This is a genomic window from Cytobacillus sp. IB215316 (assembly GCF_033963865.1).
GTDB lineage: Bacteria > Bacillota > Bacilli > Bacillales > SM2101 > Nanhaiella > Nanhaiella sioensis.
The window spans coordinates 57,672-115,342 of record NZ_JAXBMC010000004.1 but is presented as its reverse complement, the minus strand read 5'-3'; the positions used below and the strand labels follow the sequence as shown (position 1 = coordinate 115,342).

The following is a 57,671-nucleotide window of genomic DNA, read 5'->3' as shown; positions in this document are numbered from 1 at the left end:
GCGCAGGATACGTAATTACTATCTTTGAAACATTACTTCTTTACCCAACCGAGTAAAATTTCACGCACGAATTTACTAGCAGCAATTTGTGTTTGTTCAGTTGGATCATACGCAGGTGCTACCTCTACTAGATCAGCGCCTATAATATTTAGCTTAGAATTAGAAATAAGTGTAATGGCATCCAATAGCTCTTTTGAAGTAATTCCTCCCGCTTCAGCAGTACCTGTTCCAGGAGCATGGGCAGGGTCTAAGACGTCAATATCTATCGTTACATATACATTCCGACCAGCAAGTTTAGGTAATACTTCTTTCAAAGGCTCAACCACATCAAATTTAGCCATATACATCCCTGAATCCTTTGCAAATTGGAATTCTTCCTTCATTCCTGAACGAATGCCGAAAGAATACACATTTTCTGCCCCAATCAGTTCACATGCTTTTCGAATTGGAGTTGAATGTGATAAAGGCTCACCTTCATATTCTTCTCGTAAATCAGCATGTGCATCTATATGAATAATTGCCATATCCTGATACTTGTTATACATCGCTTTAAAAACCGGCCACGAAACAAGATGCTCGCCACCTAACCCAAGTGGAAACTTATTAGCTTGTAGTACTTTCGTTACAAATTCTTCAATCATTTCTAGACTTCTCGCGGGATTTCCGAATGGAAGTGGAATGTCTCCAGCATCGTAATATTTCACTTCATCTAAATGCCTATCTACATACGGACTATACTCCTCTAGCCCAAGTGACACTTCACGAATACGAGCAGGACCAAATCTTGATCCTGGTCGGAAGCTAACTGTCCAGTCCATTGGCATTCCATAGATCACAGCATCACTTTCTTCGACTAGTGGATGGCTGTTAATAAAAACATTTCCTGAATAAGCTTCATCAAAACGCATTTTGCTTCCCCCATTCTAAAGATACTTCATTATTGTAAACTACTCCGTTAAGTCACTAACAAATTTTGGAAGGACAAAAGCTGCTTTATGAAGCTCTTGCGTATAATATTTCGTATCAATATCATGAAATCTACCATCTTCTACTTGAAGTGGATCATATTTCTTTGAACCTAATGTAAATGTCCATAGACCGCTTGGATAGGTCGGTATATTTGCAGTATATAGACGAGTTAGTGGGAAAATTTCTTTTACATCTTTTTGTACAGTTGCAATTAATTCTGGCTTAAACCATGGATTATCTGTCTGAGCAACAAAGATCCCATCCTCTTTTAAGGCTTTTGAAATCCCTGCATAAAAACCCTTTGAAAATAGATTGACTGCAGGTCCAACTGGTTCAGTTGAGTCTACCATAATAACATCATACTCATTTTCACTTTCGGCAATATGCATGAAGCCATCACCGACTATGACTTCTACTCGTGGATTGTCAAAGTGGCTCGCAATGCTCGGTAAGTATTTCTTTGAATACTCAATAACTTTACCATCTATTTCCACTAAAGTAACTTTTTTGACACTTGGGTGCTTAAGAACTTCACGGATTACCCCACCATCTCCACCGCCTACAACTAGTACATTTTCTGGATTAGGGTGAGAAAATAACGGTACATGGGCAACCATTTCATGATAAACAAATTCGTCCTTTTCAGTTGTCATAACCATGCCATCAAGAACGAGCATATTTCCAAATTGTTCAGTTTCGATCATATCTAATTTTTGAAAGTCAGTTTGCTCTGTATGTAAAGTACGCTTAATTTTCGCTGTTATTCCATAACTCTCAGTTTGTTTTTCTGTAAACCATAGTTCCATTTATTCCTCTTCCTTTCTATCTTTAAGCTTCTATTAGTTTTCCCAAACATGATCAGGAAATGTAAATAAGAAAAGCACAACGCGCAATTCCACCGTTGCTCACACCTTGCGAGTAACGGTGAAATGTTGTCATCCAAATCTTATAAGGTACTTAATACCGTCAGCAAGATATTAGCTAAAAAAAGTATAGATGAATCTAGCAAAATTGCAAGCAAATTTTTTAGCAAGGTATAAAAAAGAAAAATCCACCCCATACTGTTCTTGTGATAGAAAGATGAGGTGATTGGTATTGGAAATCATCACAAATCAACGATTTAAAAAAGCACTTAAATATTTTAGAGCTCTTATTTTTGTTACTCTTATACTACTAATCTTCATGTCGGTAACTTTAATTTCTCTTTTTACGTATGCAACCGTTAAAGGTGCCCCACCGTTAACTGTACCGCAATCTACAATTTACTATGCAAATGACGATGTCATCATCGGAGAAAGCCATAGCAAAGAAAAGCGATACTGGATTTCACTTGATCATATTTCTCCTTCTTTAATCGCAGCAACGATTGCGATAGAAGATCAAAGTTTTTTTTCACACCCTGGATTTGATTTTAAGCGAATTGCAGGTGCTGCGTTAGCAGATATAAAAGCCCTAGCAAAGGTTCAGGGAGCAAGTACAATTACACAACAATATGCGAGAAACTTATTTTTAGAGCATGATAAAACTTGGAAAAGAAAATTCGATGAAGCACTTTATACCATACGTTTAGAAATGAACTATAGCAAAAATGACATTTTAGAAGGTTATTTAAATACGATATATTATGGGCATGGGACTTATGGAATTGAAGCAGCTGCTCAGTACTATTTTGGAAAGTCAGCTAACGATTTAATGTTAAGTGAAGCAAGTATGTTAGCGGGGGTTCCAAAAGGACCTTCACATTATTCACCACTTATTAACGAAGAAAAAGCAAAAGATCGGCAATGGACGATATTAAATGCTATGGTTAATAACAACTACATTACAGAAAATGAAGCAAGCAAAGCCTATGAGCAAGAATTACAATATGTCGAACAGCAAAAGGTTAAGCATGAAGAAGTAGGGCTCTATTTCCAGGACATTGTGAAGAATGAATTAGTGAACAAACTAAACATCAATGAACGGATTATTGAAATGGGCGGACTTCACGTGTATACAACACTTGATATAGAGCTGCAAAAATTAGCTGAAGAATCAATTTCTAACACCATTAATCCTTCATCTGATATACAAGTCAGTTTCGTAGCTTTGGATCAATATACCGGTGAAGTAAAAGCATTGGTTGGAGGAAGGGATTATGATGAAAGTCCCTTTAATCGGGCTGTTCAAGCTGAAAGGCAGCCAGGGTCAACTTTTAAACCTTTTTTATATTATGCTGCATTAGAAAAAGGTTTTACTGCCTCAACAAAGTTACGAAGTGAACAAACAACCTTTATCTTTGATGAAGGTAGAGCGACTTACACACCTCATAATTATAATAATTATTACGCAGATGATACGATTACATTAGCACAAGCAATGGCTTTGTCCGATAATGTATATGCAGTAAAAACTAATTTATATTTAGGGAATAACATTCTTGTAGAAACTGCTAAGAAATTGGGGATTACAAGTAAACTAGACAATGTACCGTCACTAGCTCTCGGTACTTCTCCTGTCAGGATGATTGACATGGTACAAGCGTATGCTACTATTGCTAACAATGGAAAACAGATACACCCTACATACATCACAAAGGTTATTGATCATCATGGCAATATTATTTTTGAAGAGGCTCCATCACCTGAACAAGTTCTTGATCCGGACCTAGCATTTGTTACGACGCAGTTAATGAAAGGAATGTTTGATGAGAAATTAAACGATTACACGAACGTAACAGGTAGCATTATTCAAAATGATTTAACTAGGCTATATGCTGGCAAATCCGGCACTACAAAGACGGATAGCTGGATGATTGGTTATTCACCACAAATAGTAACTGGCATATGGACAGGATATGACAGAGATTACACTATTGATAAAGTAGATGAAAGAGCTTATTCAAAACGTATATGGGCTAATTTCATGGAACAATCATTAACAAAAGAACCTGTGCTCACTTTTCGAAACTCAACCGGAAATCTTAAAAAAGTGTACATTAACCCGGACAATGGAAAATTAGCCACAAATGATTGTCCTATTATCTTACAAATGTATTATGTTAAAGGGACTGAGCCAGAGGAATATTGTGATGAACACTCACAAAAGCCGCCACTTGATAAAAAACAAGCACCTATTGAGGATAAAGGTTGGTTTAAACGGTTTATTGACTGGTTTAATTAGGCTGTTTTCGCTTTAATTGTTGTTTTTTCATATTAGAAAAAACTAACACATAAATTGCTAGAGTTTGGTTTCAATGATATTACATTAAACGAGCATAGCATGACATTAGATAAGTAAAAAACCCTTAACTAATCATACATAGTTAAGGGTTTTTGTCCTAGTTTTTACATGTGAATAACATTAAAACTAAGTTTACTCCGATTCGTTTAAAACATCAAGATTTATCATTATAAAATTTGGCGCTTATTAATCAAGATGAGAAGATGTGGTAAGTAAGTTACAACAGAAAAAAGAAACAACAAACTCTAGAAGCATGTGTTACTTCTTAATACGAAAACAATTATAAATTAAGATGACTCGATAGAATATAATAGCACTATGATGATTGTAGATCTTTCTTTAGCTGCTCACCAGATCTATTCCACATATCAATATTATGCTCTTGTAAAAATTCTGCTAGCACTTGCTTTGAAGATACATCCATATGTTCAACGATAATCTGGCGCTTAAGCGATCTATCCATATTATTTACATGTTCAGGAAGCGATTTATAACCACGACGTATGTCACGATCAACAGTCATTTCACATGCAGTTACACCTGTATAAAACGGTCCTTCCTGATTCTGTTCTATCGTAACCCAAACGAGCCAATATGATTTCCCATTAGGTACTTCATCTCTGTTTGGTAGAAATTTTATCCCTCTTTCTACATCACTACGCGCATGCATTGCACCGATATCAACAACAGCAGATTTTTCTTCTACATCTATAATAACAGGTGATATATTATCTAAGCTTAAAACACCTACTCCAAACCCACCATGGCCATCTGTCGAATCACTTTTTTTTATAATTGTAAACCCAACTTTTTTCTTGTTATCTTTTTCCATACCATATCTTCCTCCTTTGCGAAACTGCTATATTGAAGTTACTTCATTACACTGTAGTAACATGCCTTACAAAATACACTAAAATATAATATTCATTATGGTTGCTAGTATGTTATTAACAAAAGGAATAAACGTATTAAAAATCGGTTGAATTGTATATCTGTCTAAAGGTGTTATGACTAATATTAAAAAAATGAGAGCTCCATAGTTTTCATACTGTGTCAATTTTGCCCGAATATCAGGTGGTGATAAGTCTTCAATGACGCGATACCCATCAAGTGGTGGAAATGGTAACAAGTTAAATACGAATAGAAGAACATTTAAATTTATTAGTATAATAAAAAACGAATATAAGCTGTCACCAAACCCTATTGGTAAAAGGCCAATGATCCCAAAATGAACCATAGCATTCAAAATGAATAGCCCAACAAAAGCTATTACCAAATTACTTAAAGGTCCAGCTATTGATACTAAAACACCAGCTAAACGAGGATTTTTAAAGAAGTAACGATTAACGGGTACTGGTTTAGCCCAGCCAAAACCTGCAATAAATATTAATAAAGTTCCTATTGGATCCAAATGTGAAAGTGGTGAAAGTGTAAGTCTACCTTGATTTTTTGCTGTCATGTCACCAAATTTATATGCGACATAAGCATGAGCAAATTCGTGTAAGGTAAATGCTATTACTAAAGCAATCACTACATATGGGATTTGTTCAATAGGAAATGCTAAAAAATTGCTCACTATGTTTCTCCTTTTTGTTCACTTTTTATATATGCAATAATAGTATACACAATTGACTATGAAAATTCGAATTGTTAAATTAAACGTGGTAGAATTAAAACGAAAAGCGGAGATAATACATAAGTGTATTTTGTACATAGAGCGTTAAGCAAAAGTGAACCCAAGATAGGGCAAAAGAATGTTGAAACGGTCTTAACATTCCATAAACAGCGGAGTTCTCATGCATGGAGTGCTTTGCTTCCGGTAAAGTGGTTTGAGCTCTGTAGCTAAACTTTGAAAAGCCCGTCCATATAGCTAGCGTCCATACTATGAATATAGCTCCTCCGCAAAGCTTACACATGCTAATTTTTATATACCTTACTACTGTAAAAAGGAGAGACATCAAATGCCATATATTACTGTCAAAATGCTTGAGGGACGTTCAGAAGAACAGAAGAAACAGCTTGTTGAAAAGGTAACTGCTGCTGTTTCTGAAACAACAGGTGCACCTGCTGAAAAAATTGTAGTATTTATAGATGAGATGACTAAAAGTCATTATGCTATTGGTGGAAAACGTTTAAGTGATGAATAAAAGGTAGACATTAAAGGGATGAGTGATTAGCTCATTCCTTTAAGCTCTAAGTAAACTCTGTTACTACTATTTCTAATAGCAAAAGTGCAATGAAACAACAATGCGAAAACAGCCTTAGCTTGTTACTGACTTTCTTAAGACGTCAATATATGTTATTGCTTCTTCAAATTCTTCCTCTGAATAGTTTTGCTTACTTTTTATCGTGAATACCTTTTCCTTCACTTCATCCTTACTTAAATCTTCAAAATAAATAATCGTAGAGACAAGCTCCAAAAATCTAGCATTTTGCTCATTTAAATCACAGATCCAATTTTGCAAAAAAGGCATGTCCAATTCATAGTGATTCAAGAATTGTTCTCCTGATTCAGTTAGTGAATATCGATACTGGGAGTATCCTGCTTTCTTCTCAATTTCTTCATGTATATAACCTAAATTACAAAGCTCTTCAACTCGTAATGTAAGTTCTTCGGAATAAGGTCCGTAAAAATGAAAATTATATTTTTCATAAAATGGATCTTTCATTTTTTTTGCGATAAAAATCATCTTTTGAAGCTTTTTACGTCCGACTATCTCTCCTGCTTCCGAGAATGCTTTCATAACTTTTGCATGTTCTAATAACAATTCCGTTCATCTCCTAACGCCCTTTTAACACACCTTAAAAAAGAATGGAAAAATGGAAAAATGGCTAAATTTATATAGGATATACTTACGACAATGTTGTCGTCCCTTTTAAATACATCTATGACTTAACCTTCGTATATAGTAATTCTGTTATTTTTTTCTTAATATTTGGATTGGATGAACGATCTTCTAACAAATCCTGAGGGAAATAAAGTTTATGGTCAGTTCTACGCTTTCCAGAAATCGCTTCAACAATTGCTGACTCTCTCGATAGCTCATGGATTTCCTCATTCGCCATTAATAATTGGATAGGTAATCTTTCCTCTTCTTCACCAGGACGGTAAAAATCATAAGGTAAGTCTGATGAGGAATCAACTACTAAATAATATTCAGGGTCAATGCCTGCTTCATTAAAAAGCTTTGTTAATTCAATTAATTTAGTCATTTCGTCATTCGATGGATTGAACTCGACATACTTGAATAGATTTCGATTTAAAAAACGTTGACACAAATCACGTAAAATAGCATCTTCTTCCTCTTGCCACGCCTGAAAATAGTACAAGATCACACCTTCGTCTAATTTCAGATAGTCAGCAAGCGCAAGTTTATTCTCGAACAATGAGTAAAAATGTACAGGTGGGCTTTTAAATGAGTAGTTTTCTTTGTATAAGTGCATAGCTCGATGCAATATCTTCGTTAAAATAACTTCAGCACTGCGAGTAACCGGATGAAAATATACTTGCCAATACATTTGATAACGACTCATAATATAATCTTCTACAGCATGCATGCCACTTTGTTTTATTACTACTTGATCTTCACGAGGCCGCATCACACGAAGTATTCGTTCCATATCAAAGTGTCCATAACTAACGCCTGTATAATAAGCATCTCGCTGTAGATAATCCATACGATCTGCATCTATTTGACTTGAGATTAAACCGACTACTAACTTATTTTCGTATGTTTTTGCTATCACTTCAGCGACCTGTTTTGGGAAATGTTGGCCAACCTTTCGCAAAACACGGTTCACCTCTGTATCCTCACGAATAATTAATTGAGTAAAATTTTCATGATCAAGGTGAAAAACCTTTTCAAAAGAATGTGAAAATGGGCCATGACCTAAATCATGTAACAGTGCTGAACACAAGCAGAGTAGCCTCTCTTCACTATTCCATTCTGGCCGGCCGTCAAATACATCATCTATAATTCTACGAATAATTTCATAAACTCCCAGTGAATGACTAAACCGACTATGCTCTGCACCATGAAAGGTTAAATAAGTTGTACCTAACTGTTTAATTCGCCTCAAGCGCTGAAACTCTGCAGTTCCTATTAAATCCCAGATGACTTTATCGCGTACGTGGACATATCGGTGGACAGGGTCTTTAAAAACCTTTTCCTCCGTCAGTTTTTCATTGGCATATGTCATCCAATTCCCTCTTTTCGTTTGACATATTTAATATTATATCTCCTAATCAATGACAAAAAAACTCTTGATTTTATCATTATTTATCTCACTAAAAAAATTTATAAGCACATGGGAATAATCCGTTACAAAAGTAAAAATCACCTTATTCATAAAACAAAGGTGATTTTTACTTTTTCTTCATTTTTTTCTCTACCTTCTCGAGTAACTCATTTTCATCCTTTGCGGAAATAGGACGATTATTTACAAATGCAAATGCTTTTTTTCTCCCAGGTCCACAGTAGGACTGACAGCCTATATCTATGCTTGCATTTGGATCTATTTTCTTTAAACGAGGTAGCAATGTTTTAATATTTGTTGCTTGACAATCGTCACAAATACGAAATTCATTTGCCATACAGTACAGCCCCTTCTAAAACCTTCTTCATGAATAATAATAAAAATATATATTATTTCGTCAATGGCTAAAGGGTATTGTACATTTAATTGATGGGTAATGCAAGTGCTGAGTTTTAATTACACCATTTGCCAGAGATAATATCTTAATCTACTTGGAAAGAATTATATGCACTATCGATAATAAGCTTCGCATTAGCTTTGTTGCTTTTTCCGCTTACATTTGAGTAACTGATGTGTAATATATAAATTTTATAGTTTCTATAGGAGGAAAAGTGCCCTGAACGCTTGTTATATTCGTCTTTAGCACTAATGACGAAAGCAGCAAACAGCCGAAAGAAACCAAAATAAAAAACAGTAAGTATAAAGCAATTTGAACTTGTCAATGCTATTAATAAAATATTTTATAAAAATTGGGAGTTGAGAGTATGAAAGAAAGACAGGATGCATGGACAGAAGAAGATGATTTATTATTAGCTGAAACAATACTAAGACATGTTCGTGAAGGTAGTACACAGTTAAATGCCTTTGAAGAAGTTGGAGACAAATTAAACCGCACATCGGCAGCATGTGGATTTCGTTGGAATGCAGTCGTACGTAACAACTATCAGAAAGCGCTAGAGTTAGCGAGAAAGCAACGTAAGCAACGGCAACGCTCTTTAGGAAAACACCAACAGGTTAAAAAGACTCTATTATATAAACCGACTGTTCCTTCTATTAAAGACTTAAATATAAATGCTATAGAAAGTAACAAGGACGTTACACTAGATCAGGTGGTCTCTTTCTTACAATCATTACAACAAAACACTAGTAATATCAATTTTCTACGTAACGAAAATGAAAGATTACGACAAGAAAATGAAGAAATGTCTAAACAAAATAAAACATTTTCTGAAAACATTTCAAAACTACAGCAAAGTTCTATTTCAATACAAGAAGATTACGATACGCTAATGAAAATCATGAATCGTGCAAGAAAGCTAGTTTTAATTGAGGAAGAACAAAGTCCGGCTACAGCCTTTAAGATGGATAAAAACGGCAACCTTGAAAAAATGGCGAAGTAGGAAGAAAAGCGCAAGGTGCCCGCTTATCGGCGACAAGTAGAAAAGCGCAGCCGACTTGATCATCCCCGACAAGCACTGGAAGCATTTCACTTGAAGTCGCTTTTTGACTTCAAGTGAAATGCTTACGCGCCTCAAGAGGATATACAATGGAACTAGATATATGAAAAAGCACCTAACCTAGATGCTAAGTGCTTTTTCATTGCGTTCAATGACTCTCTTATAATTGTGTTCAAATATTGCTAATTCATCTGCTGTTAATTGAGAAGAATAGATAGACGTACTCATATTCTTTAGCGTTGTTAACAATGCTAACATCATATCTTGAATTGTGCTTGATTCACCTGTCAATTCGTTTAATGAAGCCATCGTTTCAGGCTTTACGTCAGGGTAAACATATTTAGTTTGGATGCCTTTGATTGATTTGTTATAAAAATCCTTAATCAAATTTGCACGCTCTCCCCCACTACCAGTCACACAAAGATAAATTTGTACCGCTACTCCACCTCTAACCCTTCGTTGAGAAATTCCTGCAAATTTCTTTCCTGCTACACTTAGGTCGTAACTTCCAGGACAATATGAACCGATAATTTCCTTAGCCTCGATCTGTAAATGAAAAGGAGAAAGCATATGCTTTACTAGTTCCACCATGGCATCATAGCCCCTATTTATATCGATCCCTTTTTCTGTATCAGGGAAAATGAGAGATATATTCAAAACTCCTTCATCTAATACAACTGCTAAGCCCCCTGAATTTCTTACAATCACTCGATATCCTTGCGACTGCAAATAACGAACGCCATCAGTTAGGTAAGGGAGCTTTGTATCTTGAATACCCAGCACAATCGTATTGTGATGAACCCATGAACGTGCTGTTGTCACATCTTCATTTTTCCCTACAGAAGAGCATAACGTATCATCAATAGCAAAGGATTGGAGCGCATCAAAATGTGGACCTACACTAGATTGATCAATGATTCTCCATCTATTTTGCTCTAATAAGCTCTTTGACTGAGTATACATGATATGCGTCCCCTAACATATTTTCATTATTTTTGCAGTGCTTGAGCTGCTGTAATAAGAGCTAATTTATATACATCCTCTTGGTTACAACCACGGGACAAATCGTTGACAGGCTTATTTAACCCTTGCAATATTGGACCTACCGCTTCAAAATTCCCTAATCTTTGAGCAATTTTATATCCAATATTCCCTGCTTCAAGGCTCGGGAATATAAACACATTAGCATCGCCTTGAATAAGCGCATCAGGTGCTTTCTTTTGTGCAACAGAAGGTACAAATGCTGCATCAAATTGCAATTCTCCCTCAACCATTAATTCAGGGTTTCTTTCTTTTGCCAAACGAACTGCTTCAATTACCTTTTCGGTTTCAGGTGATTTGGCTGAACCTTTTGTGGAAAAGCTGAGCATAGCAACTTTTGGTTCAATATTAAACATTTGTGCTGTATGGGTACTTTCTATTGCAATTTCAGCTAAGTCTTGACTATCAGGTGCAATATTAATTGCACAATCAGCAAATACATACTTTTCGGTATCACGAACCATGATGAATACACCCGATGTCTTCTTAACACCTTCTTTTGTTTTAATTATTTGTAATGCCGGACGAACTGTATCTGCTGTAGAATGGGCTGCGCCACTTACTAACCCATGAGCTTTTTCTGTATATACAAGCATTGTACCAAAATAATTTTCATCTAGTAACTTTTTGTAAGCTTGTTCTTTTGTAACTTTGCCTTTCCTTCTCTCAACAAAAGCATCGACTAACGTGCTCATTTCATCATATTGTTCAGGATCGTATATTTCTACTCCACTCAACGATACTTCTAGTGCTTCAGCTTTTGCTTGGAGTTCACCTGGATTCCCAATAATGATTGGTTTAATAATTTCCTCTTGTGCTAAACGGCTTACAGCTTCTAAAATTCGATTATCATTCCCTTCTGGAAAGACAATACGGATGTTTTCACCCTTAATTTTCTCTTCTAATATGTTGAATAACTGTGACATATGTTTTTCCTCCTTTGCTCTCATCATTACTCGTTATATTTAGAATACTTGACTATTACTGAAAATCAATAAATCTATCTTAAGATAACGCTTACATGAAAGAAGTTTATCTTTTCATAATTCACAAAAAAAACACATTTATACGTAAGTAGAGGTAAATTTGTCAAAACTAATATACGTAGTCACCCTTCGTTCACACATATTACAGAGTTAGCCTTTTCAGAAAGCTCTTTATTATTATTTTGCTGAATGATAAAAGCCAAAGAAAGTTCATGCAAGTGTCATCTGTTTTATAGAAGGATAGCTGGCCACAAACTTTAGGGATGTACGTGTTAGTACGAAACACTAATGAACAAAAATGTTTCGTGTTTCTTAGTAATGCATAAACTGTGGTATATTAGAAATGCTATATATTTTATATCATGATCTAATTAGAGTAAACTATAATTGTCATATCATACATAATGAAGGAGATGGGTATCAATATGAGTGAAGCAGCTAAAACGTTAGATGGCTGGTATTGTCTACATGATTTACGTGCAATTGACTGGTCTTCTTGGAAACGACTAACAAGTGATGAGCGTCAAACCGCAATTCACGAGTTTGTTGGTTTACTTGAAAAATGGGGTCTTGTTGAAGAAAACCAACAGGGTAGCCATGCATTCTATTCAATTGTTGGGCAAAAAGCAGATTTTATGCTCATGATTTTAAGACCTACAATGGAAGAAATTAATGAAATAGAAAATGCATTTAATAGAACTAAACTTGCTGAGTATACCATTCCTACATATTCGTATGTGTCAGTGGTTGAGTTAAGTAACTATTTACCATCTGATGAAGACCCGTATCAAAACCCTGATATCCTAAAAAGGCTATACCCTACCTTACCTAAAGCAAATCATATTTGCTTCTATCCTATGGATAAGCGTCGTCAAGGTGATGACAATTGGTATATGCTCCCGATGGAGGAACGTCGAGCATTAATGCGTTCACATGGCATGATAGGTAGGAAATATGCAGGAAAAGTTAAACAAGTAATTTCAGGTTCAGTCGGCTTCGATGATTACGAATGGGGTGTAACACTTTTTGCAGATGATGTTTTACAATTTAAGAAGTTAGTGTACGAAATGCGTTTTGATGAGGTAAGTGCTCGTTATGGTGAATTTGGAACGTTTTTTGTCGGTAACATTTTGAATGAAGAAAAATTAAATCAACTACTGCACGTGTAAATATCTATACTCATTCAAATAAAAGGAAAATGGCTCATATACACATATGGGTCATTTTCTTTTTACTTGAATTTAATGCATATCTAAAATGCTCAACTCATATCTATTAAATAGAAATCATCATTTTTCAAAAATAAGGAACCATTTTCTCTTACTTAAATAGAGTAATATTGTACGAAATTGTAGGTGGATACCTATTTGTAAGTGAGGTGAGAAGATGGCGGTAATTCCTTATACAGAAAAAGATGTAGATTTACTTGCACGCTTAATCCGTGCAGAGGCAGAGGGAGATGGCAAACTCGGTATGTTAATGGCCGGTAATACTAGTGTGAACCGAGTTAGAGCCAGTTGTTTAGATTTTAGAGACATTACATCAATACAAAAAATGGTCTTTCAGCGCCCGGGTGGATTTGAAGCAACCATAAAAGGATACTTTTATCAGCGCGCAAGAGAATCTGACAAACAGCTAGCTAGAAGACTCATAAATGGAGAAAGATTTCACCCTGCAACAAATACATTATGGTTTTTCAGGCCTGAAGGCGATTGCCCAGCACAATGGTTTAATCAATGGAATACCGGACGTTTCAAATCCCATTGTTTTTTTGCACCGACTCAGTCGGAATGTCCTAAAGTGTATTAAACCTATTTTGATGTAGAGGAGGAATTTGATGACAAATAATTATAATCAGGGGAACTATGGAGTTTATCAATCCCAAACATCATACCCATATAGATACCCGTACCAATATGGACAGCAACAACAAGTACCACAACCAACTTCTGCCCCAACAACAGGTCCACAAGTACCAGATATGTTACCACTTGAAGAATCTTATATTGAAAATATACTACGATTAAATAAAGGGAAGGTAGCAACTGTTTATATGACCTTTGAAAATGGTCGAGAAGGAAGAACACAAATATTTAAAGGAATGATTGAGGCTGCTGGGCGTGACCATATCATACTTAGCGATTCTGAGTCGGAAAAGCGCTATGTATTATTGATGGTGTATCTAGATTATATTACCTTTGATGAAGAAATAGAATATTACCCAGATAGAATTGTAAGCTACTCTCCTAGGTGATAAAAAAACTAAACTAACTACAATTTCACCAGAAGCAGCCCTCTTCTTGTGGGCCAGGTGAAATGTCATTAACCATGACTTCTCCTAATAAGCATTCGATCCATTTCAGATGAAGGCGCATTTTGCCTTCGGATGGAATGGTGAAGTGCCCTTGAAGGACTCTGGTGGCTTCGCTACGATAGCATTTAGGATAAATATCCATAAGAATGTAATCCTAGGCAGTGAAAAAAAGCAATAAAGTTTATGAAAGGCTCTTTTCGTAAACTCTGTTGCTATTTTTATCAAATTAGTACCATAAATATGTTAGTCATCTTTGTACAGAAGAAAAGATGCCACGAACGCTAGATATATACGTGCTTACACCTTAGAACGAAAAGTAAGAATCAATGCGAAAACAGCCTTATGAAAAGAGCTTTACCAGTAGAAAAGGGGAGTCTATTTGTCGAAATTCAACTTAGACACCCCCTTTTTTACATATGTTTCATGACTGCATATCCGAGAAGTACCCATCCAATTAAGAACGCCACACCTCCTAATGGTGTAATTGCTCCTAACACTTTTACTTGAGTAACACTTAGAACATAAAGACTTCCGGAAAATAAAATAATTCCAATTAACATAAACCAACCAGCCCACGTAAGAGAAGGTGTATTTGGAAATTTACCTGCAATCAAAGCGATAATCATGATTGCCGTAGTATGAAACATTTGATAAGTCACGCCAGTTTTCCATGTCTCTATATACTTTGCTGGAATTTTGCCCTCTAAACCGTGTGCACCAAATGCTCCTAGTGCTACCGCTAAAAAACCATTAATTGCTCCAATCATTAGCAATATTTTCATCTTTGTTAGTCCCCCAATTTTAAAAATCTAGTAATGAATCTCCATTTGCTTCATCTACATTTACTTTATTATGTTGTTTAATTGACATTTGTTGTATTTCTGGAATCATTTTTTTACGATTGTCCTCTATAGAATTAGATGATAATACGACATCACACAAAGAGTGGATACTAGCAATATGTTCTCGAAGTCTGCCTTCATCATTTGACTGGTTTGCTTTTGACAGCTCTTCACCAATTTTATCAAGTATCATCTGAACTGGTACCTTCAAACTCCCCACCTCCTGAGTTTATATTTTTTTAGAAGGCTCTTTTCGTAAACTTTGTTGCTATTGTTATTCAATTAGAACCAAAAAAAGTGGTTTTACTTGGTTCGCCATTGTGGTACAGAAGAAAAGATGCCACGAACACTAATCATGTACGTGTTTGGCTCTTAGTACAGAAAGCAACAATTAATGCGAAAACAACCTTTAAGAAAGTTCAAAAATATAGGATAAATGATTATTATATATTAGATTTTGTAGCTTCTTCAAATTTCACTAATTGATCCTTTGCACCAAACACTATTGTTAAGTCACCTTCTTTTAATCGTTCATCTGGGTGAGGGTTACTAATTAGCTCATGTTTTCTTTTTATCGCTACAATCGTTACACCGTACACACTGCGAATATTATTATCTCGTAAAGAGCTATTGACAACTTTTGATCTAGGTTGGATCATAATTTCTTCAACCCCATATTCGTCTTTACCTAATTGTAGAATCGTATCTATGTAGTCAACACTAATAGGTTTTACAACTGACATTGCCATCCTCCTCCCCCCTAGTGAGGAAGGATTAATAACTTTGCTTGCTCCAGCAATGCGAAGCTTTTCTTCAGATTCAACTTTCTCTGCTCTAGCCACAATTTGAATCTTTGGGTTTAATCCTTTTGCAGTTAATGACACAAATACATTTGAAGCATCATCAGGTAGCGTTGCTACTAACCCTTTTGCTCGTTCTATTCCTGCATTATATAAAACCCGATCCTCAGTTGCGTCACCTACTATGTATAGAAAATTCTCTTCTATTTGTTCCACTCTTTCTTTATCACGTTCAATAACAACAACTTGAACCCCTTCTTGTATAAATCTCTGCAGCACTTGTTCACCTACACGACCTATTCCGCAAATAATCATATGATTTGATAGATTGTCAATTTGTTGATGCATACGACGCCTCCATACACTTTGTGATAACTTTCCTTCAATAATTGCAGCCGACATTGCCGCTAGTGTATACCCTACTAGTCCAACTCCAATAGGAATAATGAGCAAGCCAAATATGCGCCCGCCTATTGTTTGAGGTATAATATCACCGTAACCTACCGTCAGTACGGTAATTGCTGTCATCCACAAAGCATCAAAAAAACTAATCCCTTCAAGAAAGGCAAACCCAAGTCCTCCAACGATAATAATTATCGTCATTCCTATTAAAGAAATAACGATATGTTTGGATACTTTCACCACGCCCCTCCTTCTATCAAGACCCTCTTTTTCTCTTCTCTTGAAATTTCATGCACGACTTCCCTGAGGATTGGAATACACGTAAGGATGGAATAATGTCTGTTTTAAAATTAAAAGCTTTGCAGCCTCTTGGAAACTTTGGATCCCACGTTGTGTAAAAATGGGTACAATTAAAACAATTTACTCTTTGATCACTCATATTATTTCACCCTTTATGCTCCCCATTAATTATACTGTATTTTTATTGTATCACTATCATCTTCACGGTTCAGCAAATATACCTTTAATAGTATACCTAGGGTATTTTCGTAAACTCCATTTATTTATTCTAAACCTTTTACAATTAGATACATTTTATCCAAGCCACATAATTTTTATAGTAAACAAAAATGCCGCTAACGTTAGATATATGCGTGTTTTTCCCCTTAATACGAAAAACAACGATCAATGCGTAAACAGCCTTTATCTATGTATTTAGTGGATCGATTTGCCAATCAATTTCTTCGCTATCAATTTGCCGTAAATAACTATTTGCTTTTGAAAAGGGGTTACTGCCGAAAAAACCACGATTAGCAGAAAAAGGACTCGGATGAGGTGACTCAATGATAAAGTGATGACTATTTGAAACTAGTTTTTGTTTTTCTTGAGCATGTCTACCCCAAAGAATAAAAATTACCGGCTTTTCACGTTCATTTAATACTTCAATTATTTTGTCTGTGAACAATTCCCACCCAAGCCCTCGATGGGAGCTGGGCTGTCCTTTCCTCACAGTTAATGTTGTATTTAACAACAATACCCCTTCTTCTGTCCACTTTAATAAATATCCATGGTTCGGTATAGTGCAACCGATGTCATTTTGTAATTCTTTATATATATTTTTTAACGAGGGTGGAACAGGAATTCCAGGTTGAACTGAAAAGCTTAAGCCATGTGCCTGATTTGGACCATGATAAGGGTCTTGTCCAATAATGACAACTTTCACTTTATGATAAGGTGTATGATGTAAAGCATTAAATATACTATACATATCAGGGTAAATCGTTTCAGTATTATATTCTTGTTTCAAAGTTTGACGTAGCTTTTTATAATACGTCTTGTTAAATTCTTCCTCTAATAATTGTGACCAGTCATTATTAAGTATTGTCATTCAAAACCACCTATCAACTTTCATAGCATCACTACTAATATATTATTCTTTATTGAAATGTTTCAACAGTTCATTCATCTCATTCACATCAGGTATCCAATAATACAATCGCGAATTAACTAAAGGATCCATCGCATATCCTTCATTTCCTGGTAATTGAAAATAGGAGATATCTTCGGTTGTAATCCCTTTAAACAGCATAGCCATACTAAAGATATCACTTTCAGATACGTTTGTATCAATTATTGCTTGTTTAACGTTTCGATAAATGGTAGGTACCTTTGGAATATTCTTTGGCTGGAGGGCTGTCTTGACTAATGATTTTAGTACGAGTGCTTGATGTTGCTGGCGCCCAAAATCTCCTTCAGACAATGATTTACGTTCTCTAACAAGTGACAAAGCTAGATCCCCATCAAGATAAAGAATATTTTTATTATCAAGCGTAATATTTTTATCTGTCAATGTTATAGGTTCCTTTAGCTCTATTTCAATACCACCCACGGCATCCACAACATCTATAAAGCCTTCAAAATTTGTTTTCACATAATAATTAATTGTGCACTTACATAAATTACTTACCGTTTGTATTGTAGCTTCCGTCCCAGATCCATTTCCGCCTTTAAGCTCTCCAAGTAAATGAGCGTGATTAATCTTAGTGGCACCTACACCTTCTACTTGAACTAATGTATCGCGTGGAATAGATAAAACAGTTATCTTTTCTTGTTCGGGATGGATATTTGCAAGCATAATTACATCTGTACGTGAAGCTTCTTGTTTACGTGCGTCAAGGCCTAGAAGTAACAAATTAAAGCTATCAATTTGTTTGTATTTCTTATCTAAATTCTTTTTTTGTAAGTGAATGGCCTTCCTACCTTTTGTAATATCGGCATTTTCTTCTTGTTTCTCTCCTTCTTCATTACTTTGAAGACTGTCTTGCACTTTTAATTCGTCTACCTTTTCGGGTGTTGCGATTTGCGGTATTTTATGTTCAGCAAAATGATTTACCGGCTTAAGTTTAATATAATAATATCCGCCTATACAACCGAATAAAACAATAACAAACAGCGTTATTCTTATCCCCTTTTTCATTGTTATTCAGTCCCTTTACTCGTCCTATATACTTATATATATTACCCCTCACCTATTCAAATTACAGCTTATTTTACAAGTTCTTAAATAAAGACTCTTTTTGTAAAACTTGTTTAAATTTCAACTAAATTAGAAGATTAAAATGGTAATTATATCCATTTATATAAGATACCAGGAACGTTAATTGTGAACGTTTTTAATACCTTAATAAGTAAATTAACAATGAAGGCTACAATATAAAAAATTACCAAAGCCTGTTTTCATCACTTTTTGCTTTATAAACACTAGAACGTTTAAGGCGATTTTGTGCGGCTATCACAATTGGACATATGGTAAAAATTAAACAAAAGTAGGTCAGAACAAACCAGCCCACGATAAAGTACAACGACTAGCTTGTACCTTATTGTGGGCTGACCCTTTATAGTGTTCATTTATACATTGCCTGTTCAAATATTGCATCTAAAGCAACAAAGGTTATAAATAGCATCTTTCAAGCAAATTATGCGTTTTTCATCGATAATAACTTGTTTTTTAAATCCTGTTCCATTGTTGTAATATCCTTTTCAATTTGCTGGCGCTTCATTCTGCCTTCTTGCTGAATTTTTAACGTTTCTTCTAATGTTGTTAATAAATTCGTTTGTGTTTGCTTTAGTGTTTCAATATCTACTACTCCCTTTTCATTTTCCTTCGCAACATCAATTGTGTTTGCTTTAAGCATATCAGAGTTTTTTAATAGTAACTCGTTCGTTGTTTTTGTTACTTGCTTTTGCGCCTCAACAGCTTTCTTTTGTCGGAAAAGAGTAATAGCTATAACAATTTGATTTTTCCATAATGGAATCGCAGTAAGTATTGAAGACTGAATACGTTCAACTAATGTCTGATTCATATTTTGAATCATTCGAATTTGTGGAGCAGTTTGAATTGTAATTTGCCTGCTGAGCTTTAAATCATGAGTTCGCTTTTCTAATCGATCAACAAATTGCATAAGGTCATTTATTTCTTGAATCTCCATTTGATTACCAGAAGATTGTGCTTTTTGTTGCAAGATGGGGATTGTATTCCTTCGAAGGTCTTCTAGCTTGACTTCAGCTGCGGCAATATAAATGTTTAATGCTTCAAAATACTCCTTATTTTTCTCGTATAAAGTATCAAGCATCATAATATCTCGAAATAGCATTTGTCGGTTTTTTTCAAGCTTGTCGCCTATTTTATCAATTTCAAGTCCAATCTTCTGATACTTTGACAGTATATTATTAACCGATTGAGCAAAAGAACCAAATACGCGAGAGAAGAAACCACGTTTTTGTACTTCGAAGTCTTCTGGATTTACCTCTTTAATTCTACTCATTAATTCTGTTATTACTTCTCCCACTGGACCTGCATCTTTCGTTTGCACATGATTTAACATATCATGAGAAAACTTAGATAACTCTGCCTGAGCCGCTACACCATATTGAACAATTGCTTGTTGATTAGTAGGGTCTATTTGCTCAGCTAATGATTTGGCCTTTACTTGATGTTCGGGCTTCAAAGTTAAAATAAGCTTTGTTGGTTCTACTGTTTCAGTACTTTGTTCGTTCATTAATGAACGCTGTGGGTCACCAAATGGGTTTTCTAGTAGTGTATCAATATTAGCTGTATCTAAACGATTCATTTGAAGGTTTAATTCTTTTTCATTCATTCTTTTTTCCCCTTTCTTTTACAATAGCGAATAGAGCCTAGCAATATCGTTCATTTAATAATGTTGTTTTTTGCTGAAGCAGTCTGTTCTTTCGTACGCTCTTCAAATGAATAACCAGTTTCCTGAAGTGACTGCTTTACTAATTTACATTCTATATCAAGGTCTGTAATGTCATCTGAAAGGATTTGTAGGAGTTCTTTTTCTATGGATGCTGCTAATTCTTCAAGTGTTTCCTCCACTTCTCTCATCGATATATACAATTCCTTGTTTTTGACTGGTTGTGAAGCTAACTCAGAATATTTTTTTACAATAAGTAATGTTGAGTCCACATACGTTGTAAAAACAGATTGAACGTTTCTATATCGCTGTGGTTCTCTTTCAGCTATCTCTAAAATTTGCTTAAGAATTTTATGAACCTTATTTACTGTTTGATATACTCTAATAGAGCGAACTTTGTATCGATAGCTCCCAATTTCTTTAACTTTAGGTTTTATCTCACGAATATTTTTCTTAACATATGCCCTTTCTTCTTTTACAACGTCCTGATTGGCCGGTAGAAATTTTCTACGAAATATTGCCGAAACGAGAAAGTAAGTGGCACCCCCACCTAAAATAGCTGCCCACCATATAAAACCAGTCACAAAGAAAAGTACAACCGCACCAACAACACTTATACTAAATGAAATAGCTATTCTTATAGTATGAAGGATCAATTTTTTCATGTTCACTCTTCTCCTAACTATAGAGTTCAAAATGTAACATTGCACATAAAAAATTCGAATATTAAGGTTATTTTTCCCTTATATTAGCATTGTTACATTTTGTAAACAAGTTTATTCCTGTTATATTTTATACGTATCGTTAAGGCAATTAGTTTCAAAACATGGAGAAAAGTTTTTAACCATTTTTACCGATGGAAAATTAAGTATTCATCAAGGTTCTTTTCGTAAACTTTGTTGCAATTTTTATAAAAAATGGACAATACAATGAGTTTTATCAGACTTAAATAATTCTAAAAGCAGAAAAAACAGAACGAAATGTACGAAAAACAACAATCTATGCCGAAAGCAGACGTATAGAGGTATTCTTCAAATTATTAACTAACCGTTTCCATACAAAAAGCAGACCTATTATTGTTAGGCCTGCCTATTAGTTTTGCGACATATTATTGTTTTTCTAAATCTTTTGGTGAGAATCCACCTGGCAATAAATCCTGTACAGTGGTTTCTTGAACATCACCATTTAGGTTGGTTAATACAACTTCCATATCTGGGTTACACAATTCTGATATTACTTGTCGACAAGCACCACAAGGTGGAACAGGTCGTTCAGTATCAGCGACTACAACTAAAGCTTTGTACTCTTTATTACCATCAGAATAAGCCTTAAAAAGGGCTGTTCTTTCTGCACAATTACACATGCTGTATGCAGCATTTTCTATATTACACCCATGATAGACTTGATCATCCTTTGTTAATAAAGCAGCGCCAACCTTAAATTTTGAGTAAGGCGCATATGCGCGCTCTCTCGCCTTTTTCGCCTCTTGAATGAGAGTTTCTTTGTTCATCTGACTCATCCCTTCAACCCTTTTTTGGAGTTTGTTCAAAAAGTCAAGCAACATGATCAGAATGGTCAAAATTGTTTAATCCGTATTTGCCATTGAAAGATGCAATTCTTAGCTGGACTTGCTTTTACATTTGCACTCTTTTTGAACACTCACTAATAGATAAGAAATAAACCCTTTTCTAAACTCAATTTAGCTTTGGAAAAACATACCGAATAACCAGTTTGCTACAATTCCCCCAAGATACACACCGAATACGCCTAATACGCCTGCTAAAACAGGTGGAGCTGGTAATGGAAGTTTTAATGCTTTAAATACAATGCCGATTATCATACCAGCTAATAAACTTAAGACTAGTTCTTTCATTGTTAACCCTTCTTTTCAAATATTTTGAATAAGCACTAAGAAAATGAGACTTAATATGAAGTCGTTGATTCTTCGCCTTTTACTAGTTTCACGCCAGAGCTCGTTCCGATACGAGTTGCACCAGCTTCTGTCATTGCGTCAGCATCTTGTAAGTTTCGAACGCCACCAGATGCTTTCACACCGATATTAGGTCCAACCGTTTTACGCATTAGTGCGACATCCTCAACAGTTGCGCCTCCCGTTGAAAAGCCTGTTGAAGTTTTTACAAAATCTGCTCCTGCACGAACTGATAATTCACAAGCGCGGACCTTCTCTTCTTCAGTTAATAAACATGTCTCAATAATAACCTTTGTCAATGCTTTCCCTTTTGCTGCTTCAACAACTGCTTTAATATCTTTTTCAACTAGTTCATCGTTCCCGCTTTTTAATGCACTAATATTGATAACCATATCAACTTCTGTTGCTCCATTTTCAATCGCATTATTCGTCTCAAATGCCTTCACTTCAGGAGTTGTTGCACCTAAAGGGAATCCAATTACTGTACAAACTTTTACTTCTGGCGTATCCTTTAACATTTCAGCTGATAGCTTTACCCACGTTGGATTTACACATACTGAAGCAAATTTGTATTCCTTCGCTTCATTTACTAATTTCTCGATTTCTTCTTGACGAGTTTCAGGTTTTAATAAAGTATGATCGATCATTTTTGCTAAGTTATTATTCACTATATTTTCCTCCATTTTATGAAATTACTAAACCCTCTGAAATTTGTATATTCTAATCTATAATAACATTCCAGCGATAGCGGCACTAAGCAATGACGCAAGCATTCCTGCTAACACTGCCTTTAATCCCATTCTTGCTATATCACCACGACGATTTGGCGCTAAATTTCCTAGCCCACCTAAGAGAATTCCTAATGATGATATATTTGCGAATCCACAAAGTGCAAAACTTATAACAGCAACTGTTTTCGGAGTTAGGTCTTCAATTTGTGGAGCGAAAGAAGCATATGCCACAAATTCATTTAACACTAACTTTTGACCGATAAATCCTCCAGCAGTTACAGCTTCGGCCCAAGGTACACCTATTGCGAAAGCGATTGGTGCAAATAAATACCCTAAAATTATTTCAATCGTTAAACCTTCAAAGCCTAATAGATTTCCTACCCCACCTAATAAACCATTCAATAATGCAATTAATGCAATAAATGCAAGTAGCATTGCACCAATATTTAACGCAAGCTGAAGACCAACACTTGCTCCTCGTGCTGCTGCATCGACGACATTAGTTGATTCTACATCTTTCTCCATTTTAATATCATCAGTCGTCTCAGATTTTTCAGTTTCTGGCATCATGATTTTTGCTATGATCAGACCTGCTGGTGCAGCCATGAAACTTGCAGCAAGCAAATACTCTAGCGGAACACCTAATAATGAATATCCGACTAAAACTGATCCGGCAACTGAAGCAAGACCTCCTGTCATTACCGCAAATAACTCTGATTGAGTCATCTTCGCTAAAAACGGTCTAACAACTAGCGGAGCCTCTGTTTGTCCAACGAAAATATTGGCAGCTGCTGATAATGATTCAGCTTTACTTGTTCCTAATAGTTTGGAAAGCCCCCCACCAATAAATTTTATCACGAGTTGCATAATACCTAGATAATAAAGCACAGATATTAAAGAAGAGAAAAAGATTACAATTGTTAAAACGTTAAAGGCAAAGACAAATGTAATTTCTTCTGCGGCAAATAATCCACCAAACAAGAAGTTAACACCTTCGTTAGCGTAATTAATGATTGCTTGAACGCCTTCAGAAAATGTTTGCAAACCTCTTTTTCCAGCTTCCCATTCTAGTACTACAAAAGCAAATGTAAACTGGATTAACAAACCAATCAAAACAGTTTGGATCTTAATTGATTTTTTACTACTTGAAAACAAAAATGCGATTCCTAATACTACAAGGACACCAATGATACCCCATAAAAAATTCATGAAGAACACCCCTAAGACAGTTTTCTTGATGCTTACGATGCTTAGTATTCTTAAATAATTATTTTTTAATCCCTATAGTGGATTTATAATTACTTGTTAAACATTGAATCATTTATGAACATTTGTTCATGAACCATCTAAGAATACAAAATAAAAACAAATCTTGTTCTATTGTCATAAACCGTTTTCATTTCTAAAAAAGCTGGTTTATGCTAAAAGAGAATCGTATTGTATTAGCTTCATGCTCCAAAAATAAATTGAACAAAATTTAATTTTCGATATTACTATAACAAGGTATTGAACAAATGTAAACACAATATTGAACAAACGTTATGTCTATTATTTGACAATGTAATAAGAATCAACAATAAAGAGTCACTCGTTTCTATGTCAAAACGAGTGACTCTTTATATTTCATCGACCTTCTTCGATATATCATAATCATATTCTGCTAAATAACGCACAAATGTCATTTGAATAACTTACCATATTCGAGGTTTAATTATAGCTTTTCCAGCAAAGATTTAGCGGTAATTTGATCTGTAATTAACACATTGGCGTATTCTCCCATTAAAGCACCATAAATTCCTTCTAGTCGATCCGCTCCCCCTGCAACGAGAATGGACTGTTCTTTATTTCTTAAATCGTCTAATTCAATACCTAAAGTTCTAGCATTCAAGCTCTCATTACATATTTCCCCATCTTTTGTAAAAAACCTAGAGCAAATATCTCCTACAGCATTGGAGAAAATCATGTCTAAATCCTCTTCTGTAAAATAGCCTAGTCTGAATAACAAAGATTCTGATCGAATCGGGCCTACAGTAAATAAAGCGATATTAGCATTTTTACCAAGCTCCAAAATGCGGTGGATGTGTCGGTCTGCCACCATTGCTTGTTTAACAACCACATGATCAACGATTGCTGGAACTGGTAAATAATGAGGTGTGGTGTTAAAGGCTTTGCCAAATAAATGAAGAATTTCATCAGCATAAGTATTTGTCTCTGAGTGACCAACTGCCCCTTTCAGTTGAACAACTTGCACATCTTTTAAATTTTGTTGATTTAACTTATTAGCAATATTATATAATGTTCTACCCCATGTGAGGCCTATGATATCACCATCTTTGACTGTTTCATGTAAATATATTGCAGCTTGTTCTCCTAGACTGTTATGGATGACGCTTTTTTCATAATGAGGAATAGATGTTACAACCGCTTTTTTTAATTTGAACTTTTGTTCAAGTTCTTCAGATAAAGATTCAACATCCTCTGTAGGATCATTGATTTTAATTTGAACGATCCCTTCGTTTTTTGCTTGTTGCAAAAGTCTTGATACCGTTGGCCTTGATACACCAAGTTTTTTTGCAATATCGCTTTGATTATAATCTAATAAGTAATATAGTTTTGCTGCCTCAATTACTTTCTTTAATTTATTTTTTTCCATAATTTCACCTTTTGTACTTTTTAAGTATTGTATGAAATTAATTTTACCAAAAAAATGAACGTTTGAAAAATATATCAAATGTTTATCCATATTCTTAAAATGAGTATAACCTCTATCCATCAAACCTGTATTATTCATTAATCATATTCTGTATTAGTTTGTTTTCTATGCTCATTATAAAAGATAATCATTATCTAGTATGCTTGTATAATATAAAAGTTGCTCATCATCTACATTTCACACATTATCTCCAACACATATCTATAATTATTATTTTTTTAGAATAGTACAATAAATTTCCTGATTTTTGTTATCTATTATTTTTTTATCTGTTATAGTTTTTTTGTATCTATTGTTATATTTTTATTTGGGATTTTTTAGAAGTAAAATAAGTGAAAAAGAGGGAGAAAAGAGGTTGAGTTAATGAATGATTTTCCAAATACTGTAGGCACAAATCCATAGTGTAAGACATATATTGTTCTAATTCTAACTAGTAGAAAGGAGATTTTTTATCATGCATTTTTTTAGATTCCCACCACCACGTCCCCATCCCCATATTCATCCAGGAGGTAGTATGTTACCCTTCCCTGGATCGACGCCAATTCATGGCACCCAAGCTCTCCATCATGCTCCTTCTGCTCCACCACCTTCTTTTGTACCTCAGCAACATCAACCTGACTTACAAGCTATTGACCCACGAGCACTTATTAGATGTTTATATCGATACACGTATATTTGGCTTCGAGGTAGAAGATCATTTTGGTTTTATCCTACATTTATTGGAAGAAAATCAGTTTCAGGGTACAGATGGACTGGAGTAAGGTGGGTATATTTTGGCATTGATGCACAAAGAATCATATCATTTCAATGTTTTTAAATGTTCCTTTTCGTAAGCTTTGTTGATATTTAACTAAAAAAGCATTGCTAGATGAGAATTTAATGAAGCTTCATCGTTATATCAAGAACTGTAATTAATTACTTAGTAGTCTTTTTAGGTCGAATACAGTTTTGTTAACAACAAAGGGTTTGCAGAAATGACCATCATAGAAAGCCCTATCCCACATGAAGGTACTAACTTCCTTCATGTGGAATGCCTGACGCTTGAGTTAGCCAATTGACGCTAACAAGCTATCTAATCAAGGTAAGGAAAAACATTCGATCTAAATGTGGTTTCGTTAGGATGACAAATTGAATATGACCTATAGGAGGAAGTATCGCAAAACAAATAACAAAGACGCAGACACTCTGATCACCAAATTGAGAAGAGACTAATAAAAAAAGGGTCACTATTTTTACTAAAAATGGGCAGTATGATAAGTTTTATGAGAGCTAAATAATTGTAAAAGTAGAAAAGATGCCACGAACACTAGATGTGTACGTGCTTATATCCTGGAAAGAAAGTAACAACCTATGCGAAAATAGCCAAAAAAAAGAAGGTTAACCCAACTTAATCGCCTTGAAAGGTGGATCAACCTAATCATTACTTTTTCTCTTCACTTTTGACGATTTGATTCACTTCTTTTACTTCATCTGTTACGTCACTCGTTAGCTCACGAGCTGATTTTTTAAATTCTTTTAATGTTTCTCCAGTAGCTCTACCAATCTCAGGTAATTTTTTCGGTCCAAAAATTATTAAAGCTAAAACAAGAATTAATATTAATCCAGGTATTCCGATGTTTGTTAACATTCATACCATCTCCTTTTTATGATGCATGCACATATTGTTAGAGATAACTACTAAATGTAGTTTATCATGTTCACCTAAAAAAAACGAACTACTTATTAGTATCTTTGTCCTTTACCCAACGTTTTACCTTTTCATAATCCATCGGATAGTTCATATTAAAAAATACTCTTCCTAAGTCAATGTCTTCTAACTTCATTAACTCCTGCTCATTAATGTATCGTACTTGAAGACGAGATAATACATCTACAACTTTTAATTGATTTTCCTTTAAGCATGAATGAATAATTGGTAATGCACTTTTGCTATAAACTGCATACAATGGATGGATTTTGCCACCAATAATAGGGACGACTGCGTCACAACCATTCGCTTGCGACAGTAAATATGATGTAACTGATGTAGATATAAACGGCATATCACAAGCCACAACAACATTTTTATCATTTTGGGCCGCTTGTAAACCAGCTTGCAAGCCAGCAAGAGGTCCTTTTGCATCTACAATATCAGGAACAATGGGGATCTCTAAAAACTTGTATTGTTGCTCTTGATTAGTTACAAGGATGATTTCTTCAAACATCAATTGTAACGCCTCTTTCATTCTCACAATATTGTATTTTCCTTCAACCCTTAATAATGCTTTATTTGTGCCCATTCTCTTAGATTGGCCACCTGCTAAGATAATAGCCCCAACATCCACTTTGATCACCTCTGGTTGGACGCTGTAATAATTTTTGGCTGCTTTCGCATAGACTGTTGTTATTCATACAAAAAGTGTATCACTAGATTTCTTGGCATCTTTTCCTCTAAAAAAGAATGACTGTTGAGTAAAACAACATCATTATCTTCTAGTTTAGGATAAATAGCAACAGGGCTTACGAAAAGAGCCTAGTTATTTATATTAATATTATATCAAATAGCCTTCTCAATATATGAAGTAGAAATTCTATTGTCACAAATATGTCAAAAACCGAATTTATATCTTAATGAATTAATTATATAAAAAATGGTAAAATCAAAGAGCCCAAGAGGCATTTTAGGTAAGGGGGTTCATAGTTATGACAAACATAGAATTAGTTGAAAAAAGAAATAAACTACTTATCTCAATACTATGGTTTACATTTACAAGTGTTTTTTTATGGAATTTTTTCCATGCTGGATTACGCTTAAGCCTTATTCAATCCATACCTGATCTAATTATTAACACAATCATCACTGTATTAATTCTGAAAAGGAAATTCATCTTTTATACGATGTATCTAGTCGTTCTTTCTTCCGTTATTACTACATATGTCGTTTTTAGTGTAGACCCATCAATTATTATGTTTTTCCTAGTTGTTCTTTACGTAACAGTGATCTCACTGTATGAAAATTACATACCTATCATTTTAACCGCTATTTCAAATATTGCTATATCCAATTATTTCTTTTTGAATCATGATTCTACTGCTTTTGCTGCAATGAATAAGACCGATATTATCGGTATCGATGCGATGATTGTACTTATTATATTGGTAAATATTATTCAAGGTGTATTTAGTAAACGTATGCGCTTAGAAAATCAAGAAACATATGAACAAGTTTTACAAGCGAAAGAACATACCGACTCTTTACTTGGGAATATTAAATCTACAGTTGAATTTTTACATAGATTTGAAACTGACTTAGAAGATCACTCCAAAAAAACAAAAGAAATTTCAGAAGAAATTACTGTTTCATTTTTAGAAGTAACTAAAGGGATAGAAAGTCAAGCCGCTAGTGTTGTTGATATTAATGAAGCTATTCAATCAGCAGATAGCTCTATAGAGATTGTTACATCCGTCTCCAACCATATGAATAACCTATCAGAAGAGACATTGATAACGATACAAGATGGCAACAACAATGTTGAAGTTTTAATGGGAGAAATAGAGAAAGTTCACACAATAATAAATTCGACAGTAGCTGTTATGAATGACTTAAGCAATCAAAATCATAAGATAGAAGGGATAGTAAATAAAATAACTGGCATCTCAGAGCAAACAAACCTGCTAGCTCTCAATGCGGCAATAGAAGCAGCACGTGCTGGGGAACACGGAAAAGGCTTTGCGGTCGTTGCTGACGAAGTGAGAAAGCTTGCGGAGGACTCTCGACACTCGACTGCAGAAATCACTTCTATTTTAAATGGTATACAAGAAAAAACGTTACATGCTGCCGAACAAACAAACCTCGGAGAAAATGCAATTTTACAAAGTGAGCAAGTAATGAAGGTCGTCCAAGAGACTTTTAAAGCAATTAAAAGTACAAGTGAAGAAGTAGAAGAAGAATCCGGAAAAGTTAATGACATGCTTGCTGAAATCTTAGGGGATAGTCACCGTATTTCAAACGAAATCTTGTCAATCTCAAGCATTACACAGCAAAGCTCTGCTTCATCTCAAGAGATACTGGCACATATGGAAGAACAAAATAATCGTATTAAAAATATCGTTTCAAGCTTCAAGAAATTAGAAGATATGATCGAAACATTAGAAAATTTAGTAGCTGAAAAAGCTATGTAACAATATAGGATGTAGCTAAGAACGTAACTCCATCGTCTTAAGGGTGAGTTACGTTCTTATAGTATTTTTCTTCATGCTTTAGTAATGCCTCTTTAATATCAATTCCTCCAGCAAACCCTGTTAGCTTACCATTTTTCCCAATCACTCGATGACAAGGGATAATGATAGGTAATGAATTTTTACTATTAGCGCCACCTATCGCCCTAGCTTTTTTCGGGTCACCTAACACTTGAGCTTGTTCTTGGTAGCTTATCGTATGTCCAAAAGGAATCGTTGTTAGTGCTTGCCATGCCTGTTTTTGGAATGACGTTCCTTCTACTTTCAACGGAAGATCGAATTGTATTCTTTGTCCACAAAAATATTCTTCTAATTGCTTTACCGATTCATTTAAAATTTCGTTATTTTCATTGTTATTCATTGAATCATAATACTCTTTATTGAAGGTACTTGACGAAACAAAGATAATTTCATATAAAAATTCATCTGATGCTATTAATAAAATCGGTCCAACCGGACTGTTCATCTGTCTTTTGTTTAATTCTCTTTTTTTTGTAGCCATTACACCAACCATTTGACACCTCTTTATTTCAATTAGCTTTTTTCGTATAGTTTGTTGCTATTGTATTTATATTAAAAAGGCGGCTGAGTTGTATTCAGCTTTCATCATTTTACTTAATTGTTTAGTACGCAAAACAACATGCATGTAAAAACAGCCTTTTAATATGTTTAGACATTTGAAAATCTATAGGAAGATAATGATATAATAAGAAAATATTCGAGAAATAAAACAGTAGCACTTAACTGTATTTCCTTGGATCTATTCATTATGCGTACTTAACTTAGTTAGTGTACAATGATGAAAGGATCATTTTCTTACATAAGTATATCATGTCCTCACATACCGAAAAAATATTATGATAAAGGAGAATCTAATGATGGCAAATTTTCAGCGTAATTTAGAAAAATATGCAGAATTAGCTGTGAAAATTGGTGTGAATATTCAAGAAAAACAATCCCTATATATATCAGCATCAATTTCAACAGTTGAGTTTGTTCGTCTTGTTACTAAAAAAGCCTATGAAGCTGGTGCAAAAAATGTTCACGTTGAATGGGGCGACGACACGATTACAAGAATGAAATACGACCTCGCTCCAGATGATGCATTTAAAGAATTTCCACTTTGGAAAGCTCAAGGACGAGAAGAGATGGCTGAAGATGGAGCAGCATTCTTATCGATTACTTCTACAAATCCAGATTTATTACAAGGTGTTAACCCTGATAGAGTCGCTGCTGCACAAAAAGCACAAGGTAAAGCATTAGAAAAGTTTAGAAACTATATTCAATCAGATAAAGTTAGTTGGACTGTTATCGCTGTTCCGTCGAAAGAATGGGCAGCAAAAGTATTTCCTGATGCAAAAGAGGATGAGCAGGTAGGCTTGCTTTGGAATGCCATTTTTAAAGCAACACGTGTTGATTTAGAAGACCCAGTTCAACAATGGCAAGAGCATGACAAAACTTTACAAGCTCGTGTAAAGTTTCTAAATGAAAAGAAATATAAAGCATTACATTATACAGCATCTAATACAGACCTCACCATAGAGCTACCTACGAACCATATTTGGCTTGGGGGTGGAGGCAAAAATGAAGATGGTACGTATTTCATTGCGAATATCCCGACAGAAGAAGTATTTACTATGCCACAAAAAACTGGTGTAAATGGCTATGTATCGAGTTCCAAACCATTTAATTACCGTGGTAATTTGATTGAAAACTTTACATTAACCTTTGAGAATGGCAAGATTGTTGACTGCAAAGCTGAAAAAGGTGAAGAAACATTAAAACGTCTTATTGAAACAGACGAAGGGTCGCATTATTTAGGAGAAGTCGCATTAGTTCCACATGACTCTCCAATTTCAAATTCTAATATTATTTTTTATAATACATTATTTGATGAAAATGCCTCTAATCATTTAGCTATCGGTAGTGCATACCCAACATGTATCGAGGCTGGTACTACGATGGATAAAGAAGAGCTAGAGAAAAACGGCGTAAATACAAGTGTACTTCACGAAGACTTTATGGTAGGTACCGCTGATATGGATATTGACGGTTTATTACCTGACGGAACAAAAGAACCACTGTTTCGTAACGGGAATTGGGCAATATAATAATTCTCATTTATGATGTAAACTAAAATGAAAAACACTCACTGTAAGAAAATTTGTTTACCCAAATTTTGTGTGAGCAACCACGAATAACATTAGTTAGGAAAAGTTTGGTATAAGAAATGATTAGTCATGTTTTTTGAGCGATCATTTCTTATACCATAACAAACGATGTGCTGTAATTTTCTCAAGATTATTCTCAAATTATAATTCCCACTTTCCAAGTAATTCTTCTTTAGCATTCGCTATAATATCTTCATATTCGAAACAGGTGTCCCCTGCTATTAGTACAAAGGTATAAATTCGACACTATACTAGAGTTTCATAGAATCTATTGTTCTGAAAACAATGAGAATAGCATAAATGCTATATTATTAGTAAATAGCCTTTTATCATACGCACCTAAGGCTATACATAATTTTTTAATCTGTAGCCCATCTATTTATTATACTTTTTATTGGAAATCCAATAATTTATTACAAAAAGTATAAGTGCAACCCATATAAGTGTTATAAACAAATTACCGGCAGCACTAGAACTTATTGACCCTGTAGCTAGCACTTCCATACCATTTTTGCTCATTATAGCAGGATTAACAAAGTCCATAATAGGGTTCAAACCGAGTATCATTCTACACCCTAGTAGAAAGACAATGGAAAGAATCGCGATAAGTCCTTGACTGTTAAAGATAGTACTAATCATCGTTGTAAATGTGACAATAAATAGTACCCATACAAGATAAAATAACATAGCAATAATCATTCGTGAAAATGAAACATGTGTAAATAGATAAATAACATATAGATAAGAAACAAAGAATCCTATTATTACACCAAAAGACGCCATTAAGAAATTTGGTATAACCTTTCCACTTATATATGAAATAATATTAACAGGTCTTGTTAAAATAAATGCCAACATACCATTTACTTTATCTGTGTGTATGATACCCATTGTTGAAATGATAAGAATGATAAGTCCAAGTTGATCAAATTGTGAGCCAAAAGTGCTTGCAAGTACTTCTCCTCCGCTTTGGGTATATATACTTGGATCAATTGTAATACCTGTCCCCCCTCCTAATGATTCAATGATTGATGGTAAAAAAAGTGTGACCACTGGTTGAGTTATCCCTAGGATGATAAAAATAAGAGGAAGCCAAATTAATTTATAATCACGTAACATCTGTACAAACTCTTTTTTTGTTAGGACAATAAAGCTATTCATGCTCCCACCACCATTCTCAAGAAAATATCTTCTAATGTATCACTATTGATTTCAAACTTGACCAGGTTTACTTCATGTTCTAATGCATTTTTTAACAATAAATCTTTACTTGTTTCTATATTTTCGACTTTTATTTTCAATGTATGTCCAGTGACTTCCACATCCTTCACAAAGGGAAGTGCTTTTACAACATCAACCCATTTTTGATCATTGCTATCAATCACTACTCTCAAGATCTTTTGACTATACTGACTTAACAAATCGATGGCAGTAGTATCTTTAATTTTCTTCCCATTTTTAATGATCATAAATCTATCACATATTTCTTCAGCATCTGCAAGTATATGAGTTGATAATAATACTGTCGTCTCCTTTTTAATTTCTTCGATCAAATTTAACACTTCTCTTCTCCCAATGGGATCTAAAGCTGATACTGGTTCATCCATTACGATAAGTGCAGGTCGATGTAATAAAGCTTGAGCTATACCAAGCCGTTGTTTCATTCCACCAGAAAATGTACCTACTTTTGAATTTTCTTCTCCTTTCAACCCCACTTTTTCTAAAACATTAGGTATTGAGTGAGTTAATTCCTCTTTGTTTACATTAGATAACTGACCCATAAACATTAATGTTTCAATGGCTGTCATCCATGGGAAAAATTTTGGATGTTGCGGCAAATAACCGATTTCCCTCTTCATTTTTGCAACATGCTTCCCATCCAATAGCACTTCTCCTGAATTAGGAAAAATAATATCAGAGATCACTTTTAATAATGTAGATTTCCCCGCCCCATTTGGTCCTATTAAACCTACACATTCTCCTGTTTTTATGTCCATTGAGAAATGATTTACAGCCAATTTACCCTTAAATTTTTTTGTTACATTCTTAACCTCTAATTTCATCTTACCTCACCATCCTTTCTCCCATGAATAAAGTAAAATACCGGTCCAAATGTATTTACCAAAAGTATAATAAAGGACCACATAAGTACGTTTTGTCTCGTATTTCGATGCCTATACAAGTCAATTAACGCAATTAAAACCAATAATGTACTCAATGCTATCACTGGCAAAATAACAGGTAACAAAGGCATAAAATCAACACCTTTTAATTCATCCAGCCCATAATGTAACTTCATATTATCACTCCTCAATTTTATTATCATTATTGATAATGATAACATTGAACTGTACGTATTGCAAACGTTATTATTATTATTTATAATGAGAATGAAATTAGAAAAGTAAAACACACTACTAATAAAAGGTGAGATATATGAAAAATAAGGTAGAAATCTTAATGCACCCTGTGAGAATGAAAATTTCTCAGGTGCTTATGCGCAACAATAAAAATGGACTAACACCATTAGAGATGGTTAAGCTCATTAAAGATGTACCCCAAGCAACACTATACAGACATATACAAGTTATGCTTGATGCTGGTGTTATTAGCGTATTGAAAGAAAAAAAGGTGAAATCTGTTTCAGAAAAGTATTACACCTTAAATGAGGATGCAGCTAGACTAAATATTGCAGAATGGCAAACAATTTCTAGTGAAAAAAAAATTGATTATGTTTCCTATTATCAATTGACACTATTGAATCAATATCAAAGTTATTTGACTAAATTAGAAGAGCAAGATAATTCAGAGGATGGCGCTACTTTTTCGGTAGTGGAGCTAAAATTAAATGATGAAAAGTTTTTAGAATTTCAAAGCGACCTCAATACATTAATAACTAAATACTACAATCATGCTAACGATCGTAATGAAGAAGATATTCCAGTTCGAACACTTGCCGTTACTATCATTCCTGAATCTTAAGTTACTTGACTAATAAATCACACTTTCATTTATTGAAGCCCTTTACTTTCTATGAGGTTCTTGATTGCATCAAAACAGCTGCTTCCGCTTTTTTAAATTTTTTAGCTAAGGATCGCTTATAAAGAAACACCAGAAGGTAAAATGCACCCTCTGGTGTTTTTGGGTTCCACCGTCGCCCACAGGACGTGGGCTGGTTTTAGATGGAATTGGGTCGGCTACACTTTTTTACGTGTCCAGCTACTGCGCCTATCCTCTCGAGTCGCTTCACCATTTCTCATGAAGTCAAAAAGCGACTTCAAGCGAAATGCTTCCACCGCTTGTCGGGGATGAACAAGGCGCTTACGCTTTTCTAACTGTCTAGCTCCATCTCCTAGCCTCTCGAGGTCACTTCACCATTTCATTTGAAGGCAAAGAGCGCCTTCTAATGAAATGCTTCCAGTGCTTGTCGAGGCTGGTCAGTCGGCTCCGCTTTTCTATTAAAATCTAACTTTTTCTTCTAGGAAGCTTTTTAATTCATTTATAGGTAAACGCTGTTGTTCCATTGTATCACGATCACGAACGGTTACCATGTTATCATCCTTCGAATCGAAGTCATATGTGATACAGTATGGTGTTCCAATTTCATCATGTCGACGATAACGTTTCCCAATGGAGCCGGCATCATCGTAATCAACCATAAAGTCTTTAGCAAGATCTTGGAATACTTGTTTTGCTTCATCGGATAGTTTTTTCGATAATGGCAAAATTGCAGCCTTAATAGGTGCTAAAGCTGGATGAAAATGCATCACTGTTCGGGAAGTTCCATCTTCCAATGCTTCTTCTTCATAAGCATCAATTAAAAATGCTAATGTTACACGGTCCGCGCCAAGCGAAGGCTCAATACAATATGGAATATAACGTTCATTTGTCGTCTGATCAATATAATTGAAGTCCTCACCTGAGTGTTCCATATGCTGCTTAAGATCGTAGTCCGTTCGAGATGCAATTCCCCATAACTCACCCCAGCCAAATGGGAATTTATATTCAAAATCAGTTGTAGCATTACTGTAGTGAGATAATTCTTCATCAGAATGATCTCGCAAACGAATGTGATCCTTCGTCATACCTAAAGAAAGTAGCCACTGTTCAGCCTGTTCCTTCCAATAGTCAAACCAATCAATTTCTTCACCTGGCTTACAGAAAAACTCAATTTCCATTTGTTCAAATTCCCTTGTACGGAAAGTAAAGTTACCAGGCGTAATTTCATTACGAAAACTTTTTCCTATTTGAGCGATACCAAAAGGTAACTTTTTTCTCATTGTTCGCTGAACATTTTTAAAGTTAACAAAAATCCCTTGAGCTGTTTCTGGTCGTAGATAAATCTCATTGGTACTTGATTCAGTAACTCCTTGATGTGTTTTAAACATAAGGTTGAATTGACGAATACCCGTAAAATCATCACTTCCACAATCTGGACATGTAATTTGATGCTCTGTCATCAAATCTTCCATTTTTTCAAATGGAAGTCCATCCACTACCAATTCAATCCCTTTGTCTTCAAGTGCATCTTCAATTAACTTATCGGCACGATGTCTTGCTTTACATTTTTTACAATCAATCATCGGATCATTGAAATTTCCTAAATGCCCAGATGCTTCCCACGTCTTTGTGTTCATTAAGATGGCAGCATCAAGTCCTACATTATAAGGTGATTGCTGAACAAATTTATTCCACCAAGCTTTTTTAATATTATTTTTCAACTCTGTACCTAGTGGTCCATAATCCCATGTATTAGCTAATCCCCCGTATATTTCCGAACCTGGGAAAACAAACCCTCTATGCTTTGCATGTGCTACAACTTGCTCCATTGTTACAGACATAGTTAGACACTCCTTCAAAAAATGTGTTTTATATGGAAATTATTAAGCTTTTACACCTAATAACGCCCATATTTTATATCATTACTATTCCTCCTGTAGATAGAGAAAAAACAAAAAAACCCCCATCCCTCGGCGAATAGCGCCTAGGGACGAGAGTTTGTCTCCCGCGGTTCCACCCTAGTTGATACTAATAATTAAGTACCCTCTTTGGAAAATTAACTCCAGATTGCCGTTTCACTGATTTTTTATCAGGCTTCCACCATCCCTGATTCGCTTAAACAACATTTTCAGTTACTATTGATCCTTCATCGTTTAATAAATATATAAGTTTGAAAATTATTTTATCAAAAATCTACATTAATGCAAGTGGTTAAATATCATTACATTTTAATTTTAACATTTCATCTAATTGCATGTATGATAATCACTACTTTTTTACATTCACTTGATGTACTTGATTAAGTAGCTGTTGAACTAGTTTCCTCATACTGACCAATTCATTTGATGACATCTCACCATTGTCAATTAATGACATTGGTATACAAATAGCTTTTTCTTGCAACAGTTTCCCGTCCTCGGTTAATTTAATTAACACTCTTCTTTCATCTACACTAGACCTTTCTCTAACGATCAACCCTCCATCTTGCATTCTTTTTAATAAGGGCGTTAAAGTCCCAGAATCTAAAAACAATTGTTCACCTAACTCTTTCACTGTGCTCTCTCCACTTTCCCACAGTACAAGTAAAACAAGATATTGAGGATATGTTATGCCAAGCTCATCTAATAATGGTCGGTACATTTTAGTAATTTCTCTAGATAAGGCATAAACAGAGAAACAGAGCTGGTTATCTAATTTAAGTAATTCATCATTGTTCATTTTTTCCCACCTACATTTCAAAAAAGTTGTGCACAATTAATTTCTTACAAATAAAATTATCTTTTTACACATTAATTGTCAACTACTCAGATCACGTTAGTTATTTTTAACGTAAAAACATATTGAATATTTACATGTTGATCAGCACATAATGATTCTGATGACACAATACTCTTCCAAAACATAAATAAAAACTGTTGACAAATAAAATTTTACCAGTTATATTAGTATTACAAAATTAAATTGCGCACAACTAAATTGTGTAACACTTACTATAAAGGAGAATGAAAAATGGAAGCAATTTATACAGCAAAAGCTACAGTTCAAGGTGGGAGAGAAGGAAAGGTTTCTTCAAGTGATGGTGCTATTCAATTAGATTTAAGCATGCCGAAAGAACTTCAAGGTCCTGGCGGAAGTGGAACTAACCCAGAGCAATTATTTGCAGCAGGATACGCAGCTTGTTATGAAAGTGCATTAAAATTAGTTGCTCGTAATAAAAAGATGGCGATTGGAGATACTCAAGTAACTGCACAAGTATCAATTGGAAACGATCCAGCTGGCGGGTTTAAATTAGCAGTTCAACTTGATGTGAAGATTCCTGGTGTGGAAGTTGATGTGGCGAAGGAATTAATTCAAGAAGCTCATCACGTTTGCCCATATTCAAAAGCTACTCGTGGTAATATCGATGTAGTATTACGTGTTGTAAAATAACTTACTTGAAAATAACAAAAAGGTGGAACAAGATTGTATCCACCTTTTTTGCGTTGTCTTATAATGACCTCATCGTTATGGGGCCCGATAAAACTTTATCACCCTACCCATTAGCAACAAAGCTTCCGAAAAGAGACTACATCATTATTAACATGATAACGACAGCTATGATTGAACCTGATAACACTAACAAAATGTGTAAACGTAATAACGACAATAATACAGCAACAATTCCTCCGGTTAAGCCAATAAATATATTATCCTCTTGAATTGTTAAAATCCCTGGGAAAATCAGTGCCCCCAATGCTGCATATGGGATATATGATAACCAACGATTAACCCAATTGGGAAATGTAACGAAATTAATGACAAATGCTGGGATAACACGAGGTATAAATGTTACAATTGCCATACCAATAATAATTAATAATATCTCCATATCATCTACAAACCTCATTTCTATCATTGATAACATTTATTAACCTACCCTTTTGTGATTGGGTATAATTTGATCAATGCAAGTTTACTAGCTATTTTGTTGTATAGATTCTCGTTCTTTGAAAAACACACCTATGAGGCTACTTATAAGTGTAGCTATGACAATAGCCCAACCTGAGCTTACAATCATTGACGCAAATGTACAAATGACCATACTTATTACAACGATGCTCAATACTAACCTTGATTTCCGCGCTACTGGTACTACTAGGGCAATGAACATTGCATATAGACCGACGGACATACCTTGACTAATAACCGGCGGAAAAATACTCGAAAAAAGTCCACCAACAAGAGTCCCTGCTATCCATGATACATACGCTGTTGCAAATATGCCTAGAATAAAAAATTGATTTGTGGCATCTTTTTCCTTACCTTGTAATGAAAATACTGAAAATGTTTCATCTGTTATACCGAAAGATAACAAAGCTTTCCACTTCATAGGAATATGGTTTAGTTTATTTATGAATGACATACTCATAATGAAATGACGAAAATTAAGGACAAATGTAGCTACAATAATTTCGATTACAGTTGCATTGACCATCACCATACTTGCTGCCATAAATTGACTCGCACCTGCAAAGACAGCGATTGACATAAAGGTTGAATGCCATAGCGACAAACCTGATTGGACAGCAATCATTCCGAATGTAACTGCAATCGGAAAATAACCAATCGCAATTGGTAGAGCAACCCTTGACCCTTTTAAGAACAAGTGACTATTTTGTAGTTTTTTTCTCTGGGATATGTTTTTTTGTTCAACATTTATGCTAGCCATCACATTTCTCCCTTCACAAGTTTACATAACAACTTAATATTAGATGTTATCTTTCTAACTACTAATAATTCGTGTGTAAAAAAGGCGGCCCAATTCATTTGAACCGCTTTCCTGTTACAACATGAAGAAGGTCATTGTCCTTTCTCCATAGTGAATCTAATTTATCCTCACCAAATTTACGAGTGATTTCTTCAATCATAATATCATGCCTAATATATTCAGTTGCGACTAATATAAGTGCAGGATCTTTCGATTTGACTGCCCAAGCAGGTGTTTCTTCAGAAAAATTTGCTATGATTACCTCTTCTCCATCTCTAGCAGCAATTGTTAAATGACCACCTGTTCTTTCTTTCACTACATCTGGTGGCATGTAGTTATGGTGATAAGTCGAACCTAATTGTAAATGTCGATTACCGAACAAAATAGTAAAGATTTTAACTCCTTCTTCATGACGCTGATCGACAGCTTCTTGTATCATAGGAGTTTGTGGCTCCCATACTGATAACCATAGTTCTTTTTCAGCCCTGCCGATTAAATCAACTATTTCCGCTATAACTAGTTCGTCACTACGGATATGCCAAATAACATCTGCTTCGCGTTCTCCTTCTAATGTCATTAAATTTTTTTCTAGGTAATCAAATGACTGTTCAAATTGGCTCCTAAACCTTGTGATTAATTCCTTAGCAGGTACAGGACTATATTTCACTGGATCAGAAGGCACTTTATATATCGCACCCTTATCCAACAATTTAGCTATCACTTCATATATCATCGATCGTGGAACTCCTGAAAGCTTACTTATTTCATATCCTGTACTAGGAGATTTCTTTAGCAAGCTTATATAAGCTTTACATTCATATTTAGAAAAACCCAACTTTTGAAGTTCATTATAAATTTCTTCCACTTCTTACTCCCTTTAGTAGTTATTATACTACCTACTATAAACATATTAAAATAATTGTCAACTTTTATATAACTGCTTTACCATGTTTTTCTCACTAAAAATTAAATATATGTTTACAATTACCATTTGTAGCGTATTATCTCCACAAAGAGATGGCTATCGATAATTCGGTTACAGAAGCTACATCATTAACAACAGGAAGCATGTAGGATGAAACTTTTATTAACGCAACACGTAAAAGAGATAAGGGGAAGAAAATATGATCGTATAATACTCTTTATAAAGAAGGACAAATCAATCATTTTTTACCATAACTACCTAATTACAACATTAAGTTTCTATGGTACGATATGAATGTGATTTTTTGAAAGCAGGTGTACTATGAGCAAAACTACAAAATTAATTAAAGGTTTATCAGCGGCTGTGATTGCAACTGGGTTATCTGGTTGTGCAAGTGCGGCAAATGAGTATACTTATGAAACAACTGATAGCGGAGACGGGGATACAAGAACCATTCCAATCGAGCCATCGGTAGTTGGCTGTGATGAGTGGGACTGGGATGTTGATGATGAAATGTATGAATGTGATGACGATGATTCAGATTATCGCGGTCATTATTTTTATCAAAATAAGCTATTCAAAACAAAAGCTGACATAAAAAGTGGGAAGTATAGTAAAAGTTTTGTTCCATCTTCAACGAATGCTGTAAACAATAATACTAACAATTCCACCTCCCAATCAAACCAGTCACAAACTAAATCTTCAAATAATTCCGTGTCAACTAATTCTGAACAATCAACAACTTCCACTCAAAAGTCACAATCAAGTTCAAGTAGTTCATCTGGATTTGGTAAGAGTAGCAGTGGATCATACGGAGGGTAATAACTACTACGATGAAGGAATGGGAAATTCGCAGAAGAGAGTTTTACGATCGTATACCCAAATTTTGGCCTGACATGTATGGTCAAGAATACGCATTATTTGATATTCATCCTCTCACTAAGGATGAAGTAGAAAACATCCGCCTTGCTTCAAGTCACATTGGGAGCATCTTTTTTAAGGTTGCTCGACTATTAAGGCACGTTAATAACGAAACACTGCAGCAGCTTGGGTTCCCCAATGAGTCAATTCCTTATCTTCGTCTACAAACCATCGACGTAGAAACGATCATTGCACGACTTGATCTAGTAAAAGTAGGTAGCACTTATAAGGTTTTAGAATTTAACGCTGATACACCTACCTTTATTAAAGAGCTATTCTCAATCAACGGTAAGGTATGTGATGCATTCGGGTATCAAAACCCTAATCATCATGAAGAAGAACTTTTAGCAAATTCTGTACGACAAGCGATTCTCTCTAGTATTAATTATGTACAGGAGATAAGCAACCCGTATGTCGTATTTACATCCCACGAAGAAAGTGATGAAGATTTAAACACCTCACTTTATCTTCAAGACTTGGCAAATATTCCTTCAAGATTCGTGCCGCTTCATAAGTTACAAATTAAACAATCAGAAGGATTATACGATGAAAATGGGCGTAAAATCGATGTGTTATATCGTCAAACATATCCTTTAGAGCATTTGGTATGTGATAAAGATGAGTTTAACAATAATATAGGGGTCATGTTACTTGACCTTGTTCGTGATCAAAAGCTTGCAATTATCAATCCACCCTCAGCATTTTTATTACAATCTAAAGCGATTCTTGCAGCCATTTGGGGGCTACATGAGGATAAGAGTGACTTTTTTTCTAAAATCGAGCATGATCGAATATCAAAACATTTTCTCCCTACTTATTTAGAGGCAGACCCTTTAATAGCAAATGAACTAAACTATGTCAAAAAACCTTCTTTCGGACGAGAAGGAGATACTGTTGAAATATTCTCATCAAAAGGAGAAAAAATACTAGAGGATAAGAATAAGTCCTATACGAGCTCTTTGCCTGTGTACCAACAATTAGTCGAGTTACCAACGACTAGCTTTCAAACAGTGAACGGAATGAAAGAAGGCCATATTATTATAGGTTCTTTTTTACTCCAAGGGAGAGCAAGTGCCATTGGCTATCGTGTCGGAAACAAAATAACTGATAATCTATCTTATTTTTTGCCAATCGGTATCAAAAGATGAAAATGTCGAGAGGAGAACTATAATGAATTTATACTTAAACTTTCTAGCTTATGCTGGTACTGCACTATTGATGTTAATTATTGGGCTTATTGTTTTTGAACTAACGACAAAGAATGAAAAATTCAAAATGATAGGACAGGGGAACAGAGCAGCAGCTATGGTCATTGGTGGTAAGCTCCTTGGTATCGCCTTTGTTATTGGATCGGCAATGGAATACTCGATCTCTATCATTGACATGATTATTTGGGGTTCAATCGGGATACTCGCACAAATTATTGCTTCCATTTTAGCTGAAGTTGTGACGATTCGATTTAGTATTAAAGAAGCAATTGATAAAGATAACCGTGCGGTTGGTGCATTCTTATTATTAATGTCATTAGCAATAGGCTGGGTCATCTCCAAAGCCCTAACTTATTAAGAAAAGCGTAAGCGCCTTGTTCATCCCCGACAAGCGCTGGAAGCATTTCGCTTGAAGTCGCTTTTTGACTTCATGAGAAATGGTGAAGCGACTCGAGGGGATAGGTGCTGGAGCTAGACAGTTAGAAAAGTGGAGCCGACTGCTTAATCCCGACAAGCACTGGAAGCATTTCATTAGAAGGCGCTCTTTGACTTCAAATGAAATGGTGAAGTGACCTCGAGGGATTAGGAGGTGGAGCTAGACATACAGAAAAGCAGAAATGGCCACAACATTTTAACAATGCTGTAGCCATTTTTCTTTATAGCAAACTAGAATCTAATAATTTCATAAAATATTAAACAACTTCCATTATGCGTTTATAGTAGCATATTGCTTAAGGTACGATAAAGTCACTGCTCCTAGTGTTTTGGCAGCAATTAACATAGCCTCTTCATCAATATTAAACTTAGGGTGATGATGTGGATAAGCTTTTTCCCATGTAGGGCTCTTTGCTCCTGTGAAAAAGAATGCGCCTTGTACATGTTGAAGATAATACGCGAAATCCTCTCCTCCCATAGAAGGCTCACACGTAATAACTTCATCTACACCAGGTACATTTTTCGCTATATCCATTAAATACTGAGCTTCAGCTTGATGATTAATTACAGGAGGGTAACCTCTTGTAAAGTTAAATGTATAATCCGCATCAGAAGAAAGGCATGTTCCTTTGACAACTCTCTCTAACTCTTGTTCAATTAGATCTCTCACTGTCTCATCAAATGATCGAGCTGTACCAATTAGAACAGCAGAATCTGATATGACGTTAAATGGATTACTCGCCTCAAAAGACCCTACAGAAATTACTGCCGATTGTAAAGGGTCTACTCTTCTAGAAACAATTTGCTGCAGATTTGTAACAAGTTGTGCTCCTATAACTACTGAGTCTTTTGTAAGGTGAGGCTCTGCCCCATGACCTCCTTTACCTTGTACAGTAATTTCAAATCTATCAGCGGCAGCCATGAGTGCACCTTCCCTACATGAAATCTGTCCAACAGGTGAAGTTGCCCATAAGTGTGTTCCAAAAATTACGTCAACACCATCAAGGCAGCCATCATTAATCATGTCAATCGCCCCTCCTGGAGCTACCTCTTCTGCGTGCTGATGAATAAAGACGATATTTCCTTGTAACTCTTCCTTCATCATATTTAACACCTTAGCTAATACTAACAATGTCGCAGTATGACCATCATGTCCGCAAGCATGCATAACTCCGTCAACCTTTGACTTATATTCCACATCATTTTCTTCATGGATTGCTAATGCATCAAAATCAGCTCGAAGTGCCACTGTCTTTCCAGGTTGACCACCTCGTAACGTAGCAACAACTCCACGTCCTCCTACTTCTGTTCTAACCTCATGGCCTAAGTGCTTATGATAATCGGCAATGTATGCAGGTGTTGTTACTTCTTTAAAAGAAAGCTCAGGGTGCTGATGTAAATGTCTCCGGATTTCCACCATCTCATCATAATGGTTTTTAAGAAGTTCATATAACCTTTCCATTACTTCCACCTTCTTCATTTAGTATTCATTACTTTAAGTATATATAATTCTATGGTCAAAGTGGAAGTCCCGACCACACATAATAACCTATATTTGATTCAAAATAGCACTTTCGAACTCGTACATCCTTGTCGGTTGCCTCTTTTGTCTTTCAGCTTGTTTATATGAGGTCCCCTTCTTTGTCACATTGGATCAATAATTCCAGCGCACAATCAACATTATTTATGTTATATAATTGACCTACATTACTTAATCCCTGTTATTGATTTCTTCAATATTGTTTGTATTCTTTATGCTTGAGGTTTTACTTTTTCTCTCTGAAGTAAATCTTCCATTATACGTATAACGGAGGACTTTATCTCGTCATTTTTCATAGAAAACTCTAACGTCGTTTGAATAAAACCTAATTTTTCACCCACATCATATCTCACACCATCAAAATCATAAGCAAAAACACGTTGTATTTCATTTAACTTTTGAATGGCATCAGTCAACTGTATTTCGCCCCCAGCCCCTACTTCCTGCTTATCCAAAAATCGAAATATTTGTGGTGTTAATATATAGCGACCCATTATTGCTAAATTTGACGGAGCTGTACCTTGTTTTGGTTTTTCTATAAATTCACTAACTTGATAACGTCGGCCATTTTTTTCTATAGGGTTTATAATTCCATATTTTTCAGTCTCATGCTCTTGTACTTGTTGTACACCTATAATTGGTGCTTCTGTTTCCTCATATTCATTAATTAACTGCCTTAAGCAAGGAGGGTCTGATACGACTATGTCATCCCCTAACAAAACAGCAAATGGTTCATCATTAATAAACTTTCTTGCACTCCAAATAGCATGTCCTAAACCCTTTGGTTCTTTTTGCCTAATGTAATGAATATTAGCTATATTAGATGCTGCTTGAACTTTATGAAGCAGGTCATATTTTTCCTTTTCTATTAAGCTCTGTTCTAACTCAAAAGCTGTGTCAAAATGGTCTTCAATTGCGCGTTTACCCTTTCCAGTGACAATCATAATATCCTCAATACCTGAAGCTACTGCCTCTTCCACAATGTATTGGATAGTAGGCTTATCTACAATTGGAAGCATTTCTTTAGGCATTGCTTTTGTTGCTGGTAAAAACCTAGTTCCTAAGCCTGCGGCAGGGATAATTGCTTTTTTTACAGTTTTCATCTACTGACCTTCCTTCTTTATAAGTAGTTAGTATTTTATGATATTTACTTGTTGGCTGTGTTCGAATTATTTGTTGCTTTTCGCTCTAAGATATAAATACGTAGATATCTATTGTTCCAGGGCATCTTTTCTTCTCTAGGAACTATTACAAGACGTTTACGAAAAGAGCCCTTTCTTGACCAACCTTACTTTAAACATAATTCATTTTATTTATTGTTCCATTTCTTTGATGAGTTTAACTGTTCTTTGTCCTACTGCTGGGGAAAGTTTATACCCTCCCCCACTCCATCCAGCTGATATTATTAAGCCTTTTAACCCAGATACTTCCTCTAAAATTCCTACTTCATTATTTGTATAACCATCAAAACTTAACCTTCCACCAGAAAAGGTGCTGTTGTCAAACCATTGAAAACGCTTCTTAGCGATCTGGTTTACCTTTAATGTTTCATCATAATCCATTGCACTTACATCATCGGGATTTATATCCCACTGATTTGTTGGATAGCCAACTAGTACAAGATCATGAGTATCTGGTCTACTAAATAACTCTGTCGTATTATCAATGAAAGCTGGTGGCATCAATGCTTCTTCAGGTCTCTTAACAAATTGAATTTGAATACTTTTACTCCGAATTCGATAGTTTAATTGAAGCTGCTGTATAAAAGTTGAACTCCAAGCACCTGTAGCTAGAATAACTGCCTTTGCTTGGATAAAACCTGCTGTCGTGTTGACTCCTACTACTTTCTCATTATCAAGTACAATATCTGTGACTTCTGTGCCTTCCATTGCTATTGCTCCTAAAGATCTAGCCGCATCAATCCAAGCTTTTGTTGTTAGAACTGGATCTGCAAATCCACCTTCTGGTTCATAGGCAACTGCTCCGACTCCATCAAACGAAAGAGAAGGGAACAGCTTTTTCGCTTCATTTATTGTCAAAGCTTCTATTGAATATTCATATTGTTGTTGTAGCTTTTTTACTTCATCTAACATGTAGGTAACTTGATTGTCAGGTATTAAATGTAGCAATCCTGTTTTTATGTAACCACAGGACCTACCTATTTCTTGTTCGAAATTTTTGAAAGATGAAAAGCTTTCCATCGACATCTCCGTTAAAAGTGGATTAGAGTGGTAGACTCTTATGAACCCACCAGATTTTGCAGTTGAACCGCAAGCAAAATGGCTTTTCTCTATTAATGCAGCATTATTATATCCATTTTTCGATAAATAATATAATATGGATGCACCAATGACTCCTCCACCAATTATAACTACATCTCTTTCCATCAAGTTACTTCACCTCTAATTCTCTTAGACATTCCTTAATAGGAAGAAAGAATGTATCCTGGGAACTAGAAATTCGTAAATTACCTTCTATAATGATTGGATTATATTCCCATTTAATTGGTTCGTTTATTCCTAGGCATTTCCAAAGTAACTGTGAAAACTGTGGCATAATTGGCGCAACTAATATTGCTAATTGTTTTGCCGATGTCAGTTCTAGCGATATACTTGTTTGATAGTCATCAATTAGTGAGGTAATATCACCTAAATATTGCTCGGATTCACCAAAAGCTGAGGATTTACGAACAAACTCATTTAATAATCTAGTTACTTGTTGTGGTGAAAAGCTATCTGCTTCATATGCCTTAGTTACTTCAGTGACAGTGGTTTTTATCATTTCATAAAAAGATAGATGCCTATCTGACCAATTACCTACGTGAGGAGTTACTCCATCGTATCGATGATTTACTTTATCTAATAAGTGTTGCAGCCAATTTTGCCACTCATTCATTAACACCTGTTCATTCGTGTGCTCAAATTCTGATAAAGAGAAATTTGTTTGTCTATTTTCTGGACGAATGTAGGAAAGAAAAAAACGGACTTGGTCAGTTGGAATTTTTCTAAAAATATCCTGACCCCAGATAGCGTGACCTCTACTCGTAGAAAACTTTAAATTATCTAATTGTAAAAATTCATTCGTTACAAAAACATCAGGTAAATCCATGTCAGAATCAAATGCCATATGTAACGCTGGAATAAGGACTGCATAATAGAAACCATTATCAAAACCAAAAAATTGTATATTTTTTGATTGATCATTTTTCCATATCGTTTTCCAACTGTCATTTGTCTCATATTGCTTTAAACACTGATCGGTTGCAGCCAAATAACCTGGTGCCATTTCAAACCAAACGTACAAAATTTGATCATTATACGTATCTAATGGTACTGGTATTCCCCAATCTGAAATATGGGTGATACGAATGTCGGGTAACCCGTCTGATAATAGCTTTTCACAAAGCGAACGTAGATGTGAACCCATCGTAACTTTTTTATAGTATTCACGTAGCTGATTATTATAATTTTGAAGAGGAAAGTATAAATGCTTTGTCATTTTTATTGAAGGAATATGATCACACTGCTTACACTTTACATCGAGCATATCTGTGCAATCATTCGGTTGACCACACTTCTCACACCCATTTCCATCACTGCTTTCTAAACAGTGAGGACATTTTCCCTTGACATGAGCACCATATAAATAACAATCACAATATTCACAAAATAAGGATGGTACTTCCTTTTCAATTAACTTACCTTGGTTATATAGTTTCATAAAAAATTGTTGGATAAAGTCTAAGTATTCAACAGAGTGGTTTGGTCTGTATAAATGATCCATTTTTATCGAAGCTAAAGAAAAAGTATCTTCAATCACTTTTCCAAAAGAATCGGCTACTTCTTTTGGGGATCTTTTGAGCTGATCTGCTTTAAGGGGAACATAACTTTGAAAGTCATCTGTCCCGCTTATATAATGGCTCATAAGATCTTGTAGCTTCAAAAATCGATTATAAATATCTGCGCCTAAATACGGCCCAGATAGATGACCAAGGTGTAAATCGCCATTAGGTGTTGGTGGCGGGGCAGTAATTAACGTCTTATGCGCATAATTGTGAGAACCTGTATCGAGCGCTTCCTCTAGTAATTTACTATCTTCCCACCATACGGCTAAAAATGTTAAATCTTTATGGTTCGTATTATTTCTTAAAGAGTGCGTACTAAAAGCATTTAAATAAATGACGTCCCCACTTTCAACTTCTGCTATCTCATCATCAACTTCAATAACTCCACAACCATCTAATATATAAAATAATTCGCCTTCATGGTGATTATGTGGTTCAGAAGAATGGCCTGGTTTAATAACACAATATGAAGATCCAAAAGGAGGATCAGGAACATTCTCCCAAGCAGCAATTCTTTTACAAAGTATTCCATATTCGTGAGAAAACTCATTTTCATTAAGCTTTTGAATATTCAATTTTGTTGCCTCCCAATTATTTAAGTTTTCCTGCTATATAATCGGATAATTGTTATTCTACAAAATTATTAAGCTGTAAACTCTTTAAAATTTCGCCAGCTCTAAAAGGTAAAATTGATAATAATGTGTCACTTAAGCCATTATTTTGTTCATTAAAACCCTGCACATAAATTGATGGTGACAAGGAGTCTTTAACAACTAATTTATGGTCTCTATCTACCTTGACTTGACCTTTTTCGTCTTTTTCCATATATTCAGTAATACCATCTATTAGTGATGGAATTTTTCTTTGATAGCCAGTTGCTAAAAATATGCCATCAGCTGATATCTCTTCAAGTTCATTTTTCATATTTAAAAACTCACCAGCTAAATCCTCGCCCTTTTCAACAATATTTTTCAAATCCATAAATGGTTTTATTTCACATCTGTTTGAACCAGATAATTTTTGAATATATATCATTTTATAAATATCCTTAATTAATTGCGCATCTACTACAGCATAATTCGTATTTTGATGTTCATCTAAAAAAGATGATCTTTGCTCAGATGTTAAATTGTTAAGAAAATCTACCATTGAATGGTGGTATAACTCGTTTACAAAAGGGCTATCATCTGTTTGCCTATAGGCATAGTTTTTAAAAGCAGCAGTTACATGGGCATTTTTATAATGATTCATTAAATAATAAAAAATTTCTGCTGCACTTTGACCAGATCCCACTACTACAAAACGATATGGCTTATTAGTATCTGGGTAGTTTTCTTTCAGTTTATAAAGAAACTGGTTTGAATGAATAACTTTATCAGAGTTTATTTCGAGATGTTCTGGAATGTTTGGTTTACCACCAGTAGCTACGATAATATTTTTCGCTAAAAACTCTGTAACATCTCCAGTCTTTAAGTTTTCTGTAGTCATTTTAATATATTTAATTCTATGATTTTTTTCTTCACCATACGGCTCAATTCTACTGACTTTTGTTCCATAGTGTACCTGATTAGCAAAATGACCTGCTGCCCAACGAAAATAATCATTATATTCTAACCTTGTTGGATAAAAATCTCGTAAATTAATAAAATCATTTAATCGATTTTGTACTTTTAAATAGTTTAAAAATGAAAAATAACTTTGTGGATTTCTTAAGGTTACTAGATCCTTTAAAAAAGAAACTTGTAGCTGCATTCCATCTATTAACATATTAGGGTGCCATGCAAAATGATCTTTACCTTCAAAAAACACACTAGAAAAATTGCTACCAGATTCTTCAAGTGCTATAGCTAATGCAAGGTTTGATGGTCCAAAACCTATTCCTGCAATATCAACAACAGGCATATTATCAATTATTTCATTTACTTCCTCTTTCATGACAACCTCTTCCACACAAATCCCCCCAGATTTATATAATTCAAATCTACTAATACACTATATGTATTGTAGTGGTAATTATGCCCATATAATTAGAATTAATTGTATATTCATGGCTGTTTTAATTAATAGTTAGATCGTTTTAACAGTGTTAATAGTGAAAAAATGAATTTAACTTTATCTATTTTTCTCGAACGAATGTAGTTTAGTAGATTTTAAATGGCCTATAAAAGTGACCGTGGGCTTTATTAATTTCGAAGACAGGACTATAGTAAAATTCATCACACTAGACATTTTTATTTTGCAATAAATATCAGGATACTATGATAGTAGAGTACATAGAACGATCTATTAATTACCCAAATAGCTTGCCCGCCATTAAACTATTTACAATTCAATTAATTGAATATTCTTTCAATAACTTGTGATAATTCAAAAAGTGACAATAATTGAAATATCTTAACCCATTAATAAAATTTATACTAAGTACACCATAACTAATAATATTTTGATAAAATTACTTAATCTTCTATATCACAATACAATCTACTTGATTGGTATTAACACTTTATCGATAGAGTAATTCTAAATTGCTGCCCCATGAACTTGCTTTAAACCTATCTCTGCAGGATAGCATCCAGTAACTAAACTATCAGACGCTTTTCCCATGATAGAGATATTCATAATTAATCCTCTTCAATTTCTTATCTTAAATATGCTGGTAGATTCCCCCTTAAAATATATTATTATTAAAAAATGGTATGGAAATAGCAGTGACTAAATTAATATATAAGATTATATTTAATTGTTAATTAGTTTATGCTATATATCTCATTTACTTTTGTAAAAACATAGATAGAAGCTTTCATGCTAGTATAATTCCATGGACACAGCTTCATTATGTCCTAAAACATTACAAGGATAGGTTTTGTGTATAATGATGGATAAAAATACGGATAAAAAGCTATGATTATGAACGGTCTTTATCGTTCTAGTAGATGAAGAATTTAAAGTGAAGTAACGATTTGTTTTCTTTTATTGAGTAAGAGTATGGTAACAGCTGAGGATCTTGTCAACAGGCTGTTTTGCCTTGATTGTTGCTTTTCGTGCTTACATATCAGCACGCTATTGAACTCTCGTAATACGCTCCATTCTGTTCGTTTTAAGTAAAAATTACAACAAAGATTACTAACAGAGCCAACCAAAGTGCAACAGCAAATGCACCATAGCAAAATCTTTAACAAAGACTATTGCTGCATTCGCAAATAAAAAAACAAATAAAAATAGACATCTCATTATGTAAAGATGTCCATTTCTAACCCTTTTGTTGAATTTTGTTTTTAATATAAACCTTACACGTTAACTAATTGCTTTTTTTTTAGCTTTTCCAACATATCTACTGTCATTTTTTCTAAGTCATAATTCACACTGAAATCCCACTCATCCTTAGCAGCTGAGCAATCTATGGCATTAGGCCAACTATCTGCTATTGATTGTCTGACAGGATCAACATCGTAGTATAGCTTGAACTCTGGAATGTGTTGTTGAATAGCTACCTCAATATGCTCAGGTGCAATACTCATTGCAGATACATTAAAAGAATTTCGATGCTTAAGACGAGTTGCATCAGCCTCCATTAATGTAATAACTGCATGAACAGCATCTGCCATATACATCATATCCATATACGTTCCTTTATTAATAAATGAAGTATATTGCTTCTTTTCAATTGCTTGATAGTAAATATCGACTGCATAATCAGTTGTTCCTCCGCCAGGTGGAGTCATATAAGAAACTAATCCTGGAAAACGTAGACCTCTCGTATCAACTGCAAACTTATGATAATAATAATCACATAATAATTCACCAGATACTTTATTTACACCATACATTGTTGTTGGTCTTTGAATGGTGTCTTGTGGTGTTTGTTCTTTTGGCGTGTTCGGTCCGAAAGCACCAATTGAACTTGGAGTAAAAAATTGACACCCTAGTTCCCTAGCTACTTCTAAAGCATTAACAAGTCCTCCCATATTAAGATTCCATGCAAGTAATGGCTTTGATTCAGCAGTAGCTGACAGCAGCGCTGCCAAGTGAATAATCGTATCTACTTCATAACCTTTAGCTAAATCGAACATTTTCTTATCATCTGTTACATCAAGAATCTCAAATGGACCTGAGTGTACCACTGCACTATCAATATTTCGAATATCAGTTGCAATGATGTTGTTCGGTCCATAAATATCGCGCATTTTCATGACTAACTCGGAACCAATTTGACCTAATGCACCAGTAACCATGATTTTTTTCATCTTACATCCCCCAAATCATTTTGATATGGAGTTTCTCAAGGGTATCATGCTATAGCTACACTCCCTTGTTCTTCTCCGCCTTTTGAACCGAACTATTAGAGAACAGCTAATTCTTTTCCTACTTTTTCAAATATACTAATCGCCTGATCTAACATTTCCTTCGAATGTGCTGCTGTAGGCATATTACGAATCCTTCCCGTTCCCTTTGGTACTGTTGGAAAAACAATTGACTTAGCATACACACCTTCTTCATTTAATCTCTTACTAAATTGTTGAGTTTTCACTTCATCGCCGATGATTACTGGGGTTATTGGTGTTTCACTATGACCAATATCAAACCCTAAGTTGCGAAGACCTTCCTTTAAATAATCTCCATTTCCCCATAATCTTTCCTGTAATTCCGTACTACTCATTAATATATCAATGGCTTTCGTACATGCTGCTACATCAGCTGGAGTTAATGCAGTTGAGAATAAAAATGGTCTACTTCTTACTTTTAGCCAATCGATTAAATCTCTTTTTCCTGCAACGTAACCACCTACAACACCGATGGCCTTTGACAGCGTACCAATTTGAAAATCTACTTTATCAGATAAACCAAAATGCTTAACTGTTCCCGCACCTTTCCCTAAAACACCAGAGCCATGGGCATCATCTACATATGTAATCAGGTCAAACTCTTCAGCTATTTCAACGATTTCAGGTAATTTTGCAATATCTCCGTCCATCGAAAATACGCCATCTGTAATGACCATAATTTTGTTATAAAGTCCAGATTGTTTCGCTTCCTTTGCCTTTTGACGCAAATCATCCATGTCAGAATGATTGAAGCGAATAATTTTTGCTTTTGAGAGACGGCATCCGTCAATAATAGATGCATGATTTAGCTCATCAGACAAAATGGCATCATTCTTATCCATTACAGCTGAAATTGCTGCCATATTACAATTAAACCCTGACTGGTAAGCAATTGCGGCTTCTGTATGTTTAAATTTTGCTAACTCTTCTTCCAACTTAACGTGCAAATTCATCGTTCCATTTATCGTTCTGACTGCACCTGCACCCACGCCATACTCTTCAATCGTTTTTATAGCAACTTCCTTCAATCGTTCATCAGTCGCTAAGCCTAAATAATTATTTGAAGATAAGTTAATCAATTCTCTTCCAGCAATTTTGATGATCGGCCCATTCGGGCTTTCTATTGGATCTATGACATTATATAGTCCGTTATTTTTTAAATCCTCTAAGTTATTTTGTAAAAAAGAAGCTAAAACATGACTTGACATGGTTAATCCCTCCAATACGTTATCTCGTTTCCATTTCATATTTGTGGTAAGTTGTCATTTAAAGATAAACAGTTGTCCTTGTGAAAAACACATAATCATATTTTAAAACGTTATAAAACAGGGTTATTTAATTGATATTCTATCATACATTAAATTATATGTTTATATATCATGGACAAATTCTAAAAATTATTTTTCTTTTTGATCGTTTTCACATTAGTTACTCTTGTTCTATTAGGCTCTTTTCGTAAACTTTGTTGCTATTCTTATTAACAATGGATAGTAAGACAGGACCTGACCCTAGAAAAAGTAGAAATGATGCCACGACCGCTTGGTTATTTCTTAGAACGAAACCAATACGAAAACAGCCTTCTAATAAAAACTCCAGCTATACAGTTAGCTATTCATTACATTTTTTCTACAACATTCATCAATACGGATTGAATAAAACCTTTCTCTACTCCAATAGATAGTAAAATTGCAACAAAGTTGCCACATGGGCTTTCTTATCGACATATACCTGACAATATATATATTGGTAAGAAATAGTCTTTTTCATACAAGAGATTAAATGACGGAAGTTCTTTCATATTTTTTCTTGAGTCTACTTTCTTATTGAAATAAGCCCGAAAAACTAACTCCGAACATCAATTTTTCGTTTATAATGCCACCTTGCTGCTTTATGTGCGTGTCCATAGCCCAAAGTTAAAAAGCTACTGCAACAATGGTAAGCAATCTCATGAAAATGTTAAGTAGCTTCAAATATTTAGTCCTTCAAATTAAAATACTACAAGGAATAACCCTTGTAGTACGGTGTTTATCTATTTACAAGCTTTAAAAATTGCTTCGTGCGCTCATGTGTTGGATTTTCAAAGAAATCTTTTGGAGATGCCGTCTCAATTATTGTGCCTTCGTGTAGCATAACAATTCTATCTGCTACGTCTCGTGCAAAATTCATTTCATGGGTAACAATAACCATTGTCATTCCTTCTTTGGCAAGTTTTTTTATTACTTGGAGCACCTCTCCCACGAGCTCAGGATCGAGTGCAGAAGTGGGTTCATCAAACAACATTGCCTTTGGTTTCATAGCAAGTGACCTTGCAATTGCTACACGTTGCTTTTGACCACCTGAAAGCATATGAGGATACGCATGTGCTTTGTCCTGTAGTCCAACTTTTTCTAACAATGCTAAACCCTCTTGTATAGCTTCGTTTTTATTAACTTTTTTTACAATTATAGGTGCTTCAATAATATTTTCAATAACTGTTTTATGCGGAAATAAATTAAAATGCTGAAAAACCATTCCTACCTGCTCTCTCACCTTCGATAAATTGTCTTTTTCGGGAGATATTTTCTTATGATCAATTAATATTTCTCCACTATCAATTGTCTCCAAGAAATTAAAGCACCTTAGCAATGTACTTTTTCCAGAACCACTAATTCCAACCAAAACTACTACCTCTTGAGGCTTAATGTGTAGATCAATACCTTGCAACACTTGAAGATCACCAAATGCTTTATATACATCCCTAGCCGTTAGCACTGTTTATTATTCACCTCACTTTTTCAACATCGACCCTTTTTTCCACCACATGTAATAAATACGTAAATATCATTACTAAAACTAAATAATATAGTCCAGCAACAAAGAATGCTTCAAACTGTTGGAATGAGTTTGCCGCCTCCATATTTGCTAAAGAATAAATCTCAGCAACCCCAATGACATATACTAACGAAGAATCCTTTAAACAAATAATAAATTGGTTTCCAAGTGGGGGTATCGATCGTTTAAATGCTTGTGGAAAGATAATTCGATACATACTTTGTGTTCTCGTCATACCTAGTGAACTACTTGCTTCGCGTTGTCCTTTATCAATGCTTTGAATGGCTCCCCGAAATATTTCAGCTATATACGCACCATTATGAATAGCTAATGCGATTGACCCTGCCCAAAATCCAGATAAAACAATAAGGGACGAGATACCAAAATACAAAAAAGAAATTTGTACTATTAAAGGGGTGCCACGAATTAGCGTAATATATATTGAAGCAATTGTTTGCAATAGCTTAGATTGAGAGATTTTAAAAAAAGCAAAAATAATACCTAACAATGAACCTAGTGTTAGACCTACGATCGTTAACCGTATAGTCATCCAGCTAGCTTCTATAAATCCGGAAAATGTTCTTAAGAACAAATCAACAATAACTATATGCCGCACCCCCTATCCGCATAATAAACCTACTATTATTTATATATTTCAACACCTTCAAGATTGACATCTAATAGATTCGTACCGAAAAAATCATTTGAAATATCTACATACGTACCGTCCGTAACAATTTCTTCTAACACTTCATTTAAAGCTTCCAACAATTCTTCGTCATCTTTTCTAACCGCAATACCAATTCGTTCGACCCACAGACGGTCTCCAGCCTCTTTAATAGTTAAACCTGCTGCTTGAGCCTCAAAGCCAACGATTGAATCCGTAATAACCGCATCTAGCCGACCTTTTACTGTTAAATCATTAAGTGCTGTAACATCACTGTTATAATACTTAATATCGTCAGTATACTTCTTCGCAGCTTCATCATATGTGCTCTGTGCTACAACGCCAATTCGTTTCCCAGCTAAATCATCTGCTGATTTAATTTCTTTATTTTCATCCGAAACAAAAACTGTACCACCTGAATAATAATATGGGTCTGTAAAGTTAACTTGTTTTAATCGATCATCTGTTATAGCCATACTTCCTAAAATAATGTCAAATTTTTCTCCTTTTAAACCTTGCAATATTGTTTCCCATGGTGTGGTAACAGGATTTGGCTCAAGTCCAAGCTTTTCTGCTAGTGCATAACCAATCTCAACATCAAATCCTTTTAGTTCTCCATTTTCTGAGTAGTTAAAAGGTTTATACAAGCCGCTACTAGCCCACGTTAGTTTTCCTTGTTCTACTAAGTCGAAATTTTGATCTGCTCCACTGCTATTGGTAGTTTCGTTCGTTCCACAAGCTGTAGAAAATATCACTACTAAAAGCAACATCAATACTACATAACGCTTTCTCATTGCACCTCTCCTCAATTCTTATTTTTGCTATCAACCACTTACCGCTACGCTTGTCCTCTTTGGTTGTATACCTTCATACGACAATGCTGGCTACAATAGGCATTTCATCTTATTTCCAATAGTATGTTTAGAATTTTATACTTATTCATACCAAACAAATATTATTTAGATGTAGTATAGTAGAATTACA

55 protein-coding genes and 1 pseudogene are annotated in these 57,671 nt (G+C 34.8%); 14 read left to right on the top strand and 42 right to left on the bottom strand.

What is annotated here, in order from left to right; translation table 11 throughout:
- Positions 1-32: 32 nt before the first annotated feature.
- Both speB and speE read right to left on the bottom strand, forming a co-directional pair.
- The gene (gene speB, locus SLH48_RS09445; protein WP_214480909.1) at positions 33-908 is read right to left on the bottom strand and encodes an agmatinase; all 876 of its coding nucleotides are present in this window, start codon (positions 906-908) and stop codon (positions 33-35) included.
- A gap of 39 nt (positions 909-947) precedes the next feature.
- On the bottom strand, positions 948-1,775 hold the full coding sequence (speE, locus tag SLH48_RS09440) for a polyamine aminopropyltransferase (RefSeq protein WP_320257950.1): 828 nt from the start codon (positions 1,773-1,775) through the stop codon (positions 948-950).
- A 289-nt stretch (positions 1,776-2,064) separates the two neighbouring features.
- Here speE and SLH48_RS09435 point away from each other — a divergent pair, with 289 nt between their 5' ends.
- Positions 2,065-4,131, top strand: coding sequence for a PBP1A family penicillin-binding protein (locus SLH48_RS09435; RefSeq protein WP_320257949.1), 2,067 nt, complete (start codon positions 2,065-2,067; stop codon positions 4,129-4,131).
- 376 nt (positions 4,132-4,507) lie between these two features.
- On the opposite strand, the gene SLH48_RS09430 is transcribed toward SLH48_RS09435, so the two are convergent.
- Entirely contained in the window at positions 4,508-5,023 is a 516-nt protein-coding gene (locus SLH48_RS09430) for a YwhD family protein (protein ID WP_214480912.1), read from the bottom strand.
- A 78-nt stretch (positions 5,024-5,101) separates the two neighbouring features.
- Complete coding sequence (locus SLH48_RS09425; protein ID WP_214480913.1) at positions 5,102-5,767, bottom strand: site-2 protease family protein; 666 nt, start codon at positions 5,765-5,767, stop codon at positions 5,102-5,104.
- 340 nt (positions 5,768-6,107) lie between these two features.
- On the opposite strand from SLH48_RS09425, the pseudogene SLH48_RS09420 reads away from it, so the two are divergent.
- Positions 6,108-6,338, top strand: a pseudogene (locus SLH48_RS09420) (2-hydroxymuconate tautomerase); the annotation flags it as partial.
- A gap of 114 nt (positions 6,339-6,452) precedes the next feature.
- On the opposite strand, the gene SLH48_RS09415 reads toward SLH48_RS09420, so the two are convergent.
- The 3 genes from SLH48_RS09415 to SLH48_RS09405 form a co-directional block, all read right to left on the bottom strand.
- Positions 6,453-6,959 (bottom strand): YwgA family protein, encoded by a 507-nt coding sequence (locus SLH48_RS09415; RefSeq protein WP_214480915.1) that lies wholly within the window; start codon positions 6,957-6,959, stop codon positions 6,453-6,455.
- A 118-nt stretch (positions 6,960-7,077) separates the two neighbouring features.
- Positions 7,078-8,391 carry an HD domain-containing protein gene (locus tag SLH48_RS09410; protein ID WP_320257948.1) on the bottom strand — a complete coding sequence of 438 codons (1,314 nt, stop codon included), beginning with the start codon at positions 8,389-8,391 and terminating at the stop codon, positions 7,078-7,080.
- Positions 8,392-8,557: 166 nt separating this feature from the next.
- Positions 8,558-8,785: a DUF1450 domain-containing protein gene (locus SLH48_RS09405; RefSeq protein ID WP_214480917.1), complete on the bottom strand. Its 228-nt coding sequence runs from the start codon at positions 8,783-8,785 to the stop codon at positions 8,558-8,560.
- A 427-nt stretch (positions 8,786-9,212) separates the two neighbouring features.
- Here SLH48_RS09405 and SLH48_RS09400 point away from each other — a divergent pair, with 427 nt between their 5' ends.
- Positions 9,213-9,848 (top strand): RsfA family transcriptional regulator, encoded by a 636-nt coding sequence (locus SLH48_RS09400; RefSeq protein ID WP_320257946.1) that lies wholly within the window; start codon positions 9,213-9,215, stop codon positions 9,846-9,848.
- Positions 9,849-10,025: 177 nt separating this feature from the next.
- On the opposite strand, the gene SLH48_RS09395 is transcribed toward SLH48_RS09400, so the two are convergent.
- Both SLH48_RS09395 and pta read right to left on the bottom strand, forming a co-directional pair.
- Entirely contained in the window at positions 10,026-10,868 is an 843-nt protein-coding gene (locus SLH48_RS09395) for a biotin/lipoate A/B protein ligase family protein (protein ID WP_320257945.1), read from the bottom strand.
- Positions 10,869-10,894: 26 nt separating this feature from the next.
- Positions 10,895-11,872 (bottom strand): phosphate acetyltransferase, encoded by a 978-nt coding sequence (pta, locus tag SLH48_RS09390; protein WP_320257944.1) that lies wholly within the window; start codon positions 11,870-11,872, stop codon positions 10,895-10,897.
- Positions 11,873-12,357: 485 nt separating this feature from the next.
- On the opposite strand from pta, the gene hemQ reads away from it, so the two are divergent.
- The 3 genes from hemQ to gerQ all read left to right on the top strand — a co-directional run bounded on the left by hemQ (position 12,358) and on the right by gerQ (position 14,186).
- Positions 12,358-13,101, top strand: coding sequence for a hydrogen peroxide-dependent heme synthase (hemQ, locus tag SLH48_RS09385; RefSeq protein WP_320257943.1), 744 nt, complete (start codon positions 12,358-12,360; stop codon positions 13,099-13,101).
- Positions 13,102-13,318: 217 nt separating this feature from the next.
- Entirely contained in the window at positions 13,319-13,741 is a 423-nt protein-coding gene (locus tag SLH48_RS09380; protein ID WP_214480922.1) for a cell wall hydrolase, read from the top strand.
- 28 nt (positions 13,742-13,769) lie between these two features.
- On the top strand, positions 13,770-14,186 hold the full coding sequence (gene gerQ, locus SLH48_RS09375; protein WP_214480923.1) for a spore coat protein GerQ: 417 nt from the start codon (positions 13,770-13,772) through the stop codon (positions 14,184-14,186).
- Between the two features lie 470 nt (positions 14,187-14,656).
- On the opposite strand, the gene SLH48_RS09370 is transcribed toward gerQ, so the two are convergent.
- The 12 genes from SLH48_RS09370 to SLH48_RS09315 all read right to left on the bottom strand — a co-directional run bounded on the left by SLH48_RS09370 (position 14,657) and on the right by SLH48_RS09315 (position 25,818).
- Entirely contained in the window at positions 14,657-15,028 is a 372-nt protein-coding gene (locus tag SLH48_RS09370; RefSeq protein WP_214480924.1) for a DUF423 domain-containing protein, read from the bottom strand.
- A 19-nt stretch (positions 15,029-15,047) separates the two neighbouring features.
- Positions 15,048-15,299: a YwdI family protein gene (locus SLH48_RS09365; protein WP_320257941.1), complete on the bottom strand. Its 252-nt coding sequence runs from the start codon at positions 15,297-15,299 to the stop codon at positions 15,048-15,050.
- A gap of 232 nt (positions 15,300-15,531) precedes the next feature.
- Complete coding sequence (locus tag SLH48_RS09360) at positions 15,532-16,530, bottom strand: potassium channel protein (protein ID WP_320257939.1); 999 nt, start codon at positions 16,528-16,530, stop codon at positions 15,532-15,534.
- A gap of 466 nt (positions 16,531-16,996) precedes the next feature.
- Positions 16,997-17,677: a uracil-DNA glycosylase gene (locus SLH48_RS09355; RefSeq protein WP_320257938.1), complete on the bottom strand. Its 681-nt coding sequence runs from the start codon at positions 17,675-17,677 to the stop codon at positions 16,997-16,999.
- 42 nt (positions 17,678-17,719) lie between these two features.
- Positions 17,720-18,766, bottom strand: a complete 1,047-nt coding sequence (locus SLH48_RS09350) for an LCP family protein (RefSeq protein ID WP_320257937.1) — start codon at positions 18,764-18,766, stop codon at positions 17,720-17,722.
- 499 nt (positions 18,767-19,265) lie between these two features.
- Entirely contained in the window at positions 19,266-20,447 is a 1,182-nt protein-coding gene (locus SLH48_RS09345) for a toxic anion resistance protein (RefSeq protein ID WP_320257936.1), read from the bottom strand.
- A 50-nt stretch (positions 20,448-20,497) separates the two neighbouring features.
- Positions 20,498-21,169, bottom strand: a complete 672-nt coding sequence (locus SLH48_RS09340) for a 5-bromo-4-chloroindolyl phosphate hydrolysis family protein (RefSeq protein WP_214480930.1) — start codon at positions 21,167-21,169, stop codon at positions 20,498-20,500.
- A gap of 443 nt (positions 21,170-21,612) precedes the next feature.
- Positions 21,613-22,014, bottom strand: a complete 402-nt coding sequence (locus tag SLH48_RS09335) for a cytidine deaminase (protein ID WP_214480931.1) — start codon at positions 22,012-22,014, stop codon at positions 21,613-21,615.
- 189 nt (positions 22,015-22,203) lie between these two features.
- Positions 22,204-22,377, bottom strand: coding sequence for a XapX domain-containing protein (locus SLH48_RS09330; protein ID WP_214480932.1), 174 nt, complete (start codon positions 22,375-22,377; stop codon positions 22,204-22,206).
- A 50-nt stretch (positions 22,378-22,427) separates the two neighbouring features.
- The gene (gene deoC, locus SLH48_RS09325; protein WP_214480933.1) at positions 22,428-23,117 is read right to left on the bottom strand and encodes a deoxyribose-phosphate aldolase; all 690 of its coding nucleotides are present in this window, start codon (positions 23,115-23,117) and stop codon (positions 22,428-22,430) included.
- Between the two features lie 42 nt (positions 23,118-23,159).
- Positions 23,160-24,374, bottom strand: coding sequence for a NupC/NupG family nucleoside CNT transporter (locus SLH48_RS09320; RefSeq protein WP_214480934.1), 1,215 nt, complete (start codon positions 24,372-24,374; stop codon positions 23,160-23,162).
- Between the two features lie 502 nt (positions 24,375-24,876).
- Positions 24,877-25,818, bottom strand: a complete 942-nt coding sequence (locus SLH48_RS09315; RefSeq protein ID WP_214480935.1) for a sugar-binding transcriptional regulator — start codon at positions 25,816-25,818, stop codon at positions 24,877-24,879.
- Between the two features lie 514 nt (positions 25,819-26,332).
- Here SLH48_RS09315 and SLH48_RS09310 point away from each other — a divergent pair.
- Positions 26,333-26,695 carry a hypothetical protein gene (locus SLH48_RS09310; RefSeq protein ID WP_214480936.1) on the top strand — a complete coding sequence of 121 codons (363 nt, stop codon included), beginning with the start codon at positions 26,333-26,335 and terminating at the stop codon, positions 26,693-26,695.
- Positions 26,696-27,298: 603 nt separating this feature from the next.
- On the opposite strand, the gene tatA is transcribed toward SLH48_RS09310, so the two are convergent.
- Positions 27,299-27,505 (bottom strand): twin-arginine translocase TatA/TatE family subunit, encoded by a 207-nt coding sequence (gene tatA / locus SLH48_RS09305; RefSeq protein WP_214482906.1) that lies wholly within the window; start codon positions 27,503-27,505, stop codon positions 27,299-27,301.
- Between the two features lie 88 nt (positions 27,506-27,593).
- A complete protein-coding gene (locus SLH48_RS09300; protein ID WP_320257934.1) occupies positions 27,594-28,202 on the bottom strand; it encodes a molybdenum cofactor guanylyltransferase in 609 nt (202 codons plus the stop codon).
- A gap of 358 nt (positions 28,203-28,560) precedes the next feature.
- Here SLH48_RS09300 and SLH48_RS09295 point away from each other — a divergent pair, with 358 nt between their 5' ends.
- Positions 28,561-30,039 carry a methyl-accepting chemotaxis protein gene (locus SLH48_RS09295; RefSeq protein WP_320257933.1) on the top strand — a complete coding sequence of 493 codons (1,479 nt, stop codon included), beginning with the start codon at positions 28,561-28,563 and terminating at the stop codon, positions 30,037-30,039.
- A 37-nt stretch (positions 30,040-30,076) separates the two neighbouring features.
- Here the strand turns inward: SLH48_RS09295 and SLH48_RS09290 are convergent, their stop codons facing one another.
- Positions 30,077-30,610, bottom strand: coding sequence for a methylated-DNA--[protein]-cysteine S-methyltransferase (locus SLH48_RS09290; RefSeq protein ID WP_320257932.1), 534 nt, complete (start codon positions 30,608-30,610; stop codon positions 30,077-30,079).
- 364 nt (positions 30,611-30,974) lie between these two features.
- Here SLH48_RS09290 and SLH48_RS09285 point away from each other — a divergent pair, with 364 nt between their 5' ends.
- A complete protein-coding gene (locus SLH48_RS09285; protein WP_320257931.1) occupies positions 30,975-32,207 on the top strand; it encodes an aminopeptidase in 1,233 nt (410 codons plus the stop codon).
- Between the two features lie 435 nt (positions 32,208-32,642).
- Here SLH48_RS09285 and SLH48_RS09280 read toward each other — a convergent pair whose 3' ends face one another.
- From SLH48_RS09280 to SLH48_RS09270, 3 genes are read right to left on the bottom strand one after another with little or no spacing between them, the layout of a single operon-like run.
- Positions 32,643-33,428, bottom strand: a complete 786-nt coding sequence (locus SLH48_RS09280; protein WP_214482902.1) for an ABC transporter permease — start codon at positions 33,426-33,428, stop codon at positions 32,643-32,645.
- Positions 33,425-34,330, bottom strand: coding sequence for an ABC transporter ATP-binding protein (locus SLH48_RS09275; protein WP_320257930.1), 906 nt, complete (start codon positions 34,328-34,330; stop codon positions 33,425-33,427). Before SLH48_RS09275 ends, SLH48_RS09280 begins: the two co-directional genes overlap by 4 nt.
- Positions 34,327-34,566: a PLD nuclease N-terminal domain-containing protein gene (locus SLH48_RS09270; protein WP_320257929.1), complete on the bottom strand. Its 240-nt coding sequence runs from the start codon at positions 34,564-34,566 to the stop codon at positions 34,327-34,329. The genes SLH48_RS09275 and SLH48_RS09270 overlap by 4 nt, the downstream gene beginning before the upstream one ends.
- A gap of 137 nt (positions 34,567-34,703) precedes the next feature.
- Here SLH48_RS09270 and SLH48_RS09265 point away from each other — a divergent pair, with 137 nt between their 5' ends.
- Positions 34,704-35,249 (top strand): helix-turn-helix domain-containing protein, encoded by a 546-nt coding sequence (locus tag SLH48_RS09265; RefSeq protein ID WP_320257928.1) that lies wholly within the window; start codon positions 34,704-34,706, stop codon positions 35,247-35,249.
- A gap of 476 nt (positions 35,250-35,725) precedes the next feature.
- Here SLH48_RS09265 and SLH48_RS09260 read toward each other — a convergent pair whose 3' ends face one another.
- Positions 35,726-37,108, bottom strand: coding sequence for a glycine--tRNA ligase (locus SLH48_RS09260; protein ID WP_320257927.1), 1,383 nt, complete (start codon positions 37,106-37,108; stop codon positions 35,726-35,728).
- Between the two features lie 427 nt (positions 37,109-37,535).
- The gene (locus SLH48_RS09255) at positions 37,536-37,985 is read right to left on the bottom strand and encodes a MarR family transcriptional regulator (RefSeq protein WP_320257926.1); all 450 of its coding nucleotides are present in this window, start codon (positions 37,983-37,985) and stop codon (positions 37,536-37,538) included.
- A gap of 291 nt (positions 37,986-38,276) precedes the next feature.
- Between SLH48_RS09255 and SLH48_RS09250 the strand changes: the two genes are divergently transcribed.
- The gene (locus tag SLH48_RS09250; RefSeq protein ID WP_214482895.1) at positions 38,277-38,696 is read left to right on the top strand and encodes an organic hydroperoxide resistance protein; all 420 of its coding nucleotides are present in this window, start codon (positions 38,277-38,279) and stop codon (positions 38,694-38,696) included.
- Positions 38,697-38,832: 136 nt separating this feature from the next.
- Here SLH48_RS09250 and SLH48_RS09245 read toward each other — a convergent pair whose 3' ends face one another.
- The 3 genes from SLH48_RS09245 to SLH48_RS09235 all read right to left on the bottom strand — a co-directional run bounded on the left by SLH48_RS09245 (position 38,833) and on the right by SLH48_RS09235 (position 40,879).
- Entirely contained in the window at positions 38,833-39,171 is a 339-nt protein-coding gene (locus SLH48_RS09245; protein WP_250886660.1) for an AzlD domain-containing protein, read from the bottom strand.
- 51 nt (positions 39,172-39,222) lie between these two features.
- Positions 39,223-39,975, bottom strand: coding sequence for an AzlC family ABC transporter permease (locus SLH48_RS09240; protein WP_320257925.1), 753 nt, complete (start codon positions 39,973-39,975; stop codon positions 39,223-39,225).
- 94 nt (positions 39,976-40,069) lie between these two features.
- Positions 40,070-40,879, bottom strand: a complete 810-nt coding sequence (locus SLH48_RS09235) for a TrmB family transcriptional regulator (protein WP_320257924.1) — start codon at positions 40,877-40,879, stop codon at positions 40,070-40,072.
- 381 nt (positions 40,880-41,260) lie between these two features.
- Here SLH48_RS09235 and SLH48_RS09230 point away from each other — a divergent pair, with 381 nt between their 5' ends.
- The 3 genes from SLH48_RS09230 to SLH48_RS09220 are packed head-to-tail and all read left to right on the top strand — an operon-like array spanning position 41,261 to position 43,426.
- Complete coding sequence (locus SLH48_RS09230) at positions 41,261-41,761, top strand: hypothetical protein (RefSeq protein WP_320257923.1); 501 nt, start codon at positions 41,261-41,263, stop codon at positions 41,759-41,761.
- A gap of 11 nt (positions 41,762-41,772) precedes the next feature.
- Entirely contained in the window at positions 41,773-43,008 is a 1,236-nt protein-coding gene (locus tag SLH48_RS09225) for a glutathionylspermidine synthase family protein (RefSeq protein WP_320257922.1), read from the top strand.
- Between the two features lie 22 nt (positions 43,009-43,030).
- Positions 43,031-43,426, top strand: a complete 396-nt coding sequence (locus tag SLH48_RS09220) for a DUF350 domain-containing protein (RefSeq protein WP_320257921.1) — start codon at positions 43,031-43,033, stop codon at positions 43,424-43,426.
- 348 nt (positions 43,427-43,774) lie between these two features.
- Here SLH48_RS09220 and SLH48_RS09215 read toward each other — a convergent pair whose 3' ends face one another.
- The 10 genes from SLH48_RS09215 to SLH48_RS09170 form a co-directional block, all read right to left on the bottom strand.
- The gene (locus SLH48_RS09215; protein ID WP_320257920.1) at positions 43,775-44,965 is read right to left on the bottom strand and encodes a M20 family metallopeptidase; all 1,191 of its coding nucleotides are present in this window, start codon (positions 44,963-44,965) and stop codon (positions 43,775-43,777) included.
- Between the two features lie 290 nt (positions 44,966-45,255).
- The gene (gene galU, locus SLH48_RS09210) at positions 45,256-46,146 is read right to left on the bottom strand and encodes a UTP--glucose-1-phosphate uridylyltransferase GalU (RefSeq protein ID WP_214482888.1); all 891 of its coding nucleotides are present in this window, start codon (positions 46,144-46,146) and stop codon (positions 45,256-45,258) included.
- A gap of 210 nt (positions 46,147-46,356) precedes the next feature.
- Entirely contained in the window at positions 46,357-47,430 is a 1,074-nt protein-coding gene (locus tag SLH48_RS09205; RefSeq protein WP_320258079.1) for an FAD-binding oxidoreductase, read from the bottom strand.
- A 4-nt stretch (positions 47,431-47,434) separates the two neighbouring features.
- Positions 47,435-49,462, bottom strand: a complete 2,028-nt coding sequence (locus SLH48_RS09200) for a class I tRNA ligase family protein (RefSeq protein WP_320257919.1) — start codon at positions 49,460-49,462, stop codon at positions 47,435-47,437.
- A gap of 52 nt (positions 49,463-49,514) precedes the next feature.
- Entirely contained in the window at positions 49,515-50,837 is a 1,323-nt protein-coding gene (locus SLH48_RS09195) for a lysine N(6)-hydroxylase/L-ornithine N(5)-oxygenase family protein (protein WP_320257918.1), read from the bottom strand.
- Between the two features lie 1,337 nt (positions 50,838-52,174).
- Entirely contained in the window at positions 52,175-53,131 is a 957-nt protein-coding gene (locus tag SLH48_RS09190) for an L-threonine 3-dehydrogenase (RefSeq protein ID WP_214482884.1), read from the bottom strand.
- 95 nt (positions 53,132-53,226) lie between these two features.
- Positions 53,227-54,417 (bottom strand): glycine C-acetyltransferase, encoded by a 1,191-nt coding sequence (locus SLH48_RS09185; protein WP_320257917.1) that lies wholly within the window; start codon positions 54,415-54,417, stop codon positions 53,227-53,229.
- Positions 54,418-55,234: 817 nt separating this feature from the next.
- Positions 55,235-55,960 carry an amino acid ABC transporter ATP-binding protein gene (locus SLH48_RS09180; RefSeq protein WP_320257916.1) on the bottom strand — a complete coding sequence of 242 codons (726 nt, stop codon included), beginning with the start codon at positions 55,958-55,960 and terminating at the stop codon, positions 55,235-55,237.
- Positions 55,961-55,970: 10 nt separating this feature from the next.
- Complete coding sequence (locus SLH48_RS09175) at positions 55,971-56,636, bottom strand: amino acid ABC transporter permease (protein WP_320257915.1); 666 nt, start codon at positions 56,634-56,636, stop codon at positions 55,971-55,973.
- 26 nt (positions 56,637-56,662) lie between these two features.
- Complete coding sequence (locus SLH48_RS09170; protein WP_320257914.1) at positions 56,663-57,481, bottom strand: transporter substrate-binding domain-containing protein; 819 nt, start codon at positions 57,479-57,481, stop codon at positions 56,663-56,665.
- Between the last annotated feature and the right edge of the window lie 190 nt (positions 57,482-57,671).

Coding starts and splice junctions, on each gene's coding strand:
- speB (WP_214480909.1), bottom strand. CDS start 908: ATGCGTTTTGATGAAGCTTATTCAGGAAATGTTTTTATTAACAGCCAT.
- speE (WP_320257950.1), bottom strand. CDS start 1,775: ATGGAACTATGGTTTACAGAAAAACAAACTGAGAGTTATGGAATAACA.
- SLH48_RS09430 (WP_214480912.1), bottom strand. CDS start 5,023: ATGGAAAAAGATAACAAGAAAAAAGTTGGGTTTACAATTATAAAAAAA.
- SLH48_RS09410 (WP_320257948.1), bottom strand. CDS start 8,391: ATGACATATGCCAATGAAAAACTGACGGAGGAAAAGGTTTTTAAAGAC.
- SLH48_RS09405 (WP_214480917.1), bottom strand. CDS start 8,785: ATGGCAAATGAATTTCGTATTTGTGACGATTGTCAAGCAACAAATATT.
- SLH48_RS09400 (WP_320257946.1), top strand. CDS start 9,213: ATGAAAGAAAGACAGGATGCATGGACAGAAGAAGATGATTTATTATTA.
- SLH48_RS09395 (WP_320257945.1), bottom strand. CDS start 10,868: ATGTATACTCAGTCAAAGAGCTTATTAGAGCAAAATAGATGGAGAATC.
- pta (WP_320257944.1), bottom strand. CDS start 11,872: ATGTCACAGTTATTCAACATATTAGAAGAGAAAATTAAGGGTGAAAAC.
- hemQ (WP_320257943.1), top strand. CDS start 12,358: ATGAGTGAAGCAGCTAAAACGTTAGATGGCTGGTATTGTCTACATGAT.
- SLH48_RS09380 (WP_214480922.1), top strand. CDS start 13,319: ATGGCGGTAATTCCTTATACAGAAAAAGATGTAGATTTACTTGCACGC.
- gerQ (WP_214480923.1), top strand. CDS start 13,770: ATGACAAATAATTATAATCAGGGGAACTATGGAGTTTATCAATCCCAA.
- SLH48_RS09370 (WP_214480924.1), bottom strand. CDS start 15,028: ATGAAAATATTGCTAATGATTGGAGCAATTAATGGTTTTTTAGCGGTA.
- SLH48_RS09355 (WP_320257938.1), bottom strand. CDS start 17,677: ATGACAATACTTAATAATGACTGGTCACAATTATTAGAGGAAGAATTT.
- SLH48_RS09350 (WP_320257937.1), bottom strand. CDS start 18,766: ATGAAAAAGGGGATAAGAATAACGCTGTTTGTTATTGTTTTATTCGGT.
- SLH48_RS09345 (WP_320257936.1), bottom strand. CDS start 20,447: ATGAATGAAAAAGAATTAAACCTTCAAATGAATCGTTTAGATACAGCT.
- SLH48_RS09340 (WP_214480930.1), bottom strand. CDS start 21,169: ATGAAAAAATTGATCCTTCATACTATAAGAATAGCTATTTCATTTAGT.
- SLH48_RS09335 (WP_214480931.1), bottom strand. CDS start 22,014: ATGAACAAAGAAACTCTCATTCAAGAGGCGAAAAAGGCGAGAGAGCGC.
- SLH48_RS09330 (WP_214480932.1), bottom strand. CDS start 22,377: ATGAAAGAACTAGTCTTAAGTTTATTAGCTGGTATGATAATCGGCATT.
- deoC (WP_214480933.1), bottom strand. CDS start 23,117: ATGGAGGAAAATATAGTGAATAATAACTTAGCAAAAATGATCGATCAT.
- SLH48_RS09320 (WP_214480934.1), bottom strand. CDS start 24,374: ATGAATTTTTTATGGGGTATCATTGGTGTCCTTGTAGTATTAGGAATC.
- SLH48_RS09315 (WP_214480935.1), bottom strand. CDS start 25,818: ATGGAAAAAAATAAATTAAAGAAAGTAATTGAGGCAGCAAAACTATAT.
- SLH48_RS09310 (WP_214480936.1), top strand. CDS start 26,333: ATGCATTTTTTTAGATTCCCACCACCACGTCCCCATCCCCATATTCAT.
- tatA (WP_214482906.1), bottom strand. CDS start 27,505: ATGTTAACAAACATCGGAATACCTGGATTAATATTAATTCTTGTTTTA.
- SLH48_RS09295 (WP_320257933.1), top strand. CDS start 28,561: ATGACAAACATAGAATTAGTTGAAAAAAGAAATAAACTACTTATCTCA.
- SLH48_RS09290 (WP_320257932.1), bottom strand. CDS start 30,610: ATGGTTGGTGTAATGGCTACAAAAAAAAGAGAATTAAACAAAAGACAG.
- SLH48_RS09285 (WP_320257931.1), top strand. CDS start 30,975: ATGGCAAATTTTCAGCGTAATTTAGAAAAATATGCAGAATTAGCTGTG.
- SLH48_RS09280 (WP_214482902.1), bottom strand. CDS start 33,428: ATGAATAGCTTTATTGTCCTAACAAAAAAAGAGTTTGTACAGATGTTA.
- SLH48_RS09275 (WP_320257930.1), bottom strand. CDS start 34,330: ATGAAATTAGAGGTTAAGAATGTAACAAAAAAATTTAAGGGTAAATTG.
- SLH48_RS09270 (WP_320257929.1), bottom strand. CDS start 34,566: ATGAAGTTACATTATGGGCTGGATGAATTAAAAGGTGTTGATTTTATG.
- SLH48_RS09265 (WP_320257928.1), top strand. CDS start 34,704: ATGAAAAATAAGGTAGAAATCTTAATGCACCCTGTGAGAATGAAAATT.
- SLH48_RS09260 (WP_320257927.1), bottom strand. CDS start 37,108: ATGTCTGTAACAATGGAGCAAGTTGTAGCACATGCAAAGCATAGAGGG.
- SLH48_RS09255 (WP_320257926.1), bottom strand. CDS start 37,985: ATGAACAATGATGAATTACTTAAATTAGATAACCAGCTCTGTTTCTCT.
- SLH48_RS09250 (WP_214482895.1), top strand. CDS start 38,277: ATGGAAGCAATTTATACAGCAAAAGCTACAGTTCAAGGTGGGAGAGAA.
- SLH48_RS09245 (WP_250886660.1), bottom strand. CDS start 39,171: ATGTTATCAATGATAGAAATGAGGTTTGTAGATGATATGGAGATATTA.
- SLH48_RS09240 (WP_320257925.1), bottom strand. CDS start 39,975: ATGGCTAGCATAAATGTTGAACAAAAAAACATATCCCAGAGAAAAAAA.
- SLH48_RS09230 (WP_320257923.1), top strand. CDS start 41,261: ATGAGCAAAACTACAAAATTAATTAAAGGTTTATCAGCGGCTGTGATT.
- SLH48_RS09225 (WP_320257922.1), top strand. CDS start 41,773: ATGAAGGAATGGGAAATTCGCAGAAGAGAGTTTTACGATCGTATACCC.
- SLH48_RS09220 (WP_320257921.1), top strand. CDS start 43,031: ATGAATTTATACTTAAACTTTCTAGCTTATGCTGGTACTGCACTATTG.
- SLH48_RS09215 (WP_320257920.1), bottom strand. CDS start 44,965: ATGGAAAGGTTATATGAACTTCTTAAAAACCATTATGATGAGATGGTG.
- galU (WP_214482888.1), bottom strand. CDS start 46,146: ATGAAAACTGTAAAAAAAGCAATTATCCCTGCCGCAGGCTTAGGAACT.
- SLH48_RS09205 (WP_320258079.1), bottom strand. CDS start 47,430: ATGGAAAGAGATGTAGTTATAATTGGTGGAGGAGTCATTGGTGCATCC.
- SLH48_RS09190 (WP_214482884.1), bottom strand. CDS start 53,131: ATGAAAAAAATCATGGTTACTGGTGCATTAGGTCAAATTGGTTCCGAG.
- SLH48_RS09185 (WP_320257917.1), bottom strand. CDS start 54,417: ATGTCAAGTCATGTTTTAGCTTCTTTTTTACAAAATAACTTAGAGGAT.
- SLH48_RS09170 (WP_320257914.1), bottom strand. CDS start 57,481: ATGAGAAAGCGTTATGTAGTATTGATGTTGCTTTTAGTAGTGATATTT.